Source organism: Mesorhizobium sp. WSM4846 (assembly GCF_055811415.1).
Map to the genome: position 1 here is coordinate 49270 of NZ_JBVVPZ010000016.1, position 55155 is coordinate 104424.

The window sequence follows — 55155 nt, forward strand, 5'->3', positions numbered from 1 at the left end:
GTGGGTTAGGTCCCGGCGCGGGTCGGCGGGGGGGGGGGGTCGCGGCGCGGCCCCCGGGCCGGCGGGGGGCCGGCGCCCCCCCCCTCGACGCCAAATCTTGCAACGCCAGGCCCGACACTTGAGCCGCGGCGGCGCGGCCTCGGTTTCCTCGGCCTGTCGCAGAACTGGCCGGGCCTGCTGATGATGGCGGTCGGGTTCATCCTGCTGTTGTCGGTGGTGGTCCTCTAATGCATGTCGCCCAAAAGCATGCCCTCGGGCCTGACCCGAAGGTGCGCAGCGGTTTTGGGACAACGAGATGCATTCAAGCAAGAACTTAAAGCGCGTCGCATAAATCCCTCCAGACGCGACGCGCTTTAGGCGCTAGGCCGCCGCGCTGAGCCCCAGTCGGTCAATCGCCAGTTTGCGGGTCGAGACGTAGTCGGTCTTGCCAGAGCCCAGCACCGGGATTTCCTCGACCTTGACGATGTCGTTCGGCACCATCAGATCGGCGGCGCCGGCTTGTCTGCCGAATTTGCGCAATTCATCGGGGTCGGCGTCATCGGCGGTGGTGACCAGCACGATACGCTCGCCGCGGCGCTTGTCCGGCACCGCCACCACAGCGTGGCGCTCTTCCAGCCACAGCGACTGCACCAGCATCTCGACCGCGCCCAGCGACACCATCTCGCCGGCGATCTTGGCGAAGCGCTTGGCCCGGCCGCGAATGGTAATGAAGCCCTCGCGGTCAACAGAAACGATGTCGCCGGTATCGTGCCAGCCGTCGAGCGGCTGCAATTCCCCGGGCCGACCTGAGGTCATGTAGCCCATCATCAAATTCGGCCCCTTGAGCAATAACCGTCCGGCGCCGCTGATGCCCTCGACCGGCTCGAGCTTCATGCTCATGCCCGGCAACAGTCGCCCGACCGTGCCGTCGCGGCCGTGGATGGCGGTGTTGACGGCAACGACGGGCGCTGCCTCGGTCAGCCCGAAACCTTCGATGATCTCGGCCTGGAAGCGCTCCCGGTAGACGCGGCGCGTCTCCGGTTTCACCGCTTCGGCGCCGGCGACGATGAAGCGCAGGCTGGAGAAATCGCCGTCCTTGGCGGTGCGCGCATAGTTGGCGAGGAACGTGTCGGTGCCGAACATGACCGTCGGCCTTGCCTTGCGTGCGACCTCGGGGATCAGCTTGTAGTGCAGCGGCGAGGGGTAGAGGAACAGTTTCACGCCGGTGACCAGCGGCAGGATAGTGCCGCCGGTGAGCCCGAACGAGTGGAACACCGGCAGCACGTTGAGCAGGATGTCGGCCGGCGAGATGGTGATGCGGGCCTCAGCCTGCATGGCGTTGGCGAGAAGATTTCTGTGCGACAGGACCACCGCCTTCGGCGTGCCTTCCGAGCCTGAGGTGAACAGGATCACCGCTGGTTTGGCCGCATTCTGCGGCTGCAGCGGCCAGCGCCACAGCAAGGCGGCGGCGAGCTTGTCCAATACGGTTACGCTGGCCCGCACATCCTCCAGCCACAACAGCCTGGCGCCGCCTTCTTCTACCGCCGCGACGATGTCAGCGAGGCTGGCCTTGTCGACAAAGGCGCGCGACGAGACCACGGTGCGGATCTCCGCCGTGCGCACGGCGGCGGTGACGCTGGCCGGGCCTGCGGTGTAGTTGATCATCGCCGCCACCCGGCTCGCTGACAACAGGCCAACGAGCGACTGCACGACACCGTTGGCGTTGGGCAGCAGCACTCCAACCGCTTCATTCGGCGCTGTCACCGCCTCGAAGCGGCGGCCCAGCACCCGCGCGCCGATGAACAGCTTTCTGTAATTCAGCGTGCCGCTGACCACGTCTTCGACGATAGGATGCGAGGCGCCGACTCGGTCGGCGGCGTCGCGTATGGCGAGGAACAGGCCGCGGTCAAGATCGCTGCCGAAAAGCCGGGCTTCGGCGAAACGGTCGAACAGCGTATTGGTGTTCGAGGACTGATCAGGGTTTCGCGCCACCAGCTCGGCGATGGTCATCGGCTCCAGCAAGCTGATCGACAGGAGCGGAAACCAGCGCCGGGGCGCCTTGTCCGCCGCAGTCAGCGATACCGGCAGAGTGCGCGCGCCGGCGACGAAGATCGGCACGATGCGGGCATCGGCCTGCATGGCGATGCGGGTGACGGCGCGAAACAGGCGAAATGTCTTGATATCAGGCTCGACCGCATCCGGCAGATAGACGGCAAGGCGGCCCTTGCCCTTCAGCACCCGCACCAGCCGGCGGCTGACGAAGACATGCTCAGCGTTGAAAGCGATGGTGCGGCCAAGCTCGCGCCATGGTTCGAGCCAGGGCGATCGCGCCGAGACCTCGTCGAGGATGTGCAGCGTGTCTTCCGGCAGCAGTGACAGCATCAGCGCCGGTTCGAGGCGCGACTGGTGCGAAATGACGTAAATGACCGGGGCGGCTGTTCTGCGGGCGATCTTGATACGATCGTCGGCAATCCGGTAGGCGAGCTTGAACGGCACATAGAGCAGCGCCTGCGTGAAGCGCAGGCCGAGGCGGAATTTTTCCACCACGCCGATCAGCAGCCAGGCCGCGACGAGACCCGCAAGCAGCGCCAGTGTCAGGATCATGCCGCGTCTCTCCCAACAGATTTTAACCTCGCGGCTCTTCCTGACCGCTTCGATGAGAACCTAGACGAAGTGGGCTCAACGTCAATGCGGAGGTGCGGTACCTTCGCATTACTGGCCTGGCCGGCCATGAAAAGTGCGGTGTCTATGTTTCCTTGCGGCAGAGAAAGCGCCTGCGGCATGAGCCTGGATTGATGGGGGCGGCTCACGCCGCCTTCAATCTCCCGCTGATGAAGCGGAATTCCTGTGTCTTGCCACCATAGCCATAGGCGGCGGCCGGGACTTCATGCACGAAGGCATAGCTCTCCTCATGCACCTTGCCCAGCAGGCTGCCAAAGCCAAGGAAGAGCGCCTTGAGATAGGCCTCCAGCTCAAGCTTGGTGTTGGTGCCGTCGACCACCTTGATGTCGAGCCAGAAACTGTTGGCGTCATGCTCCGCCAACGACTTGCCGCCGGCGAACCAGTGCTCGGGGTCATGGTAGGAAATGGCCACCGCTGTGATCGTCGCATCCTTGCGCAAATGCGTGGCGGTCAGTTCGGTCACCTGCCTGGCGATGGCGGCGGACAAAGCGGCATCGGGCTTGCCCGTGACGCTGACATTGATGATCGGCATAATTTCTCTCCTCGGGTTACGCGGCGTCTCTTCGCCGTCGGAGATCTTTGCCATCGCCTTGCGTTATGAAAATCGAATTGTTTTTAGGGAAAACTTTGATACTGTCGAATTATCACAATGCTCGACCCCGACCTCCTCAAAACCTTTCTCGCCTTCGTCGACAGCGGCTCGCTGGCGCAGGCGGCGTCATTTGTCGGGCGCTCGGCGTCGGCGGTGACCACGCAGATGCAGCGGCTTGAGGATATTGTCGGCGAACCACTTCTGGTGCCGCAGGGAAGAGGGCGCGTCCTGACGCCGGCGGGCGAGGATCTGGTCGGTCATGCGCGGCGCATCCTTGCTGTGCATCGCGAAGCGTGGCTGGCCCTCAAGGGCGTGCGAGCGGATGGGCGCGTGGCCATCGGCACGACACAAGATTTCGCCGACAGCGGCCTCCCGGAGCTGCTCAGGGCCTTTGCCGCGAGCTATCCGCGCGTCAGGATCGAACTGCGCGTCGGCCGCTCCGCCGAATTGGCCGAGGCACTGCAAACCGGCATCCTCGATCTGATGGTCGCCATGCGACAGGCTCCGGCGCCGGACGAGATCGGCGTGCTCTGCGAACCGATGATGTGGCTCTGTTCGCAAAGAGGCTTGGCCACACACCAGGACGAACTGCCGCTGGCGCTGCTCGATCCGCATTGCGGCTTTCGCGAAGCGGCGATCGCTGCACTCGACAGGGCAGGTCGCCGCTACCGCATCGCCGCCGGCAGTGCCAGCCTGGCCGGGCTGCGCACGGCGGTGAATGCCGGTATCGCTCTGACGCTGCGGACGGCGCGGTTTGCCCATTCCGGCATCGTCGAGGCACCGCGCGACCTTGGCCTGCCGCCGGTTCCCACCGCCGAGTTCGCCATCCGGCTGCGCCAGGATGCCGAGCCCCCGGCTCAGGATCTGGCTGCGCTGTTCAGCGGCAACCTTGCCTTGGCAGGCGCACCAAGCTGATTTCGCAAAAGAAAAAGCCGACCTTGCGATCGGCTATAGGTTAGACGGGCCGAGGGGTTTGGGGGGACTTGGATGACCCGTCAAAGCCAACAATGCCTGAACCTGTTGATGGTTCCATGACCTTGCTAATTTATTTGCACCCCGCAAATTTATTCGGCGGCAGATTTTTCTCAGGCAGAGCGCTGCCTGGCCGCTTGCCAGTCGCGCCCGGCATGGGCGAACACCGCGCAGAGCACGATGGCGCCGCCGATCATGCTGGCGGCTGGCGGGACCTCGGCCAGGAACAGGAAGGCGAACAGGATCGCGAACGGTACTTCAGCCGAGCCCAGCAGGCCGGATTCGGCAGCCGGAATGAGCCGCGCGCCCTCCGTCCACAGAATAGAGGCCAGCGCGAACGACGTGCCGAAGGCGACGAGCAACACTGCGTCCCTGGCCGAGACGGCCAATGGATCGGTGACGAACCAACCGAGCACGAACAAAAGGAATGCCGACACCGCCCCGGCCCACACCACCGGCGTGTCGCGGAAAGCCCGCACCATGATCATGTAGAGCGCGCTGCCGATTGTCATCAGCAGCGCCAGCCCGTCGCCGAACAGATGGCCGGTGCCGAAGCCGGACCAGACCATGATCGCCACGCCGCTGAGCGACACGGCGGCGGCGGCAAGCGTCTGCAGCCGGAAGCGCTCACGAACGAGAATGAAGGCAAGCAGCGCGGTGACGAAGGGCGCAGTGGCGTAGATGATCGCAACATTGGCGACGAAGGTGAATTTGAACGCCGAGATGAAGGCGATGCTGGCTAGCGCGCCCTCGATCGCCAACAGCCAGCCGCGCCAGCCGAGGCGCAGGCTTTCACGCCCACCGGATTGGCGGCGCCGCCAAAGCACGTAGAGGCTGATCAGGATCGAGCCGACGAAGCCGCGCCAGCAGGTGATGGTCAGCGGATCGCCATGGATCGACTTGGTCAATACGCCGGTCAGGCCGAACACCGCCGCCGACGCCGAAACCAGGATGATGCCAAGGGTGCGCTCGGCAGCGGTGTCAGGCATGGTTAGGAATCCGGTCATGTCACCACACTATGCTGCTTTGTCCTGACACCGTACTGTCAGCAGGGGTTGCCGTATCCTGCAGCCGCTGCGGAAATGCCCTTTTGCAAGTCGATTCATCTCATCAAAGCCGATGTGTCAGTTCGACACGAAGTGATCTTGCCTCTCCACGGCTCCTGCGGACCGCGAACATCCCTGTTGACTCGGCCCCGGGGTCAGCCCCGATAGAAAGGCGGTCAACAGCAACAAGGTGATTCATGAACTCTTCCGCCCAGTTCCTGAACGCTTCCGAAGCCGCCGGCCGGCTCGGGGTGTCGGCCAAGGCCCTGCGGCTTTATGAGCAGCGCGGCCTGATCGCTCCGATCCGCACTGCGGCCGGATGGCGCGCCTACGGTCCTGTCGAAATGAGCCGCGCCGCCGAGATCGCGGCCCTGCGCGCGCTTGGCTTCAGCCTGGCCCAAGTGGCGCGGGTGTTGGAGGGTGACTCCCGGGGCATGGAGCCGGCCTTGGCCGCACACCAGGCGGTACTCGAGAGCCGGCTGCGCCAGCTTGTCGGCGTAATAGAGAAGATCGGTAGCCTGCGGGACGACCTCGCTCGAGGCGAAGCGCCAAGCGCCGGGGAACTGGCGCGCCTGCTGGCGCCAGAGGCTACGCTCAGCGTCGCTTTCGACCTTCCCTGGCCTTGGGGAGGCGAGCGGTTCGAACTGGGACAGATCCGACCGCTGAACTACATCATCGGCCCGTTGGGCAGTGGCAAGACCCGGCTGGCGCAGCGTCTGGCCGAGACATTGCCTGACGCCGCCTTCCTTGGCCTGGACCGACTGGCGAATGGCTGTACGGCGGCTCTGGCTCGCGTGGACGCCGACCCAGCTCTCAGGTCGCGAGTTGATCAGACGCTGGCCTGGCTGGTCGAGGACGGCGCCGTGGTGTCCGACGCAATGATCGCTCTACTCGCCGGATTGGAAGCCGAAGGTCGGCCATCCTGGTCGTCGACATGATCGAACAGGGGCTGGATCACGCCTCGCAAGAAGCCCTGATTGCCCATTTGCGTCGCCGCGGCCCCGGCGGTCGACCGCTTTTTCTGCTCACGCGCTCCTGCGCGATACTCGACCTGGCGGCTGTCGGCACCGACGAAGCGATCATCCTCTGCCCCGCCAATCACAGCCCGCCAACATACGTCGCCCGGTACCCCGGCACTCACGGCTACGAGGCCGTCGCCACCTGCCTGGCCTCACCCGAGGTGCGGGCGCGGACGGATGGCGTCATCGCGTGGCGGCCCCGGGTCGCATGAAAGGGGACCAAGTCTAACGACACGGCAAATGTCTGGACAGCTTGGCAGTCCAAGCCAAATGTCGTGAAATCGAGACCGGTTCTATTCGAGTATCCTGACGAGCGATAAAGCTGACTGCCGAAAAGGGTTGGACATGGACACCACCGGACTGAAGGCCATGCAGGCGCCGCTCAAGGAGGCATATCGCGAGGACGCATCGCGCGCGCTGATCACGCTTCGGGCCAAGGGCTCGGTCGACGACCAGTCGATCGCCTGCAAGGTCGAGACCGGCAGGGCGCTCGCCGTTGCCGGTCTGCATCCGGCTACCGGCGGTTCCGGGCTCGAACTGTGCTCGGGCGACATGCTGCTGGAGGCGCTGGTCGCTTGCGCTGGCGTAACGCTGAAGGCGGTGGCGACGGCACTGGAGTTCAAGCTCGGCGCCGCCACCGTGGAGGCCGAAGGCGATCTCGATTTTCGCGGCACTTTAGGCGTGGCAAAAGATGCGCCGGTCGGCTTCCGCGCCATCCGGCTGATTTTCGGCCTCGACACCGACGAGCCACAAGAGCGCGTCGACACGCTGCTCAAGCTGACCGAACGCTATTGCGTGGTGTTTCAGACCATCAATACGAGGCCGGAACTGACGGTCAGCGCTCAGCGCTGAACGCGCGCCGCCGGCTACTCGCTTTCGCCCTCGTCGGCGAACGGCGAGGCGCTCGGCACGCACTGCACCGACCAGCCGGCCGGCGTTGGCTGCTTCTGATATTCGGTGACGGCGAAGGCGCACTGTTCGCGAGTGTCGAACGTGCTGGGCAGCACCACCATGCCGCCTTGCGGGCCGGCAATCACCAGATACCAGACCAGCGCTACGCTCGAAGCCATAGAATTTCCTCGCTTGTTGTGGGAGTCGGGGGATCCTATCAACTCCGGGCGATCAGCGAAAGCGCGGCCTGGCGCGGTGGGTCGCCACGCCAGCGTGATGTTCTGCGTTTGTTGGGCCGGCTCAGTTCACGGCGAAGCAATAGAACAGGCCGTCGCCGCCGGTGCTCCTCAGTGCCTCCTGACTGCAGCCGCCGCGCGAAGCGTGCGAGGAATTCCACGATTTGGCGGCGGCCGAATCGTCGAGACCGGTGCGGTCGTGATGGCCCGTCATTGCCGCGCCTTCCGCTCCGCTGAGCGTCCAGCCGCCGCAGGTCTGGTCGGCAATTTTCGTGCCGTCGGGCTTGGAACCGGTCAGCACGTCGTGCCGGTTGGGCTTGTCTCCGCGGCCGTTGACCTCTTCGCCCTTTTCGTCGAGCGCTGTTTGCTTGGTGATGGCGTTGGCATCGCTATGCAGCGAAGCGACATCGTCGGCGATCTTGACGCCCTTGGCGTTGAACCACGGTCCCTTGCCAATGCGATCGCGCGCGTCGGTGTCGCTGGTCGAGAGATAGGCGCGCCATGTCTTGCCCGCAACGTCCGCGGCTTCAGCCAGCGAGGCGCAATGCGCATCGGCGCCCGCGAGGCCGCCGAGATCGGCGCCATTGCCCGAGCCGACGCTGGTGACGAAGAAGCTCATCGTCGCATCCTGCGAGGATGCGACGCCGATGGCTGCCAGCGATGCAGCGGCGGTGACGAGAAGCAGTCTGCGCATGGTGGTCCTCCGTTTCGGAAAATCTGGCATTCCAATAACGTCGGCGGCGGCGCAATTCTTCCGTCGAAATGCGCGAGGCGTCTACTCCGGCTGCCGGTAGGCAACAAAGCGGTTGTGCTTGGCCTGGAAGATCAGCCCGGTTTCCTTAAGCGCAGGGCTGGCCAGCGGCACGATGCGTTTGGCGATCTCCTGGGGATGCGGCAGCGTCTCCGGATCCTCACCGGGCACCGCCTGCGCACGCATGGCGGTGCGGGTGGCGCCGGGATCGGCGGCATTGACCCTGAGTGCCAGGTTTTCCGTCTCATGCGCCCAGGAACGCATCATCGTCTCGACTGCCGCCTTCGACGCCGCGTAGGGCGCCCAGAAGGCCCGCGCCGAATGGGCGGCATTGGAGGAAAGCACGATGGCACGGCCTGCGTCGGAGAGCCTGAGCAACGGGTCGACCGAGCGGATCAGCCGCCATGTCGAGGTAACGTTGATGGTCATAACTTTCTCGAAAGTCTTGGCCTCGACATGGCCGATCGGGGAGATGACGCCGAGCACCGCCGCATTGGCGACCAGGATGTCGAGCTTGCCCCATCGCTCATGGATGGCGCCGCCCAGCCGGTCGATGCCGGCCATGTCGGCGAGGTCGAGCGGCACCAGCGTCGCCTGTCCGCCCGTTGCCTTGATCTGGTCGTCGACTTCCTCCAGTCCGCCGACGGTGCGGGCAACCGCGATGACGTGCGCTCCAGCGGCGGCAAGTTCCAGGGCGATGAAGTAGCCGATGCCGCGCGAGGCGCCGGTGACGACCGCGACGCGGCCGGACAGGTCGAGACTAGTGGCAGGGATCATGCGAGGCCTCCGTGAGCAGGCGTGAAAACACCCCCTCTATCCTGCCGGACATGTGCGGCAGGACAGAGGGGGGTAAACTCGGGAAGGCAACTGGTGTTCCGGCAATCCTACGCCCCGCCCGCCGCCAGCAGCGACAGCGTGCGCACATTGTCCGAACCTTCGAAATCGGCAAGCCGGGTCGGATATTGCCCGGTGAAGCAGGCGTCGCAGAATTGCGGCTGCTCATTGTCGCGGCCGGCCTCGCCGACGGCGCGGTAGAGCCCGTCGATAGACAGGAAACCGAGCGAATCGACGCGGATGAACTCGGCCATCTCTTCCACCGACATGCGCGACGCCAGCAGCTTCGATTTCTCCGGCGTGTCGACGCCGTAGAAACAGGAAGCGCGCGTCGGCGGCGAGGCGATGCGCATGTGCACTTCCTTGGCGCCGGCATCGCGCACCATCTGCACGATTTTTTGGCTGGTGGTGCCGCGCACGATCGAATCGTCGACCAGCACCACGCGCTTGCCTTCGATCATGCGGCGGTTGGCGTTATGCTTGAGCTTGACGCCCATGTGGCGGATCGAATCGCCGGGCTGGATGAAGGTGCGGCCGACATAGTGATTGCGGATAATGCCGAGCTCGAACGGGATGCCCGCGGCTTGCGAAAAGCCGATCGCCGCCGGAGTGCCGCTGTCCGGCACCGGCACGACGATGTCGGCCTCGACCGGGCTTTCGAGCGCCAGCTCGGCGCCGATGCGCTTGCGCACCTCGTAGACGTTGCGGCCCTCGACCGACGAATCCGGACGCGCGAAATAAACATATTCGAAGATGCAGAAGCGGGTCTTCTGCGGCTCGAACGGAAACAGGCTCTCGATGCCCTTGGCGGTGACGACGACCATCTCGCCGGGCTTCAGGTCGCGCACGAAACGCGCGCCGATGATGTCGAGCGCGCAGGTTTCGGAAGCCAGGATCCAGGCGCCGTCGAGATCGCCGAGCACCAGCGGCCGGATGCCGAGCGGATCGCGGCAGCCGATCATCTTCTTTGAAGTCATCGCCACCAGCGAGAAGGCACCTTCGACCTGGCGCACCGCATCGATGAAGCGCGAGTTGAGATCGCGTTCCCTGCTGGTGGCGACCAGATGCAGCAGCGTCTCGGTGTCGGAGGTCGACGAGAAGATCGCGCCCTGTTTCTGAAGCGCGCGCTGCACCGTCATGGCGTTGGTGAGGTTGCCGTTGTGGGCGACGGCGAAGCCGCCATCGGCGAGCTCGGCGAAAAACGGCTGGATGTTGCGCTGGCCGGCGCCGCCGGTGGTGGCGTAGCGCGTGTGGCCGATGGCGCGGTTGCCTTGCAGGCTGTCGATGACGCGCTGTTTGGTGAACGTATCGCCGATCAGGCCGACATGATGTTCGACATGGAACTGGGTGCCGTCATAGGAAACGATACCAGCCGCTTCCTGGCCGCGATGCTGCAACGCATGCAAGCCGAGCGTGACGATAGCGGCAGCGTCCTGCCGGCCAAAAATACCGAACACACCGCATTCGTCATGGAAATGATCGTCAGCTTCGGCGGAAAGCACGTCGTCTGCGTCTGCCATCTTCAGCTCCGCTAAAGTCGCTATATAGTGTGATGACGGCTCAAGAGCAACGTAGAGTTTGCGGCCTTCACATAATCGTCAGTTTGCCGGCGCCGGATTGGCCGGTGCATTGTCGGCCGGTGGCGCGTCGGTCTCGCTGCCGTCGGGCGCCGGAGCATCGTCGCCGGTTGCCGGCGCGTCCGCCGCGGGTGCGTCCGCTGCCGGAGGTGTCTCGGCGCCGGTCTCGGGTGCCGGCTGATTCGGATTGAGCCTGTTGAGGATCGCGTTTTCCGGATCCTCGGGCAGCAGGCTTTCGAGCTTGGCGCCGATCGATTCGAGCAGCGGCCGCGACTTGGCATCGGCGACCCAGCCCGGAGCCTTGGGGCCGGCCAGCCAGTTGAAGAACAGCAGGGCCACCGCGACGACCAGGATGCCGCGCGCTGCGCCATAGAGGAAACCAAGCGTGCGGTCGAGCGCGCCGACCCTGGAATCGATGATCCAGTCGGCGAGCTTCATGGTGATGATCGAGACGACGATCAGCGCGACGATGAAGACGATGCCGGCGGCCACCACCATGGCAACCTTCTCATTGTCGACATAGGGCTGAACGTAAGGCAGGACCGGTTGATAGAAAAAGAACGCTGCCGCGGCCGCCGCTATCCAGGAGATGACAGATAGGACCTCGCGCGAAAAGCCGCGAACCATGGCGAGCATCGCCGAGACCAAGGTGAAGCCGACGAGAATTCCGTCAAGCAGCGTAATCGGCATGTCTTTTGCCCCACTTCATGAGCCGCGTCATTCTTGCTCGTCGGCGCGGCTGCGCCGTGAGCCGGCTATGCGCGCCACGAGATCGGCAAGCTCGGTGGGCTGGAAAGCGCCGGCCCCTATCCCCCCGGCAAGTTCCTCGCTGCCCAAGGGCAGAACCGCGCTTCCAAAACCCAGCTTTTCGGCTTCCTTCAGGCGCTGCTGCGCATGCGCAACCGGCCTTACGGCGCCCGAAAGGCTGATTTCGCCGAAATAGACGCAATCGGCGGGAAGGGCAAGACCGGTGAGTGAGGAAACCAGTGCGGCCGCCACCGCCAGATCGGCAGCCGGCTCCGAGATACGGTAGCCGCCGGCGACGTTGAGATAGACGTCATGCGTGCCAAAGCGGACCCCGCAATGGGCTTCGAGAACGGCGAGGATCATCGACAGCCGGGCACCGTCCCAGCCGACGACGGCGCGACGCGGCGTGCCCAGCGACGACGGCGCCACCAGCGCCTGGATCTCGACCAGCACCGGCCGGGTACCTTCCATGCCGGCGAAAACCGCGGCGCCCGGCGCTTTCGCATGGCGTTCGCCGAGAAAAAGCTCGGATGGATTGGCGACCTCGCGCAGACCCATATCAGACATTTCGAACACGCCGATCTCGTCGGTCGGTCCGAAGCGGTTCTTCACCGTGCGCAGGATGCGGTAGTGGTGGCCGCCTTCGCCCTCGAAATAAAGCACCGCATCGACCATATGCTCGACGACGCGCGGCCCGGCGATCTGGCCTTCCTTGGTGACGTGGCCGACGAGCACAATCGCCGCCCCTGTGGATTTGGCATAGCGGATCATCGCCTGGGCGGCGGCACGCACCTGGGTGACGGTGCCGGGTGCCGAATCGGCCATGTCGGTCCACAAGGTCTGGATCGAATCGAGGATCACCAGGTCCGGCCGCCTGCCGTCGGCGATGGTGGCGAGGATGTCCTCGACATTGGTTTCGGCGGCAAGCTCCACCGGAGTATCGGCGACGCCAAGCCGCTGAGCACGCAGCCGGATCTGGGCAACCGCCTCTTCGCCCGAGACGTAGACGATGCGGTGGCCCTTGGACGCCAGTGCTGCGGCAGCCTGGGTCAACAGCGTCGACTTGCCGATGCCGGGGTCGCCGCCGACCAGAAGGGCCGAGCCGCGCACGAAACCGCCGCCGGTGGCGCGGTCGAGCTCGCCGATGCCGGAGACGATGCGCGGCGCGTCCTCGATGTCGCCGGACAAAGTCGTGAGCACCACGGCGCGGCCCTTGCGCGCATTGCGGGTATTGGCCGGCCCCGAACCGATGCCGCCGGACGTGCCTTCCTCGACCAGCGTGTTCCACTCGCCGCAGGCATCGCATTTGCCGGCCCAGCGCTGATGCACCGATCCGCAATTCTGGCAGATGAACTGGATGCGGGATTTAGCCATGAAATCTCGCATACCTTAGAAGGGAGGCGGATCGCGAACGTCCGCATTTTCGGCCGGGATTTGGCGAGCGCGGATACAATTCAGTGTTTCTTGGCGAGAGCGCGTACTTCGGCAAGCGACTCATCGAGCAACTGCGGATTGGGCGATAGCATCTGGCTGTCGTAAATGGAGATCATGCCTTGTGTTTGGCCTGCAAACTCAGGCTGCGTTTTTCGCGTCTCCTCATCAATCGCGTCGACGTAAAACAAGAAATTTTGCCCAGCCAGAACAGGTACGCCGCATCCGCCCATGATCAAAGTGGTCGTGGAGATCACACCATTCGGTTCCGGGTTGCCCTTGAACACCTCCATTGTCTCGTAGCGAACGTTAACCAGTATCCGACCATCACCCTCATCGGCTGCGACAATTCCAAGCTTTGTCGGACTAAGCTCTGTGGCTGTCACCAAGCCTCGGAACACCAGGGCCGCCTCAGCAAATGCTCGTTGTGGCGTCCAGTTTGCAGGCATTGAACAAGCTGAAGCGACGTCAGGCAGGACAGCCGCGCTGACGAGCACGAGAGTCAGGCGGACAGAAAACCTGAAACGCTTACCCATGCCTACTCAAACCTCTCCGCAATATGATGCTCCTCGGCGAGGTCGGAGAAGCGGGTGAACTCGCCCTGGAAGGCGAGGCTGACCGAGCCGGTTGGTCCATGGCGCTGCTTGGCGACGATGACCTCGGCCTTGCCGCGCATCTCGTTCATCTCGTGTTCCCATTTGATGTATTCGTCGGTGCCCGGCTTCGGCTCGCGGTTCTTCAGATAGTATTCCTCGCGGTAGACGAACATCACCACGTCGGCATCCTGCTCGATCGAACCCGATTCGCGCAGATCCGAAAGTTGCGGGCGCTTGTCGTCGCGGCTTTCGACCTGGCGCGACAGCTGCGACAGCGCAATGATCGGCACGGCAAGCTCCTTGGCCAGCGCCTTCAGGCCGGTGGTGATCTCGGTGATCTCCTGCACGCGGTTCTGCGAGGATTTGGCGCTCGACCCTTGCATCAGCTGGATATAGTCGATGACGATGACGTCGAGGCCGCGCTGGCGCTTCAGCCGCCGCGCCCGCGCCGAGAGCTGGGCGATCGAGATGCCGCCAGTCTGGTCGATGAACAGCGGGATCTTCTGCATCGTCTGCGAGCAGGCGACCAGCTTTTCGAAATCCATTTCGCTGATCTCGCCGCGGCGGATTTTCGACGACGGGATTTCGGTCTGTTCGGAAATGATGCGGGTGGCGAGCTGTTCCGACGACATTTCGAGCGAGAAGAAGCCGACGACGCCGCCATTTGCCGCCTTGAACGAACCGTCGGCCTGTTGCGCCGGCACATAGGCTTCGGCGATGTTGAAGGCCATGTTGGTGGCAAGCGAGGTCTTGCCCATGCCGGGGCGGCCGGCGATGATGATCAGATCGGACGGCTGCAGGCCGCCCATGCGGCGGTCAAGATCGCGCAGGCCCGTGGCGACGCCCGACAGGTGCCCGTCGCGCATGTAGGCGGCGTTGGCCATGTCGACGGCGGTCTTGACCGCGTCGGTGAAGCTCTCGAAACCGCCATCGTAGCGGCCGGTCTCGGCCAGTTCGAACAGGCGCCGCTCGGCATCCTCGATCTGCTCGGACGGCGACATGTCGACCGGCGCGTCGTAGGCGATGTTGACCATGTCTTCGCCGACGGTGATCAGGGCGCGTCGCGTGGCGAGATCATAGATGGCGCGGCCGTAGTCGGCGGCATTGACGACGGTGACCGCCTCGACAGCCAGCCGTACCACATATTGCGCAACCGTCATGTCGCCGACCCTCTCGTCGGCCGGCAGAAAGGTTTTCAGTGTGATCGGCGTTGCTATCTTGCCCATACGAATGAGCTCGGCGGCGACCTCAAAGATCTTTCTGTGCAGCGGCTCGTAAAAATGGCCGGATTTCAGGAAATCCGAAACGCGGTAGAAGGCGTCATTGTTGACGAGGATGGCGCCGAGCAGCGCCTGCTCGGCCTCGATGTTGTTCGGTGCCTCGCGATAGAGCGGTGTTTCCGCCACGCCGAATTTTCGTGCTGCCTCTGCCATAACGTCCCCGATTTCGATGCCGGTCTCTCGATATCAGAACGGGATAGGTCGGTGATGACTTATCTGCATCAGTCTTCATTCAATCAGCTTCGGTGCCCGCGATTCACAGCCAAGATTTTTCGGTGGAAAGAATCTTGATTGACTCGAATCAAGACGGCGAGCCTAGCCGTTCTCGGGCGAGAACAAAACAGGAAAATAGCTGCCAATCACTCAGGCAGCGCGTCGCCCCAGTCGAGCCGCCGAGCGGCCTTGAACATCTCGCCGTCGCGCTTGGTGAACAGTTTCTCGTCGGCACCGCCGTCCCTTTCGCAAAGTTTCAGCAGGACCTTGCCCGAGCCTGATTTCGACGGTGCGATCACACGCGCCAGCGGTGGGGCGACGGCGTGGCGGGAGGCGGCGACATAGATGAATTTCTCGTCCTCCCATGGCACGTCGGCGTCCTTAGCCAGCCGGTGCAGACGCGAACGCGCGACGCGGCGCGAAAAATGGCACCAGTCGGGCGGCGCAAGCGGGCAGGGTGACTTATGCGGGCAAGGCGCAAGCACGTGCGCGCCCGCCTCGATCAGCTGCCGGCGCACGGCAAGGATGCGCTGCCATCCGGCCGGCGTGCCCGGCTCGACGACCAGCAGCGTGTCGTAGGTCAGGTGCCAGAGCCGGTCGATGAGTTTTGGCAGCGACGCCGGTCCGATCTCGTCCAGCACATAGGCGCAGGTGACCAGTTCGGCCGGCCCCAGATCGGCAAGGTCGATGGTGACATCGCCGGCCAGCCAGGCGATCCTGGCCGTCATCGCCTCAGTGGCAAGCGCCGCGCCGACCCGGCGCACCGCGGCGCTCGCCTCGATCAGCACCGCCTGCTCGAGGTCGGGCCAGAGATCGAGCGCAGCCCAAAGCACGGTGCCCGGGCCGGCGCCGACGTCGAGCAGGGTTTTGGGTGCATAATCGGGCCTTGCCTCGCTGAGTGCATCGAGACTGGCACGGACGGCGGCATAGGTCGCCGGCAGCCGCGTCGCCAGATAGGCCTTGACCGCGATCTCCTCGGCCATATGCAGGCGGCCGTCGCGCAGTTCGGCGCGATAGCGGTCCGACAGCGTTTTTGCCGCTTGCTTCAGCGTCGGCAGCGGCACTTTTTCGAGGAGGCGCTCGACGCCCTGTCGAAGCGGGATAGGCAGTTCCATAGCTCAGCCACCCCGAGGTGCGAGCAGGATCACCGAGGCGCCAACGATGCAGAGCGCGGAACCGGCAAGGTCCCAGCGGTCGGGGCGCACGCCTTCCACCAGCCACAGCCATCCGAGCGAGGCGGCGATGTAGATGCCGCCATAGGCGGCATAGGCGCGGCCCGCAGCACTGATGGCTACCAGCGCCAGCAGGAAGCCGAACAAAGCGAGCGAGACCAGCCCTGGCGCCAGCCACAGCGGCGACTTTTCCAGCCGCCACCACGCCCAGATCGAAAAGCAGCCGGCGATCTCGGCAAGGGCAGCAACGATGTAGATGAGATAGGTCATGAAAAAAGTCTCGCGGCGACGGCGAGACCTTTTTCAGCGTGTGGGCCGGCAATGGCAAGCGGCAATGGCGTGATCGCCGGCGGTCTATTCCATATCCGCCACCTTGCGGCGCCGGGCGGGCTTGGCGGCAGGGGCTTTTGGACGATGCCCCATGTCGCGCAGCTGCAACGCCTTCTCGCATTTGGCCATATAGTCACGAGACATTGGCAGCGTGTCGTTCTTCTTGGCGATCTGCATTTGGAAGACCACCAGATCCTGCCAGCGGAAAGCGGCTTCGGAGGCTGCCAGATAGAACTCCCACATGCGGCAAAACCGTTCGTCATAGATCGCCTTGGCCTTGTCGCGGTTGGCGGCAAAGCGCTGGCTCCAATGTCTCAGCGTCTCGGCATAATGTAGCCGCAGGACTTCGATGTCGGTGACGATGAGGCCCGACTTTTCGATCGCCGGCATCACTTCCGAGAGCGAGGGGACATAGCCGCCCGGGAAAATGTATTTGCGGATGAAGGCGCTGGTTGCCCACGGCGCGCCGGAGCGGCCGATCGTGTGCAGCAGCATGACGCCGTCCGGCTTCAAGAGCGTCGCCGATTTGTCGAAGAAGGTGCGGTAGTGGTTGACGCCGACATGCTCGAACATGCCGACCGAGACGACGCGGTCGAAGCGCTCGTTGAGCTCGCGGTAATCCCTCACTTCGAAATGCACGCGGTTCTCCAGGCCTTGCGCATGGGCGCGGTCGGTGGCGACGCCATGCTGCTCTGTCGACAACGTCACACCTTGCACGTCGACGTCGAAGGACTTGGCGAGATAGAGACCGAGCCCACCCCAGCCGGAGCCGATGTCGAGCACCGTCTGGCCGGCCTTCAGCCTGAGCTTGGCGGCAACATGGCGCTTCTTGGCTGCCTGCGCCTCGTCGAGCGTCATGTCAGGCTGCTCGAAATAGGCGCAGGAATACTGCATGTCGTCGTCGAGGAAGAGTCTGTAGAGGTCGCCTGACAGATCATAGTGGCGCTGCACGTTGCGGCGCGCGCGCGCCGCCGTGTTGATCTGCTGCAGGCGGCGGAAAGCGTGACGCAGGCCTTCTATCGCCTTCGACCAGGTGGCATCGATGCCGCCGCTATCCATGTTCTGGAAGGCGATGCGCATCACCCCCAGCACGCCGCCCTCGAGTATGTCGAGCTCACCGTCCATATAGGCTTCCGGCACCGCCAGCATCGGATCGAAGCTGATGGCGCGCTCGGCATGCGTGGTCTTGATGTGCATGTGCACCAGATCGCCGCTGCCGTCACCGAAAGTCACGGAGAGGCCTTTCGGTCCGGTGACCTTGAGATTGCCGGTGCGCACCAGGCGGTCGAGAATGCGTTTCAGCAGAATATTCATGAACAAATGTCCCCTCTCGGTCAGACACGCTGTCTCGGCGCATGACCCGACAATCGAAATCGATTTCGGAAAGGATCATGCGCCGAACCAAAGCGTCCTTTGCGCGTCCAAACGACGCGCGGCGCTATAGTCTGCATCAAGATATAGGGGGTCGAAAAGTTCCGTTTGGCACAAAAAAGCCCGGGCGAGGCGCCCGGGCGTTGGTCCAGAAATGACTGGAAGCCGACGAAACGTTTTAAAGCGCCGCTCTGACGCCTTGTGACGTGCAATCAGCCGTTGTCTTCGCCGCCTTCGAACTCGGCATTGGGATCGAAGAAGTTGTCCGGGCGCGCATTGTCGTTGATGTCGTCGCCATAGATGGCTTCGGCTGTGGTCAGCGTCTCGCCCTTGGCCTGGCGCTCGGCTTCGTCGGCCGTGCGGGCGATGTTGAGCGTGATGGTGACCTCGACTTCCGGATGCAGCGCGATCGCCACATTGGTCAGGCCGATGGTCTTGATCGGCTGGTTGAGCAGGATCTGGTTGCGGTTGACCGAGAAACCTTCCGCCGTCAGCAACTCGGCAATGTCGCGGGTCGACACCGAGCCGTAGAGCTGGCCGGTTTCGCCGGCCGAACGCACGGCGATGAAGCTCTTGCCGTCCAGCTTCTCCGAAATCTGCATGGCCTCGGACTTGCGCTCGAGGTTGCGGGCTTCGAGCTGGGCGCGCTGGCCTTCGAATTTCTTCTTGTTGGCTTCGTTGGCGCGCAGCGCCTTGCCCTGCGGCAGCAGGAAGTTGCGGGCGAATCCATCCTTGACCTTGACGGTATCGCCCATCTGGCCGAGGCGGGAAACGCGTTCGAGAAGAATGACTTCCATGGTTTTGTTCCTTCGTTTGGGCGCCAAATCACTGGCATCGACGCCGAATTGACTGGAACAGGTCAGGAAGCTGAGGGCGTCGCCGCCGATGTCGCTGTCCTGCCTGTCGCGGCAGTTAGAGGTCTTCACCCCAACCCGGGATTTGATGGCAACCCCGCGGCGCCCGTCGCCGTGGGAAAAGCGGGCGGCGAACCGCCCGCTGGCTAGACCATGATCCCGAAAAGTGGAAACCGGTTTTCGGATAAGATCATGGTCAACTGATCAGTGTTAGCGAACCACGTATGGCAGCAGGCCGAGGAAGCGCGCGCGCTTGATCGCCTTGGCGAGTTCGCGCTGCTTCTTCTGGCTGACGGCGGTGATGCGCGACGGCACGATCTTGCCGCGCTCGGAAATATAGCGCTGCAGAAGTCGCACGTCCTTGTAGTCGATCTTGGGCGCGTTGGCGCCGGAGAACGGACAGGTCTTGCGGCGGCGATGAAACGGGCGCCGGGTCGGGATCTGGTTGATGTCGACCATTATTCTGCACCCCCTTCAACAGCTTCGCGCGGACGGCGCGGGCCACGGTCTGCACCATCGCCACCGAAGCTGCGCGGCGGGCGATCGCCACGGTCGCCGCGATCGCGGTCGCCGAACGAGCGCGGGCCACGGTCACGGTCGCCGAAGCCGCCGCGTTCCGAGCGCTCTTCGCGCTTCTGCATCATTGCCGACGGGCCTTCCTCATGCGCATCGACCTTGATGGTGAGGAAACGCAGCACATCCTCGGACAGGCCCATCTGGCGCTCCATCTCGTTGAGCGCGGCCGGCGGGCAGGTGATGTCCATCAGCGTATAGTATGCCTTCCGGTTCTTGTTGACCCGGTAGGTGAGGGACTTCAGTCCCCAGTTCTCGACCCGGCCGACGGACCCGCCATTCGCGGAGATGACGCTCTTGTACTGTTCGACAAGCGCATCGACCTGCTGCTGCGAGAGGTCCTGCCGGGCAAGAAACACATGTTCGTAAAGAGCCATATTGTTCTTTGCCTTTCTTCGTTTCTCTCCCGGTCCCGGCGGCAAAAGCCTCTGCAACTTCTCTGACCCGGCGATCCCTGGCGGGGCGGGGAAGAAAGGAGCATGACGAGACGGTCGAGAGCGGAGACACGGGAGGCGGAAGCGCTTCTGGCTCCACACGAAGGTTTTGAAAAACCTCCGGCCCTCCGTTCAGCCCCCAGCAAGGACCGGCAGATTGCGGGCGTCTATACAGGAATTTGGCCGCAAGACAAGGGCGAGCCAAAAACCGCCGCGCTCAGGACGACATGTCGCGCATCTTCAGCTTGTATGCGGGACCCGCTTGTTCACCGTCTCCGGGAAGAAATCGGGCGCTGCACGGCGCTTGCCGAACATCATGTCGTATTGCAGCAGACGGAAATCGCGAATCGCCGGGTCGATTTGCTTCTTGCGCGCCCAGTCGGGCGTGTCCTCGCCCGTCGGCGTCAATAACAAATTGCGGTCGACGACGCTGTAGCGCTCGCGCATCTGGCCGAGGAAGCCGGTGTAATAGGGGTGGCTGATCCCGGCCGTGGTCAGGACATGGTAAGGCAGAAAGGCTGGACTGACAGTACCCATGTCCGCGACCGGACCGGTGCGGTTGGACCATACGATCAGCGGTGTTCGGTGATGCAGCAGCATCTGGTCAGGCGGCTCCTTGCGTGGCGCGACGTTATCTTTGAGGAAGCCGGTCTCGACATAGACCGGACCGAGCGGCGGCAGATGGTCGCCGAAGAAGGCGATGACCGTCGATCGCCGCCGGTTCTTCGCCCATTCGATGAGGCGCTCGAGGCTCTTGTCGGCGTCGGATGCGCCTTCCGTGAAGCTCAGCAGCGAATCCTTTGCCCACTGGCTGGTCGGAGCCTGCACCTTGTGGGTCGGATTGTAATAGCGATTCGGTTCATAGGGTCCGTGGTTTTGCAGGCTGACGGCGAAGTAGAAGAACGGATCGTCCGTGGCGTCGGCTTCGCGGATGATCTCGTCGGTCATCGCCGCGTCCGACGTCAGCGGCCCGCGCTTTTCGAGATATGGCATGTTTTCTTCGGACTTGAAGTCATCGAAGCCGAAATCGGCATAGACCGGCGTTCTGTTCCAGAACCAGCTTGTGCCCGGATGGATGGCGCGCGTCTCATAGCCCTGGCTCTTCAGGAACGTCGCCATCGACGGCACCGGCGCGCGGACATATTGCTGGTAGGGGATGCTGCCGGCCGGCAGGAAGGCGTTGGAAAAGCCGGTCAGCGCCTCGAACTCGACATTGGCGGTCATGCCGCCGAATTCGGGCGAGAACACGTGGCCGGAGCGAAGCGCCCGCACATTGGGAATCGGATCGGGCGTGATGGTGACGCCGGGCAGTTCGGTCGGATCCCAGAAGGATTCGCTCATGACGATGATGATGTCTGGCTTCCCGGCCGGCACCGATGCCTTCACGCCAGATCTTTCGATCGCCGCGATCGCCTTGTCGGAGTAGCCGGCAGGCGCGGGGACATGGGCCATTGGCACGTTGAGGGCGAAGGCCAGTGCGAAGCCGTTGGAGGCGTAATTTTCCTTCTGGTCCCACATGATCGGGATGATTTGCAGCCGGTCGCGGGTCCACGAGAACGTCGCGTAATCCATGATCGACACGAAGAAGGCGAGCAGCGGCACGGTCAGCGTCAGCCGGGCCAGGCGCCCCTTGCGACCGAGCGCCGGTACCCGGCGGCGCCACAGCCGCCAGCCATAAACGAGCAGCGAGAGGCTGCCGACGATGCCGACCGCCAGAGCGATGGCGGTTCCCGGACGTTCGCGCACCAGCAGCGGCATCAGCGCCACGATCTGACGTGAATAGAGGAAATCGGTCGGATAGAGCGGATCGCCGAGATAGAGCGATTTCTGGTGGCCGACAAAGGCTAGCGCCAGCGTCAGCGGCGCGACGATCATCAGGCTCTGGTGGCTGCGGCCGAGCACGGCATCGAGGCCGATCAGGATCAGCGCGAAGATGATGATGGTGGTCCAGCCGGGCTTGAAGGGCTGCAGGAAGAAGCCGACGGTGCCGGCAAAGTCGCCGCGCACGATCAGTTCGATGGCAAAAACCAGGATGGTGGCGGCGAGAAGGCTGACGAGGCCATAGCGGATAACAGGCCATTTCCGGCCCGGCAGATAGCCGGTGGCCGGATCGCCTTCCAGAAACTGTGGCGCGGATTTGCCAACGCCTTTCTTGATCCTTGCCACCTTACAATTCCCCCGACCATACACAAAAGTGTCATTGAGCTGTCATCGATATGTCACGAAAAGCTAGCGTCTGTGGCTGAAATAAGAAGAGCCAGCAAACGAATCGTGAGCGATTTTCATCATGAGTGATCGTAAAAAAACCTTTTGGAACAGGTACTCGGCCAGCGATACCGAGCCGGAGCGGCCGGGTCGGGCTGCTAGCGGACTTGACTTGTCCGCCCGCCTTGCGTCACAGGCAGGAAAAATCAGCCGCTTGGGAGGCACGCATGGCAGTCGCATTCACCTTTCCGGGACAGGGCAGCCAGGCTGTCGGCATGGGCAAGGACCTCGCCGACGCCTTTCCGGAATCGCGGAAGATCTTCGAAGAGGTTGACGACGCGCTCGGCGAAAACCTGTCGAAGCTGATCTGGGAAGGGCCGGAAGAGAGGCTGACGCTGACCACCAATGCCCAGCCGGCGCTGATGGCTGTGTCGCTCGCCGCCATCCGGGCGCTGGAATCGCGCGGCCTCTCGCTGAAGCACAAGGTCGCCTATGTCGCCGGCCACTCGCTCGGCGAATATTCGGCACTTGCCGCCGCCGGTTTCGTTTCGGTCGCCGATGCCGCCCGGCTCTTGCGTATCCGCGGCAATGCCATGCAGGCGGCTGTGCCGGCCGGCGAGGGCGCCATGGCGGCCATCATCGGGCTGGAACAGGCCGATGTCGAAGCCGCCTGCGCTGAAGCGGCCAAAGATTCGATTTGCCAGATCGCCAACGACAATGGCGGTGGCCAACTGGTGATCTCCGGCGCCAGGGCGGCCGTCGAGCAGGCGGCGAAGCTGTGCACGGAAAAGGGCGCCAAGCGGGTGCTGATGCTGCAGGTCTCGGCGCCCTTCCATTCGGCGCTGATGGCACCGGCGGCCGAGGCCATGCGCGAGGCGCTGGCCGGCGTGACGAAGAACACGCCGTTCGTACCCGTGGTCTCCAACGTGTCGGTCACGCCGTCCAGCGATCCGGATGCAATCGCCCACCGCCTGGTCGAACAGGTGACGGCGCGCGTGCGCTGGCGCGAAACGGTGGAATGGTTTGGCGCCAACGGCATTGCGACGCTGTACGAGGTGGGCGCCGGCAAGGTGCTGTCGGGACTGGCGCGGCGCATCAACCGCGACATCGCCACCGGCGCCGTCGGCACGCCAGCCGATGTCGAGGCGGCGTTGGTGGCGCTCGATTGAACCATGCGCGTCCGGCTGATGCGGGCGCTTGAATTCTTGGCCTCGTCGGGATATGTGAATACATGTATTCACAGGAGATCGGAATGCCGACATCAATCCGACTTGCCCCCGAAATCGAAGAGCGTCTGGATTTTCTCGCGGCCAGGACTGGCCGCAGTAAAGCTTATTATCTGCGCGAACTCATCGAGCGCGGTCTTGAGGACGTGGAAGACTATTACCTCGCGGCCGAAGTGCTGGAGCGGATCAGAAGCGGCGACGAGGACGTCATGACAGCCGAGGACTTCTGGCGTGGCCTGGACGCTTGAATATGCCCGCTCGGCGCGCAAATTTATTGAAAAACTGGATCCGCAGACACGTCACCGGCTCCGCGACTTCATTGAGAACCGTATTGCCGCCCTCGACAATCCGCGTGAAGCCGGCAAGCCGCTGAAGGGACCGTTAGCGACTTTTTGGAGGTACCGGGTTGGGGATTATCGAATTATCTGCGATGTGCAGGACAAGCGGCTCGTCATTCTGGTGGTTACAATAGGCCACCGCAGTGATGTCTACAGGTAGCCACATTCGCCGGCCTGTCCGATTTGGAAGAGGATCAAAGACATGTTCGAATTGACCGGCCGCAAGGCGCTCGTCACAGGCGCATCGGGAGGCATCGGCGAGGCTATCGCCAGGGTGCTGCATGCGCAGGGCGCTGTCGTCGGCCTGCACGGCACGCGCGTCGAGAAGCTGGAAACGCTGGCGGCCGAGCTCGGCGACCGGGTCAAGCTGTTCCCGGCGAACCTTTCCAATCGCGACGAGGTTAAGGCGCTCGGCCAAAAGGTCGAGGCCGATCTCGAAGGCGTCGACATTCTCGTCAACAATGCCGGCATCACCAAGGACGGGCTTTTCGTGCGCATGGCGGACGCCGACTGGGATTCGGTGCTTGAGGTCAATCTGACCGCCGTGTTCCGGCTGACCCGCGAACTCACCCATCCGATGATGCGGCGCCGGCATGGCCGCATCATCAACATCACCTCTGTGGTTGGCGTCACCGGCAATCCCGGCCAAACCAACTACTGCGCCTCCAAGGCCGGCATGATCGGCTTTTCCAAGTCGCTGGCGCAGGAGATCGCTACGCGCAACATCACCGTCAACTGCGTCGCCCCGGGCTTCATCGAATCGGCGATGACCGACAAGCTCAACGACAAGCAGAAAGAGGCGATCATGGCGGCGATTCCGACACGGCGCATGGGCACCAGCGCCGAAGTCGCCTCCGCCGTCGCTTACCTCGCTTCCAACGAAGCCGCCTATGTCACCGGCCAGACCATTCACGTCAATGGCGGCATGGCGATGATTTGACAGTTGCGGGAAACACCCCTTTTCGCCTTGGAGCCCGGCCGATTTTCGTGTAATGCGGCCCGCAACCCGGCGGTTCGGGCAAACCGGTCCGGTGCCGTTGCGTTTCCGACAGGACCATCTTTCAGCTTGATTAGCGGCATTCTGCCCGCTAACGAAGACAGACAAACAAAAGACGAGGATGCCCAAATGAGTGACACCGCAGAGCGCGTCAAGAAGATCGTTATCGAGCACCTTGGCGTCGATGCCGACAAGGTGACGGAGCAGGCGAGCTTCATCGATGATCTGGGCGCGGACAGTCTCGACACGGTCGAACTCGTCATGGCGTTCGAAGAAGAATTCGGCGTCGAGATCCCGGACGATGCGGCCGAAACCATCCTGACTGTCGGCGATGCGGTGAAGTACATCGACAAGGCTTCGGCCTGACGCTATTTGCAGTCATCACCGAGGAGGACCTGCGATGAGGCGTGTCGTCGTCACGGGCCTTGGGCTGCTTTCGCCGTTCGGCGCAGGCTTTGAGCACGGCTGGAAGGAACTTCTGACCGGCCGCAGCGCAGCCAAGCGGATCACCGAGTTCGAGGTGGAGGATCTTGCCTGCAAGGTCGCCCACGTCATCCCGCGCGGCAATGGTGAGAATGCCACCTTCAATCCCGAGACCCTTCTCGAGCCGAAGGAACTGCGCAAGATCGGCGACTTCATCCTCTACGGGATCGCGGCCGCCGACGAGGCGCTGAAGGATTCGGGGTGGGCGCCGAAGACGCATCAGGAGCAATGCGCCACCGGCGTGCTGATCGGCTCCGGCATCGGCGGCATCGAAGGCATCGCCGAGAACGCGATGATCCTGAAGGAGCGCGGTCCGCGCCGCATCAGCCCGTTCTTCATCCCCGGCCAGATCATCAATCTTGTATCCGGCCAGGTTTCGATCCGGCATGGGCTGAAAGGCCCCAACCACGCCGTCGTCACGGCTTGCTCCACTGGTGCGCATGCCATCGGCGATGCCGCCCGGCTGATCATGTGGGGCGATGCCGACGTGATGGTCGCAGGCGGCACGGAAGCGCCGGTGACGCGGCTGTCGATCGCCGGCTTCGCCGCTTGCCGGGCGCTGTCGACCGACCGCAACGACGCTCCGGAAACGGCCTCGCGTCCCTATGACCGCGACCGCGACGGCTTCGTCATGGGCGAGGGCGCCGGCGTCGTCATTTTGGAGGAACTGGAACACGCCAAGGCGCGCGGCGCCAAGATCTATGCCGAGGTCACCGGTTACGGCTTGACCGGCGATGCCTATCACATCACCGCGCCGGCCGAAGATGGTGACGGCGCCTTCCGTTGCATGGTTGCGGCGCTGAACCGGGCCAAGCTGACGCCCGCAGACGTCGACTACATCAATGCGCACGGCACCTCGACCATGGCTGACACGATCGAACTGGGCGCCGTCGAGCGGCTGGTCGGCAACGCCGCTTCGAAAATATCGATGTCGTCGACCAAGTCGTCGATAGGCCACCTTCTGGGTGCGGCGGGCGCCGCCGAGGCGATTTTTTCGATCCTCGCCATTCGCGACAACATCGCGCCGGCCACCATCAATCTCGACAACCCGGAGCGCGAATCGGCGATCGACCTGGTGCCGCACAAGCCGCGCGCCCGCCAAATCGACGTGGCGCTGTCCAATTCTTTCGGCTTCGGCGGCACCAACGCCTCGCTGGTCTTCCAGCGCTACAATGGCTGACCGGTCCGCCGACCGGCACGGTCTATGCGTGTCGTCAATTTTGCCATATTCGCCCCTACTGTGCCCAAGGGGATTCGTTGCAAGACCAAACGGTAGGGCGCCATGAGCACAAATTCGGCGGACAACGGGCAATTCGGGCAACGGTCCGCACCGTCGGGTCCGATCGTGCCGAAAACGGCCAGCGAGGCACTGCGGCCTGAAGCCGGCACGCCGCCGCCCAAGCGCTCGCGCGCCTCGCGCAGCCAGTTCGTCGTGTTCATGAACTTCGTCATCTCCCTGGTGATGCTGTTGGTTCTGGCGGCTGGCTTTGCATTGTATTTCGGCAAGCAGGAATTCAACGAGCCCGGCCCTTCGGCCAATGCCGACACCTTCCTGGTCAAGCCGAATACCGGCGTCCAGGAGATTGCAGAGCAGCTCGAGCGGCGCGGACTGATCAGCGATGCGCGCATCTTCCGCCTTGGCGTGCGCGCTTTTGGCAATGATTCCGCCCTGAAGGCCGGCGAATACGAGATCAAGCCGCAGGCCTCGATGCGCGACATCATGGAGTTGCTGAAGAGCGGCAAGTCGGTGATGTATTCGCTGACCGTCCCCGAGGGGCTGACGGTCGAGCAGGCGCTGCAGCGCATCGCCGACCAGGCGGCGCTCGACGGCGATATGCCGGGGACCATTCCACCCGAGGGCAGCCTTGCTACCGACACGCTGCGTTTCACCCGCGGCGCGACACGCCAGCAGATGGTCGAAAAGCTTTTGGCGGACCAGAAGAACCTTGTCGAGGAAGTCTGGCAGCGGCGCGCCCCCGATCTGCCTCTGGCCAGTGTCGAAGACTTCGTCACCCTGGCTTCGATCGTCGAGAAAGAGACGGGCAAGGGCGACGAACGCTCGCGGGTCGCGGCGGTCTTCCTCAACCGGTTGGCCAAGGGCATGCGGCTGCAGTCCGATCCGACCATTATCTACGGCCTGTTCGGCGGCAAGGGCAAACCCGCCGACCGCCCAATCTATCAGTCTGACATCAAGAAGCCGACGCCCTACAACACTTATCTGATCAACGGCTTGCCGCCGACGCCGATCGCCAATCCTGGCCGTGCGGCACTGGAAGCCGTCGCCAATCCGTCGAAGACCGACGACCTGTATTTCGTTGCCGACGGCACCGGCGGTCACGTCTTTGCCGCGACGCTGGCCGAGCACAACGAGAATGTCGCCCGCTACCGGGCGCTGCAGAAGGAACTGGCCGATGAAGCCGCCAAGGCCGGTGCTGCCAAGGCCGACGCCGCCAAGGTGGAAGGTCAGACCGACGCGCCGGTTGACGACGGCGATGGCGACGCCGGAGCGGCGGCGCAGTAGCGCCCGGACGGTTGTGAAGTCGTCCCTCCGATTCGTCTGACGGCCGGGACGTGCTGATTTTGTCATCAGGAGCGCCCTGCGTCCGATTCGACGCGAACAGGCGCTCCGGATTTTGAAGCCGCGCACGATCTGGCCCGGAACCGCTTCCGGGATCATGCGCCAGGGGGAAGCAAGGGCATCATGAATTTGCAGAGCATGACCGGTTTTGCACGGGCCGTCGCCGAGCATGACGGCACGTCGATCGCCTGGGAGGTGAAGTCGGTCAACGGCAAAATCGTCGAGGTCAGGCTGCGGCTGCCGCAAGGCCTCGAGCGGCTTGAGCCGGCCGTCAGGCAGACGGTGCAGAAGCGCTTTGCGCGCGGCAATTTCCAGGCAACGCTGACCGTCGGCCGCGCAGCCGGCCAGCAGGCGCAGCCCGTGGTCAACGAGGCCTTCCTGAGAGATCTGGCGGGGCTGGCCAAGCGGCTGCAGGAGATGTTCGGCGCAGCGCCTGCGACAGCCGACGGGCTGCTTTCGCTGCGCGGCGTGCTCGACATCCCCGAAACCGTCGAAACCGAAGAGGCGCGGGCGGCGCTCGACAGCGCGATACTCTCGGCGCTCGAAGTGGCGCTGGGCGGGCTGGAGCAGGCACGCCAGAGCGAGGGCGCCGCCCTGCGCTCGCTGCTGTCCGGTCATATCGACGCTATCGAGGCGCTGACGCTGCGCGCCGAGGCCGATCCGTCGCGCGAGCCGGCGGTGATCCGCGAACGGATTACCGAGCAGGTGCGGCTGCTGATGGATGCCTCCGCCAATCTCGATGCCAGCCGGTTGCATATGGAAGCGGCGTTCCTGGCCACCAAGGCCGACATCCGCGAGGAGATCGACCGGCTGAAGACACATGTGGCATCCGGCCGGGTGCTGCTGGCAGGCGGCGGCGCCATCGGCCGCAAGCTCGATTTTCTGGCGCAGGAATTCAACCGCGAATCGAATACGCTGTGTTCGAAGTCGAACGCCGCTGCGATCACCGCCATAGGGCTGGAGCTGAAGGCGGTCGTCGACCAGTTTCGCGAACAGGTCCAGAATCTGGAGTAACCCTGATGGTCGCCAAGGAGCCTATGGTTGCCAGGGATTTGGGTTCCCGCATTCGCCGCCGGGGTTTGATGCTCGTGCTGTCGTCGCCGTCCGGCGCCGGCAAGTCGACGATCGCGCGCAATCTTCTGGAGAGCGATTCCAGTCTCGAACTGTCGGTCTCCGTCACCACGCGGCCGCGCCGCGGCAGCGAGATCGAAGGCGTCCACTATCATTTCCGCACCATGCGTGAGTTCGAGCGGCTGCGCGATTCGGACGAACTGCTTGAATGGGCCGAAGTGCATGGCAATTGCTATGCCACGCCGCGTGAGCCGGCCGAGCTGGCGCTGGCACAGGGCCGCGACATGTTGTTCGACATCGACTGGCAGGGCGCCCAGCAGCTCAAGGAGAAGATGCGCGCCGACATCGTCTCGATCTTCATCCTGCCGCCCTCGATGAAAGAGTTGAAGGCGCGGCTGAAGCGCCGCGCCGAGGACCAGGAATCGGTGATCGAGACGCGTCTGAAGAACGCTCGCAACGAGATCGAGCACTGGAAGGAATATGATTTCGTCATCATCAACGACGATCTCGACCGTGCCTTCGCCGAGGTACGCGGCATAGTCATAGCCGAGCGGCTCAGACGCGACCGCCGGCCCGGCCTGTTCGATTTCGTCTCGGGGCTGCTCGACGAGAAGACGGACTAGGGGCCGGCGCAATCACACCGCGTTGGTCAGTCGCACGAATTCCTCGACGCTCAAGGTTTCCGCCCGCCGCGTCGGATCGATGCCGGCGCGGGTGAGCAGGGCTTCGCCGCCGAGGCTCTTGACGCTCTGCCGCAGCATTTTGCGGCGCTGGCCGAAGGCCGCTTCGGTAACGCGGCCGAGCTTCTTGACTTCGGCGGGCAGCGGATTTGCCCGCGGCACCAGATGCACCACCGACGACACCACCTTGGGCGGCGGCGTGAAGGCTTGCGGCGGCACGTCGAAAGCGATTTTTGCCTCCGTCCGCCAGCCTGCCAGCACGCCCAGCCGGCCATAGGCATCGCTGCCGGGGCGGGCGACGATGCGCTCGGCCACCTCGCGCTGGAACATAAGCGTCATCGATGCGTAAAAGGGCGGCCACTCGGCGACGGTCAGCCAGCGTATCAAAAGTTCGGTGCCGATATTGTAGGGCAGGTTGGCGACGATCCTCACAGATCCATTGCCTCCATGTGCGCCTTCGGCAAGCGCTGCAAAATCCGTCTTCAACGCGTCGCCGGCAATGATTTCCAAACGGCCCGGATAGTGATCTGACACCTCCGCGAGCGCTGCCAGGCAGCGCTCGTCGCGCTCGATGGCGACGACCCGAGCCGCGCCGTGGGACAGCAGCGCCCGAGTCAGGCCACCTGGACCCGGGCCGACTTCGATTACCGTGGCGTCCGTCAGGTCGCCGGCGGCACGCGCGATCTTGCCGGTCAGGTTGAGGTCGAGCAGGAAATTCTGGCCGAGCGCCTTTTTCGCCTGCAACCCATGGCGTTCGATCACCGCGCGTAACGGCGGCAGCCCCTCGGTGCTCATGCGACCGCTCTCATGCAAAGCCTCATGCGGCGGCAGCCTTCGCCCCGTTGTCGGCAAGCCTGCGGGCGAGCCTGAGCGCCGCGATCAGGCTGTCGGTCAGGGCTATGCCCTTGCCGGCGATATCGAAAGCGGTGCCGTGATCCGGTGAAGTGCGGATGAAGGGTAGGCCGAGCGTAACGTTGACCGCCTCGTCGAACGCCAGCGCCTTAGCCGGGATCAGCGCCTGATCGTGATACATGCACAGCGCCACATCGTAGCCGGCTCGGGCGCGGGCGTGGAACAGCGTGTCGGCCGGCAGCGGCCCGAAAGCGTCGATGCCCTCCGCCCTCAGCCGTTCGATCGCCGGGCGGATGATGCGCTCGTCCTCGGCGCCCATCGCGCCGCCTTCACCGGCATGCGGATTGAGGCCGGCAACGGCAAGCCGCGGCTTGGCAATCCCGAAGCGATATTCGAGGTCGGCGGCGGTGATGCGGGCGGTCGCGGCGATCAAATCCGTCGTCAGCGCTTCCGGCACCTCGCGCAGCGCAATGTGGATGGTGACCGGAACCGTGCGCAACTCGGGACCGGCAAGCATCATCACCGGCATTGCTTGTGCGCCGGTGTGGAGCGTCGCCAGATGCGCCAGATACTCGGTGTGACCGGGAAAACGGAAGCCGGCATCGTAGAGCGGCTTCTTGGCGATCGGGCACGTAACGACCGCCGCCGCGCGACCGCCAAGGCAATCGTCAACAGCGCGGTCGATGGCCTCGATGATGCCGGCGGCGTTGGCCGGGTCCGGCCGACCGGGGTCGTCGACGAAGCGGGCGGCAAGCGGCATGACGGGCAGGGCGCGCCCAAAGACGCGCTCCGCTTCGGCTGGCACTGTCTCCGTGATTGGCACATCGGCGCCGAGCAGGCGCGCCCGTGCGGCAATCAGCGCCGGATCGGCTATAAGGTAGAAGGGCGGCACACCGGCGCTGTCGCGCGCCTGCCAGGCGGCAATGGCGATTTCCGGCCCGACGCCGGATGGATCGCCGGCGCTCAGCGCCAGCGCTGCCTCTGGCGACTTCAGCGCTCGACGATGCGGGCTTTCTTCCGCAACTCCTCGACATATTTCGTGGAGAGCTCATCGGCGTCCTTGCCACTCGAGCCTTCGCTCTGGAACACCATCTGGGCGGCCTTGTCGTCGGACACTTCGCGCGACGAGCAGATGCCGATGAACTCGACGCCGCGGTCTGTTTCGCGCGTGGGGGTGGCGCCGCCGACCTTGGTGGCCTTGATCTGGTCGGCCCAGTCCGGCGGCAATTGCGGCGCCAGTATCCGGCCGAGATCGCGAACAGTGACGTCGATCAGGCCCTTGGCGAATTCGCGCGAGGTGTTGCAGCCGTTGAAGCGGGCGCGCATAGCGTCGGCCTCGCGCTTGCGCTTGGACAGCGTCGCGCTACGCTCGGCCGCCGGCACGACGAAAATGACCTGCTGCAGCATGTACTCCATGGCGGTCGGCTTGTTGCCGCCCTTGTCGAGCATGCGCCTTACTGCGTCCTGCTCACTCACGGAGCCGCCGCTCTCTGAGCGATGGCGCGCGGTCAGCGCCTGGTTCCAGGCCATCTGCGAGCGGATGAACTCCTTGAAATGCTCCTTGCCGACGCCGGACTGCGCCATGACGCCATCGAGTTGCTTGAGCTGCATCTTGTTGGTCGTGGCAAAGCGCTGATAGGCGGCCTCGACCTGGGCGTCGCTGATGCGGATGCCGAGACGCTTGGCTTCGGCGACGCGCAGCGTCTGCTCGATCATTTCCTCGGCGGCATTGCCCTTCTTGCGCTGCAGGCGCAGGAAGGCAGCCCGATGCTGGATGTCGCCGGTGGTGATCGGTACGTTGTTGACGACGTATTTGATCTGGCTGGCGAAAGCCGGCGGCGTCATCATGGTGATCGAGGCTGAGGTCGCCGCCACCAGCAGCGCGAACCCTGCCGAAAAGAGGTATTTCCTCATCGAAAGCATCCCAATCCTATCTCGGTTGCGGCCCAATTTTATCGCATTTTGAGGGAACTGGAACCCGTGCCTGCCCTATGCGGCGAAACGATGTCGTTAGCTGCGATGTGCGTCCACTTTGACGCACGAAGTACGCTCAAACACTTTGGATTTTTCGGCCTATGCGTTGGCCGGCCGCCAGTTCCGCCCGTCCGTTATTGGCCAGTGGTCTGCTACTGGACAGTGTTGAGGGGGCTTTGCGTCGAGCCGAAATCGCCGAGCGTGCGAAACGACAGGTTGAAACCGATATTCTGCGACACTTCCTTGGTGCTCAGGTCGCGGGATTCCGAGAACGTCATCAAGTAGGTGAAGCAATCATCACTATAGGCAAAGCCGACCCCGTCCTTGACCAGGACGCTTTGCTCGAGATCGTAGGTGCCGGTACCGAAGACACGCCAGTTCTCGGCAAGTTGCGCCGAGGCGCCGAGCGTGACCTCGTGACGGTCGGTCGTAAAACCATAGAGCGGCTGAGCCTGGATGAAGGCGTATTTGGCGCTGAACGAAATCGGCAGGCCGGAATAGGCTGCCTTCACCTCGGTGCGGCGAATCTCGAAGCTCTGCTCGTCGAAGCGGCCGCTGACCGAGCCGGAAAGCCCGCCCGGGCTGTTGAAGCCGACAAGACCGACATAATCGGAACTCGCGGTCTCCAGGCCCGAATCTTCGCCGACGTTGACCATGTCCGGCGCGGCGAAGGAGTTCTGCCCGTCAAGCTGGTAGGATTGGCCGAACAGCGCGTTGGTGCTCCAGCCATTGTCATAGGCGCCGGAATAGCGCAGCCCGACATTGGCGCGCGTGCCGCCTTCCAAGCGGTCGTAACCGGAGAACTTGTCGCGCTCGAACAATGTCGTGGCATCAAAGACGAAGCTCTGCGCGTCCTCGTTGGGAACGGCGAGGCCGCCGACATATTGCTCGTTCGGACGCACGAACACCTGCGCCATCGGCTCGAAGATGTGACTGGAACTGGTCGACGAGAACAGCACCGGCCAGCGCATTTCCAGCCCGGCGGTTGCCATGAAGCGGGCGAGCGACGATCGCGTATCGTCGTCGACGCCGAGGTTGGACGCCATCTGATTGATGGCATTGAGCGATCCCGAAGAGGCGTTGACATAGCCGGCATCGCCGCGCAGCGCCAGCAGCGGCGTCAGCAGCAGCCCGCCATCGGTGGTGAAGGTGCGCTTCCATTCCGCTTCGGCAGTGAGACGGCCCGATTGGCCCTCGATGCCGCGTACACTGGTGACGGACGCAGCGTTGTTCGGATCGGCAAGGGCCCTATCCAGCCTGTCGCGGCTGATGGCCTGCGCGTTGACATTGAGCGACAGCTGCCCGCCGCCCACCGCCACGTCGGGGATGTAGGCGTAGTCGAGCGAGGGCAGCACCCAGGGCTGTTTGCCGGCGCGCGCGGTCGGATCGTCAGGGAGTGCCTCTTCCTGGACCACAAAGCGCATGGCGCGCACGTCGAAATAGTTGCGGCCGTTGAGGCCGGTCAGGTAGATCGAGGAGCGATGCACGCTGTCGCCGAAGTCTTCGATGGCGTAGGTGCGCGAGAAATTCTTGTCGGTCTGCAGCAGGACATCCCAGCCGAAGTCCCAGCGCGGATTGATAGCGAACTGGCCCTTGGTGCCCATCATGCCGCGGAACTCGTTCGGGTCGCCGGCCGCACCCGAATCGACATTGCGCCCGTCGTCGTCGATGAACTCGTCGGGATCCTCTTGCCGGATGCCGGCGATCTTCAGACTGTACTGGCCGTTGTTGAAGCGCTGGCGCCACTCGGCTTCGCCGAGAAAGCCCTGCTTGGTATAGCCGCTGCCGGTGACGGTGAGGTCGTAGGTTGGTGAGAGCGCGAAATAATAGGGGACTTTGACGCCGAGGCCGAGGTCGCTCTTGTAAGCGATGCCGGGGATCAGGAAGCCGCTCTTGCGCTTGACGGTCGGGTCGGCAATTTCGAAGGCCGGCAGATAGGCGAGCGGAAAGCCGAGAAACTCGAAATTCGAATTCTCGAAGCGAACCGTCTTTTTTTCGCCGTTCCAGATGATCTTTCTGGCCTTGATGCGCCAGGTCGGCGCTTTGTCCGGCTGGTCCTCGCACGGCTCGCAGGCCGTGTAGACGCCGTTGTGGAACGTCGTCAGCACGCCGCCCATGCGTTCCGCGCTTTCGGCGGCGAAATAGGCCTTGTCGACGGTTTCGACACGCAGCGCGTTGACGAAGCCGTCGGCGAAATCGTCGGTGATGTCGACATGCTGCGAATAGATCTTGGTGCCGTCGCTGTTGATGACCTCGACATTGCCGCTGGCGACGAGCCGCTTGGTGTTGCGATTGTATTCCACCCGCTGGGCGACGAGGCGGTTGCCGCCATAATCGATCTGCACGCCGCCGACGGCCGTTACGGTCTGGTTGTCATTGTCATAGACCAGCGTATCTGCCGCCAGCAGCATTTGCGAACCGGTGGGAACGTCGGCTGCCATGCCGCTGATATCCTGGGCAAAAGCCTGGATACTCGGAACGACGCAAGCGAGCAGGCACGCCAAGGCGCTCGCCCCATAGAGGCGCGCCGAATCGGCCTGCCTATGGATGCGCAAAACCGCCCCCCTCACTAGCCGTCTTCCTTGTACAGCAAGAAAGTCACCCCGAAGAACATAGCCACGACAACCGGAACCCATGCAGCGACGACTGTGGGTACGAATCCCGCCACGCCGAATGCCTTGACCAGCACTGTCACGACATAAAGCAGAAACCCGGCCAGGATGCCACCCAGAATCATCGTCGCGGATTGTCCCATCCTCGCAAATCGCATCGACACCGTTGCGGCGATCAAAGTCATGGCGACGAGAAGGAACGGCAACGCTACCAATGAATCAAACTGCATGGCAAAGGCATTTGCCTTGAGGCCGAAGGAGCGGGCAACCTCGATCTTGCCGGGCAGATCGTAGAAAGGGATGGTTTCCGGGCGCGCCAGCCGCTCTTGCACGAACTCGGGCTTGAGATCGGTCGGTATGCGGTCGGTTGCCACCGATTGGATGTTGCCGTCCCGGAACACCTTGACGTCCTGCAGTTCCCAGTAGCCATCTCGCAAATAGGCGTGCGCTGCGTCCTTGCGTTCGACGATGTCGCCTTGCGGGTTGAGGACGAAGAAGGCGGCGTCGGCCATCTCCAGGCCCTGATTGAGGATGGCGCGCGCGCCGATGATGGTATCGCCGGAACTGGTTTTCTGCCGGATCCAGGGCTCGGCGTCAGCTGACACGGTGTTCGACTTGCCGGAGCGGAGCTGGGTTTCCATTTTCTCGGACCAGGAAAACGCATGCGCGGCGATCGGATTGATGACGCCGACCGACAACACCCCGAACAGCAGCGCCCCGATGCAGCACGGCAGCAGGAATTGCCATGCGGATACGCCGGCGGAACGCGCGACGACCAGTTCATACCTGCGATTGAGCGAGACCAGCGTCGCCATCGCCGAGAACAGGCCGACGAACGGCACCGTCTGCAGCATGATCATCGGCATTCGCAACCCTGAAATGGCAAACGCCGTGCCGTAGGTAAAACCCGGCAACCCGGTCGTGCGGCCGGAAAGCTCGGTGAAGTCGATCAGGAAGACAAGCGCCAGGAGGCCGATGAAGAACCAGATGGTGATCGTCACGTAGCGGAAGAAGAAGTATCTGCCCAGAGTCCAGCCCATTAGCGTGTCCAGCCCATCAGCCGGCCTCTTGGCCAGAAGCGCCGCGCCTGGCGAAGCGGAGCTTCAGGGCGCTCCAGCCGTCACCGAAGCGGCCAGCGAAATTCGTCATCCAGTCGGCCCAGGCGACCGGCAACTCCATGGTCCGGTTGGAGACGATGAACCATGTCGCGACTGCGGACGCCACAATAGGAACGCCGTAGACCATATAGGCGTATTGCGGAATGTTGTCGGCCTTCCCAGCGGCAAAGAAACCGAGCCAGCGCACGAAAAGAGCAATCGCGATAGACGTGATCAGCGGATGAATGCGCGCCTCACGATGGGAGCGCGCGTCTCCCGCGACCGCAAGCGCGATCAGCGCGAAAACGAGTGAATAGGACCATTCGGAGAAACGCTGGTGGACCTCGGCCAGGTACTTGTTCGGCCTTTTCTGGAACATCTTGTCGTTCGGACTGGGATTGAGCAGGTACTGTGTCGTCCGGTCCTTCGGCAAGAGCAATACCTCCGATGAGGCCGACATGAAGGCCGACAGGTCGAAGGCATAGGAGGTGAACCGGATGACCGAAAGATCGCCGGCCAGCGTTTTGCGATGGATGACGCCGTCGTTCATCATCAGCACCCGCTCGTCGCCGCTTTCGATGATGGCGCCGCTCTTGGCGTAGTAGATGAGGTTGACGCCTTCTTCGCGTGAATCGGCGACAAAAATGCCGCCAAGGCGGTTGTCCGGAAGCCGCTCGCCGATCTGCAGGAACAGGCCGTCGTCGATCTTGCGGAAGGTGCCTTCCTGGATGATGAGCGACAGAAGATCGGCGCGCGACGACGCCACCAGCTCGCGGTTTTTCTGTCGTGCATAGGGGTCGACGCCGTTGTCGACGGCGAATGAAAAAACACTGGCCGCCAGCGCCAGGAGCATGATCGGCCTGACGATGGTCCAGCGCGAAGCGCCTGCGGCGTTCAAGACGGCAAGCTCAGAATCGGAATTCATCGCGCTCAGTGTCTGCGCGACCGCGACCACCAGGGCGAAGGGCACGACGATCGGGACGATCGACGGAATGATCAGCGCAGCGACCTCGAAGAAGGTCAGCGCCGACTGCCCGCTGTCGGTCACGAGATCGATGCGGGCGAGCACCTGCGTCGTCCACACGATCGCCAGCGTCCAGATGAGCGCTGCGAGAAAGACCGCCAACGCACGACGCATGATGTAGCGTTCAACGACCTTCATGAAGGCTTTTCTCGATTTTGCCGAACGGCATCATGCCTCCAGACAAGGTAGTCGCCCGGCGACGCCTGCACAACCGGTCCGTTGGCGGTTCGATCTGGTTCCCGTCCCACATCGTTGTTTCCGGTGGCCGGAGTGTCGGCGGCATTGGATAAGAAAGGGCGAACATCAATGGTTAACAACAGGTTCCGGCAGTAAAGCGGGGCCGTGCCGCGACGAATCGCCATCGATTCCATCTGCCATATGGGATCGGATTCCGGCAAAGTCTTGCCAAATGCCGGAAAACGACCAAATGTCGCGCCGGTCACCGACATGGTCGCCGTGGCTGCGACAGGTACAGGCGTGAAAGCAGAAGTGACAGAATTGTGGAGTCAAACCGGCGAGGAATCGATTTTTAACGGTGCGGTCGTGATCGGCGCCAACACAATCACGCAGCAGATCGCCAGGCAGGGGCGATGATTGAAAATGGGGGTGGTGCTTCCGGTCGGAAACAGCCAAATATCTGGTTCGTCAAGGCACTCCCCCGAAAACCCAACGCCCTTCCCGAAAGCAGGACATGATGACTTCGAGACCTTCGATCGCCTTTGCCAGGTTCGCAGTGCCCAAAAAAGGCAGCGTTTTCATGCTGGCGGCCAACGATGGCGGTCTCGGCGACGCGGCAAAGGCTTGCGATCCGGCAAAGACCCTGGAGCGGGCGTTTCCGGTGGCCGACTTTTCCGGCAAGTTCGCCGGCCTGGTCGAAGTGCTGGCGCCGGAGGGCACATCGCTCGACCGGCTGGTGGCGGTCGGCGCCGGCAAGGTCTCGGCGCTCGACGACTATGCCTGGCTCAAGCTTGGCGGCACCATCGCTGCATCCTTGCGCAAGGCGACGGAGGTGGCGGTCATGCTCGATCTGCCGGGTGCTGACGTCGGCGGCAGGCGAGCGGCACAGCTTGCCGCGGGCATTCTCCTGCGCAGCTATGCTTTCGACAAGTACAAGACGAAAAAGGACAATGGCGACGGCCAGCGCGATGGCAACAAGGCCGAGCCCAAAAAGCCGGTTAAGGTGACCATCCATACCGCCGATCCGGCGGCGGCGAAAAAGGCCTTCGCCGACGAGGTGGCGGTGATCGACGGGGTGCTCCTGGCGCGCGATCTGGTCAACGAACCGGCCAATATACTGGGGCCGGTGGAATTCGCCGCCCGCGTCAACGAACTGGAGGCGCTCGGCGTCGCGGTCGAGATCCTGGTCGAGAAGGAGATGAAGAAGCTCGGCATGGGCGCGCTGCTCGGCGTCGCACAAGGCTCGCCGCGTGGCGCGCGCCTGGCCGTCATGCGATGGAACGGCGGCAAGGCCAAGGACAGCCCGATTGCTTTCGTCGGCAAAGGCGTCACTTTCGACACCGGCGGCAATTCGATAAAGACGGCCTCCGGCATGGAGGACATGAAGGGCGACATGGGTGGCGCGGCCGCGGTGACCGGGCTGATGCACGCGCTGGCCGCGCGCAAGGCCAAGGCCAATGTCGTCGGCATCATCGGGCTGGTGGAAAATGCCGTCGACGGCCATGCGCAGCGCCCCGGCGACATCGTCACTTCGATGTCGGGCCAGACCATTGAGGTGCTCAACACCGACGCCGAAGGCCGCCTCGTCCTGGCCGATGCGCTGTGGTACTGCAGCGATCGCTTCCAGCCGAAATTCATGGTCAATCTGGCGACACTGACCGGCGCCACCATGGTCGCGCTCGGCCAGCACTATGCCGGGCTGTTCTCCAACAATGACGAATTGGCGAACAGGCTGACGAGCGCCGGGCAGGCGACGCAGGAACGCGTGTGGCGGATGCCGCTCGGCACCGAATACGACAAGCTGATCGATTCGAAAAATGCCGACATGAAGAACATCGGCGGCCGCTATGGCGGCGCCATCATCGCGGCGCAGTTCCTGCAGCGCTTCGTCAGGGATACACCCTGGGCGCATCTCGACATCGCCGGCACCGCGATGGGCGCGCCGTCCAGCGAGATCAACCAGTCATGGGCCTCCGGCTTCGGCGTCAGGCTGCTCGACCGGCTGGTTCGCGACAACTACGAGGAGTGAGCCTTTCAAGGCGCGATCATGGCCGACGTCCTGTTCTACCACCTGACCGAATCGACTCTGGAGGATGCGTTGCCCGGCCTGCTCGAGCGCAGTGTCGATCGCGGTTGGCGCGCCGTGGTACAGACCGGCTCCGAAGAACGGCGCGACGCGCTGGACCAGCATCTTTGGACCTTCAGGGACGATTCCTTCCTGGCGCATGCGACGGACCGCGAATCCTATCTGGCCGAGCAGCCGATCCTTTTGACAACCAGCCATGACAATCCGAATGAGGCGCAGATACGCTTCCTGGTTGACGGCGCGGTGCCGCCAAAGCTTGCCGGTTATGAGCGCGCCGTGTTCCTGTTCGACGGCCACGATGCGGCCCAGGTCGAGGCGGCGCGCACGCACTGGAAGACGATGAAGGAAGCCGGCCACGCAGTCACCTACTGGCAGCAGACCTCAGACCGGCGCTGGGAACGCAAGGCGTAGTAAAGCCTGCCGCCTGGGCGATCAGCAACCTGGGGTTGCTAAAACTGAAGTCGTTCAGCCAAGTCAATGAAGTCGCTGGCCACCAAGTCCCAGGTTTGATCAGGGTGCAGATCCGTGGCCTGAGCTACCCCGTGCTCGGTCGGACGCGGGACAAAGGCTGTTCGCAATCCGCATGCCCGAGCCGCTGCAAGGTCGCCATTGTGGGCGGCCACAAGACAGATCTCATCCGGCTTCATTGCCAGCACGTCAGCGGTGCGAAGATAGGCTTCCGGCGCAGGCTTGTAGGCTTGCACGACTTCGGCACCGAGGATCGCATCCCAGGGGATGCGACTGCGCTTCGCCATGTTGAGCATGAGGGCGATGTTGCCGTTCGAGAGCGGCGCGATGATATAGTGGGCCCTGAGCCGTGCAAGGCCGGCCACCACGTCCGGCCATGGCTCCAATCGGTGCCATGCCAGGTTCAGTTCGTCCAGCTCGGACGCCGGCACCAAGGCCGGGTCGATCCCGAATTCTGGCAAAACGGCTTCCAGATTCTCCCGATGCAGCACGTCGAGCCGTGTAAAGGGCCGCCGGCCGCTGCGCACCTCCTCCATTGCTGGGGAGTAACGGCGGCGCCACGCATCCGTGAAAGCGGCAGGAATAGCGGATCCTGCTCCATGCCGCTTCAGGAACGGCTCAACTTCGCGCGCCACGCCGCTGCGCCAATCGACGACAGTGCCGAACACGTCGAATACCAACGCACGTACGCCATCCAAAGCCATCAACATTCGGCTCCTCGATCCGCACACTATTTTTTCTTTGTCGCCTGCCTCGTTTTCCCCTTTTCACGGCCTTGCCAATTTGCTCGGCGATGCGGTCGGGCTTACGCGCGATGACGGCTGTGCAAATTAGATTGCAAAATGGACAAAGGGCACTGTCACCGATATTCCAGTGGCCTGGGCGCCGGCAACAACCCGGTACCGGCATGAGCGGAAGGGTGGCGGGCGCCACCATCGCGCCCATCCGCTTTCATTCGTTTGCCTTGAGCCAGATCTTTTGCGGACCGTGACCCTTGAAGGGGTATTGTGGATCACTTGGATCGTAAACGAGTGATGGCCCGCTGGCGTCGAGGGGCGGGCACCAACGAAAACTGAACCCGTCGCTTCGCAACGAGAGTTCAAGATCGCAGCCTCCAAATGCGAGGCCGACCCGGCGTCCCATTACCTTTTGATCACGCTGAAAGTACTCCCAGGTCATCTTCTGGACTCGGTCGCTGGGCATCGCCGCGTCCGTGAACTCCAAGTACATCGTCCAGGTCTTCGGTTTGACAAGGAGGCTCCTAATCGCATCCTCTCCAGGAGAATTATCGGCTCCGAAAGCGGAAACGGAGAGTAGGACGATTGCCAAGGCGGATCGGATTGCCCGCATCATGCAGACCCCGTTAAGCACCATCTGTGCCTTGTTGTAGCGCAGTCAGGGAGGCAAATCAGCAAAATGTCCGATTATGGCATGATCTCGGAAATGCCGGTTGTCCGGTTTTGCTGTTGATGGCGTCTAATTACTGATCGCCGTAGGAACGCCCATTGCTGAGCGTCCCTACCGCGATCCTTAATACGTAATTCCGCGAAGCTCATGACAATTGCGAAAGGCGAGCGGCACCACTGTTCCAGAATGACGACGGCCTCCACCTCGAAGAGCATGGGGTCAATTGCAAGCTTGGGAACGGGAATCAGGGTCTGCGCCGGCAGCGCTTCACCGAACATTTTTTTGACGTTCTTGGTCAACACCTCGAGCTTGGACATATCGTGATCGACCACGAAGACCGTTAGCTTGGCGACCTGATCCGGCTTCGCACCGAGCGCATCGAGGGCGGTGCGCAAATTTGTGTAGGCCTGCTCAACCTGGACAGCGAAGTCGGGCGACAAGGCTCCCGTGCCGTCTTGCCCGCCCTGTCCGGAGATGTAGGCCACCCGGGCTCCGCGCGGCGTGATCACCGCCGTGCTGTAGCCATTTGGCGACGGGTCGTAGAGGTTTTGTGGATTGACGATGGTCAGCTTGAGATCCTTCTCATTGGCTGTCGTGGCAGTGGGAACTCCCATGGTCATGATGATTAGCCCTTCGATAAGCAGATGCTTGATTGCGCGTGACATGATTTTCTCTTGGCTATGCGAGCAACGTACCCTCCCGGCCGGCATTATTGAACTTTAACCGTATCGCCCATACGATGACTCGTGCGACGTACGAGTCATCTTATGGTACGTCGTACGAGTCAATCGTTCAGATCGACATTCGTTCGCGTTGCCGGTCAAAATCGACGTTCTGAACAGCGAGGAAGACGGATGGCTGCCAAACGCAGCGGCCGGAGCAAACGAGGGACAAATGAGCGGCTCCAGCCCCTGCAGGAGCCGCGCAGTGAACCGCCGCTCTCTCGGGAACGTATCGTGGCGACCGCGGTGGAACTGCTTGACGCTCAAGGAGTCGACGGATTGACGATGCGTCGGCTGGCCGATCGCCTCGGCTCGGGCGTGATGAGCCTATATTGGCACGTCGACAACAAAGAGGATGTCTTTGATCTGGCGCTCGACTCGGTGCTTGAATATCGCGGACCGCCGCAAACAGCTCAAGACTGGCGCGGAGAAGTCGTTCATGTGCTCGAAGACTGGCGCGCCAGCATGCTGCGCCACCCTTGGTCGGCATCGCTGTTGCCGCGCCGAGCGCTCGGCCCGAACATCCTCGGTCGCTTGGAACTGCTGAGCAAGACCTTGTCCAGGGCCGGCGTTGCGGACTCAGATGTGAACGTTGCGATATGGTCGCTCTGGAACTATGTGATGGGCGCCACCATCACCCGGGCGAGCTTCGACCTCTCGGACGACGACAGGGCCGCTGCGCAGCAGCGCCTTACGCGTCTCAGCGAACGTTATCCGACAATCGAACGCTCTCGTCTGCTGTTGGACAATGATTGGGACGGCGCTTTCAAGAATGGCCTCGGCTTCCTGCTCGATGGCCTCTCTCCAAAATGAGGCTGAACGGTAACCTTGGCTGAAACCGACTGTCGCAAAATCGCTGATTAAAATCACAGTTTTGCAGCTGATTTTTGCAAGGTCGCAGAAGACGCGGCAACGTCCAGGGTTCCGCAATGAGTGTGAGCCGAAATGCAACCTCTGCACTGCCGAGGCCACTTGACGAAAGCCTGGTGGCGCGCAAAACTGCTAAGATGTCAGACCAATTTTGGGCGTAGATACCCCATGCGAATGCGCGGCGAACTGCCCGGGGCACCTGCCACGCGTGTGGCAATCGCCACGCTCCCGCCGTTGGACCGCGGCAAACAAGTCATGGAAGCGCTGGCAGACTATGTCGAGCGCGCTGCGCTGAAGAGCGGTGACCGGCTTCCGACCGAACGCGAATTGATGGCCGCGCTTTCCGTGGGGCGTTCGACAATTCGCGAGGCGATGGGGCGTTTCGAAGCACTCGGCGTCACCGAGACCCGCAAAGGCAGCGGCACCTATCTGCTCAAGCCGATATCCGCCGGCACGATCCATTTGCCGCTGTCGCTCAATACGGCTGAGCTGCGCGATGGTCTCTTGCATACCCTCGAGGTGCGCCGCGGCATCGAGGCCGAGGCAAGCATGGTTGCGGCGCGGCGGCGGACAGTCGACGATCTGCGGACGATCGAGGAAAAACTCATCGAGATGGAGCGCGTCCATCTCGCCACCGGCACGTCGGGGCCGGAAGACCTGGCCTTTCACCTGGCGGTCTATGATGCCACGCACAACCCGCTTTTCCGGCAGCTCCTGGGGCAGATGCGCGAAGCGTTCGAGCGCTTCTGGGACCATCCTTTCGACCGGCAGGATTTCGCGCGGCGATCGTTCCCGTATCACCGTGAGCTGTTCGATGCCATCGTCGCCGGGGACGCGGAGCTGGCGCGCGGAAAAACGCTGAAGATCCTGGAGATCGTGGAAGAGGATATCGAGGAAATGTCGAAATGAATGGCCCAGATTTTTTCGACCAGGCCTCGCTGATCGCCGCCCATGACGAGGGCAACGCCTTCGATGCCGTCGTCCCGCCGATCGTGCAGACCTCGCTCTTCACCTTCTCGAATTATGACGAGATGCTCGAAACATACCGCGGCGAAAAAGTGCGGCCGACCTACACGCGCGGGCTGAACCCGACAGTGCGCATGTTCGAGGAAATGCTGGCAAAGCTGGAGGGCGCCGAGGACGCGATCGGCTTTGCAAGCGGCATGTCCGCCATCTCATCGGCCGTGCTGAGTTTCGTCGAACCGGGCGACCGCATTGTCGCGGTCAGGCATATCTACCCGGACGCGTTCCGGCTGTTCGGGACGTTGCTCGCGCGCATGCGCATCGAGGTGACCTATGTCGACGGGCGCGACGAGGCGGCTGTCGCGAGCGCGCTGCCTGGCGCCAAGCTGTTCTATATGGAAAGCCCCACCAGCTGGGTCATGGAAACGCATGACATCGGCGCGCTCGCTGCGCGGGCAAAGTCCCGCGGCATCCCGACCATCATCGATAACAGCTGGGCCAGCCCGGTCTTTCAGCGGCCGCTGTCGCTCGGCGTCGACGTTGTGGTCCACTCCGCATCCAAGTACCTGGGCGGCCACAGCGACGTGGTGGCCGGCGTGGTCGCGGGCTCGAAGGAATTGATCGGCCGCATCCGCGGCGAAGCCTATCCATATCTCGGCGGCAAGCTGTCGCCATTCGATGCCTGGCTCTTGATTCGCGGCTTGCGCACACTGCCGATCCGGATGCGCGCGCATCAGGCCTCCGGCCTCGAAATCGCACGGCGCCTGCGGGATCATCCAATCGTTGAGAGGGTCTGCCATCCAGGGTTGGCCAACCTGCTTCCCGCGGGGCTCACCGGCACGTCGGGCCTGTTCTCATTTGTCTTCCGCGACGGCATCGACATCCGCACCTTTGCCGACCGCCTCAAACTGTTCAAGCTGGGCGTGTCGTGGGGCGGCCACGAAAGCCTCATCGTGCCCGGCGAGGTCGTGCTGCAGCAGAAGGCCCAACCCAATTCCGCGATGGCGTTCGGCGTCCATCCGCGGTCCGTGCGTCTCCATGTCGGCCTCGAGGGAACCGAGGCGCTGTGGAGTGACCTGGAAACGGCGATCGACGCCGCTTCCGAAGAAAAGACCTGAAGCAACCAGACAAGAAGGGAACGGAAAATGAAGAAGCTTCTTATCGCCGCATTCGCCACCGTACTGATGTCGGGTGCTGCACTCGCCGACACGACGCTGAAGCTCGTGGAGGTGATCACCAGCCCCGAGCGTACCGAAACCCTTAAGTCGATCGTCGCCAAGTTCGAGGCGGCCAACCCGGGCACCAAGGTCGAGGTGATCTCGCTGCCTTGGGGCGAGGCGTTCCAGAAATTCGCGACCATGGTGTCTGCCGGCGAAATCCCCGACGTCATGGAGATGCCGGACACCTGGCTGTCGCTCTATGCCAACAACGGCCTTCTCGAAAGCCTCGAACCCTATCTTGCCAAATGGGAGCACACCTCGGGCCTCACCGATCGCGCGCTCGAACTCGGCCGCGACGTGAACAACACCGCCTACATGCTGCCCTACGGCTTCTATCTGCGGGCGATGTTCTACAACAAGAAGCTGTTCAAGGAGGCTGGTGTCACCGAGCCGCCCAAGACAATGGACGAGTTCGTGGCGGCATCGGAGAAAGTATCCAAGCTTCCAGGCAAATATGGCTACTGCCTGCGCGGCGGGCCGGGTGGCCTCAACGGCTGGATCATGTTCGGCGCAACCATGGCCGGCTCCAACGAGTTCTTCAATGAGGACGGCACCTCGACCATGAACAGCGAGGGCTGGGTCAAGGGACTGACCTGGGTCGTCGATCTGTACAAGAAGGGATTGGCGCCGAAGGACAGCGTCAACTGGGGTTTTAACGAAATCGTCGCGGGATTCTACACCGGCACCTGCGCAATGCTTGATCAGGATCCAGACGCGCTGATCGCGATAGCCGAGCGGATGAAGCCGGAAGACTACGGCGTCACGACCATGCCGAAGGGGCCGAGCGGCAAGACGTTCCCGACCATCGGCTATGCCGGTTGGTCGATGATGGCGGCCAGCCAGAACAAGGACCTCTCCTGGAAGCTGATCGAAACGCTCGAAGGGCCCGAGGGCAATGTCGAATGGAACAAACGCACCGGAGCGCTGCCGGTCCACAAGTCGGCCGAAAAGGACCCCTTCTACGCAAGCGAGCAGTTCAAGGGCTGGTTCGCTGAACTCGAGGACAAGGATGCGGTGCCAACGGTTATGCCGACCTATCTCGAGGAGTTCGCCTTCTTCAAGGACTCGATGGTCATCAAGACCAGTCAACAGGCACTGCTTGGCGATATCACGCCAGAGGAAATGGCCAACCAGTGGGCCGACTATCTGACCAAGGCGCAGCAGAAATACCTGGCCAAGAAATAAACGGCGGACGCCAGGCATCGGAGCCGCCCATCGCGGGTGGCTCCGATGGCTCTCGTCCAAGGTCGGTTGGAAGGATGGTCGATTGGGCGGATGGCCAATTGGAGCGAAAGCGTTAGCTGATGGTTTTTGACGCCACCGCCGGGTTCCCGGAATCGCGCCACCGGTCGCTGGTCGACCGGATCACGCGCCACGCCGAGCCATATCTTTACACCGCCCCGGCGTTGATTCTGATCGTCACCATCATGCTGGCGCCGCTGGTGTTAGGCCTATCCTACGCCTTCCGCGACGTGCACTTGCTCAATCCCTTCTCTGGCGGCTATGTCGGGCTCGATCATTTTCGCACCCTTTATGACGACGACAATTTCTATCGGGCGCTGCGCAACACGCTGTGGTGGACCGGCGCGTCCGTCTTGCTGCAATTCGTGTTCGGCCTGATCCTGGCGCTGTTGCTCGACCGGCCGTTCGCCGGCCGCGCCATAGCGCAGGCGCTGGTGTTCCTGCCCTGGGCGGTGCCGACTTTCCTCACCGGTCTCAACTGGGCGTGGCTGTTCAACCCCGTCATCGGACCGCTGCCGCATTGGCTTTATGCGCTCGGCCTCATGAATGAGCCAGCCAACATCCTTTCCAATCCGCAGCTTGCCATGTGGGGACCGATCATCGCCAACGTCTGGTGGGGCATTCCCTTCTTCGCCATCACGCTGCTGGCCGCGCTCCAGGCCATTCCGCGCGACCTCTACGAGGCGGCGGCGATCGACGGCGCCGGGGCATTCAGGCGGTTCACGTCGATCACCTTGCCGTTCCTTGCGCCGACCATTGCGATCACCGTGCTGTTGCGCACCGTTTGGATCTCGAACTTCGCCGACCTGATCATCGTCATGACCAGCGGCGGGCCAGCCGACCGCACGCAGATCGTCGCGAGCTACATCTTCACGCAAGCCTTCAGGGCCCTGGATTTTGGCTATGCCTCGGCCATTGCGCTGGTTCTGCTCGTCCTGTTGCTCGCCTATTCGATGCTAATCGTCATGCTGCGGCAAGTCCTGATGGATCGGGCCTGATCGGGATGACCAGATGAACAGCTATTCGACCTTCGGCACCGCGCTGCACCGCCTGGCGATCCTTTGCTACGTCCTCTTTGCACTGTTCCCGCTGTTCTGGCTGTTGAAAGTATCGGTCACGCCGAACGACTTGCTCTATTCCGAGGGCGTCCGGATGTGGCCGTCGCGGATGAGCTTTGAACATTTCCGCTTCGTGCTGGCCCACAGCGCGTTCCCGGTCTTCTTCAGGAACAGCATGATCGTTGCCGGCGCGACGGCCGTGATCGTGACGCTGCTTGCGTCTCTCTCCGGCTATGCGCTGTCGCGCTTCACCTTCCGCGGCAAATACTGGCTGGTCGCGCTGATGCTGCTCACCCAGATGTTTCCGTTGGTGATGCTGGTCGCGCCGATCTTCAAGATGCTCTCGCCGCTCGGGCTGACCAACAGCCTGACCGGGCTGGTGGTCGTCTACGCCGCCTTCAACATCCCCTTCGCGACGTTCCTGATGCAGTCGTTTTTCGACGGCATTCCCAAGGAGTTGGAGGAGGCGGCCAAGATCGATGGCGCCACGCAGTTCATGGCGTTTCGCCAGATCGTCCTGCCGCTGACGCTGCCCGGCATTGCGGCGACGCTGGGTTTTGTATTCACCGCCGCATGGAGCGAACTGCTGTTCGCGCTGATGCTGATTTCGGGCAACAGCGCCGCCACGTTTCCGGTCGGTCTGCTCACCTTCGTGTCGAAGTTTTCGGTCGATTTCGGGCAGATGATGGCGGCCGGCGTGCTGGCGCTGATCCCGGCCTGCCTCTTCTTCCTGTTCATCCAGCGCTATCTGGTCCAGGGCCTGACGGCCGGCGCGGTCAAGGGCTGAGTGAGGTTCCATGGCATCGATCGACATCCGCAACGTCCGCAAGAATTTCGGCGTCGTCTCCGTGCTGCATGGCGTCGACCTGTCGATAGAGAACGGCGAGTTCGTGGTGCTGGTGGGGCCGTCGGGCTGCGGCAAGAGCACGCTGCTCCGCATGATCGCCGGGCTCGAGGAGGTGACCGAAGGTGAGATCCGGATCGACGGCATGCGCGTCAATGAGCGGGCGCCCAAGGACCGCGACATCGCCATGGTGTTCCAGTCCTACGCGCTCTATCCGCACATGAATGTCGCCGAGAACATGAGCTACGGCCTGCGCATCCGGAAGGCTGCCCGCGAGAAGATCACGGCCGCCGTCAGCAATGCAGCAAGGAAGCTTGAGTTGCAGCCGCTGCTTGCGCGGCGGCCGAAGGCACTGTCGGGCGGTCAGCGTCAGCGCGTGGCGATGGGCCGCGCGATCGTGCGACAGCCCAAGGCATTCCTGTTCGACGAGCCGCTGTCCAATCTCGATGCGCGCTTGCGTGAGCAGATGCGGGCAGAGATCAAGAAGCTGCACCGCGATCTCGGCGCGACCTCGATTTATGTCACCCACGACCAGATCGAGGCGATGACACTGGCCGACCGGATCGTCGCCATGCATGAGGGCGTGGTGCAGCAGGTCGGTAGTCCGCTGGAGCTTTACGACCGCCCTGCCAACCTGTTCGTCGCCGGCTTCATCGGATCGCCGGCGATGAATTTTCTGTCGGCGCGCTATGAGATCGGCGTAGGCACGGCCGGCGCGCGATTGCCTGACGGAACGCTGATTGGGCTTTCGTCAGCCTATCAACTCGAGGAGGGCGCGGCGGTGACGCTCGGCATCCGGCCGGAGCATGTCGAGATGTCGCCGGCATCGGAGAGTAGCCTGAGGGCGACGGTCGACTTGATCGAGCCGACCGGCTTCGGCATCATCCTGCATCTCGGCCTGCATGGCCTGCCATTCAACGTCTTCACGCTGGACAGGGCGGCGCTGACGGCTGGCCCGACGGTGACGGTGGCTTTCCCGCCGCAACATCTGCATTTGTTCGACGAGACTGGAATGCGCGCATTGGAAACGAGCCTCCAGCAGGGGAAAGGCTGATCGTCCTTATCGGGCGCTCAGATCATTCGGATTCTCCCACAACCGGTTCCCACCTTTGGGTCCGATGCTATTGTCTATCTTGGGACCGCCGAATTCGATACGACATTTGACCTCTGCCTCGACATGGCTTTGGGACGGGATGGAACGCGCCAGGCGGTGCTAGACCATGATTCCGAACCGAATGTCGGCGAAGCAAAAGTGGGAACCGATTTTCGGACGAGATCATGGTCAAACAAAAGCAGGCAAGGTAGTCGAGCGCATGCGCTTTCTGTTTCTTCTGATCCTGCTCGCCGGCATCGGCATCGGCGTCGTCTATCCCTGGGCGATGACCAATTTCTCCGGCCATGAGATCGGCACATGGCGGGTCTACGAGCAGGGTCGGTTCATGCCGGCGACGGTGCCGCTGGCCGCTCGCGACGCGGCGGTGCGGGTGCTGGTCGACCTCACCGCGAGAACCGAACGCATCGTCGTCTCGCAACAACGCACGGTGCTGACGCTGACCGCCGCCACCGGCGGCAGGACGGTGCTCGCCTCGACGCTGCAATTCAATCATTCGGAAAATCCGCGCCAGGTCAGCCCGCAACTGCCGGACAAGATCTTTCGCGACGAAGCCGGCCTGATCGCGAAGGTCAGCCCCGGCCCGTACCTCTTCACCATCGGCCCGGGCGACGCCGAAGGCATCGAGATGCGGGCGGTGGACCTCGTGCTGCGTTCCGGCGTCGGCGAGATCGATCGCCGGGCGCGGCCGGTTGGCTTCTCGCTGATAGCGGCCGGCCTGATCGGGCTGCTGTTGGCGTTCCGTTTCGGCGGCCGCCGGCCGCAAAATCCGAACTCGCAGCCGCCACCGCCACGCTGGGGCAGGGGCTCGAACTAGATCGTGAATTACCGCCACGCCTATCACGCCGGAAACTTCGCCGATGTCGTCAAGCATGTCGTGCTGAGCCGGCTCGTCGAATATCTGAAGCAAAAGGACAAGGCCTTTCGCGTCATCGACACCCATGCCGGCATCGGCCGCTACGACCTGTCGTCGACTGAAGCGCAAAAGACCGGTGAATGGCAAGGCGGTATCGGCCGACTGGTCGATGCCGCGCTTGACGCACCGGCGGCAGCACTACTGGCGCCTTATCTGGAAGCTGTCCGTTCGCTCAATCCTGAAGGTGGCGTGAAAAAATATCCGGGCTCACCGCTGATCGCGCGTCATCTCATGCGCAAGCAGGACCGGCTGTCGGCGATCGAGTTGCAATTCCAGGACGCCGCGAAGCTGAGGGCGCTGTTCCAAGGCGATTTCCAGACCCGGGTGATCGAGCTCGACGGCTGGCTGGCACTCGGCGCGCATCTGCCGCCGAAGGAAAAGCGCGGCCTCGTGCTGGTCGATCCGCCCTTCGAGGAGGAGGGCGAATTCGACCGCCTCGTCGACGGGCTGCGGAAAGCCCACAAGCGCTGGCCCGGCGGCGTCTATGCGTTGTGGTACCCGGTCAAGGATCGCAAGGCGGTCGCCGCCTTCCGCAAGGCGCTGGCGCAGTCAGGTGTCCCTAAGCTGCTCGACATCGGCTTCGAGATCAGGCCGCCGTCGGCCGAGCCCAGCCTCGACGGCAGCGGCATGGTGGTGGTCAACCCGCCGTTCACGCTGGAAGGCGAATTGCGCACGCTGCTGCCGGCTTTGCACAAATTGCTTGTCATTGAAAAACCGGCGCATTGGACGCTGGAATGGCTGGCGGCGTAGGGCGGCAGAGCTATCCGCGCGCCTGTCCTGGTTGAAGGCGATTTCGAACTAGGAAACCATTGTCGCTACAGCCGCTTGACCGCGCGCAAGCGAATCCGCACAGTGCGCGCAGTCGACCATAAAGAGGCTGCCATGACTCGCTTCGCCCAATCCGCCCTTGCCGCACTGATCGCGCTTTGCACGCCACTCGGCACGTCTCTCGCTGTCACCCAGCCAGCAAAGGCAGCCGACCTTGCCGTCTATACCGAAGAAGACAGCGGCGTTTGCGGTGAGGCCTGGGTCCTGAACAAGATCACCAGCCGCTTCTCCTACCAGGTGCACCACGTGCCGAATCTGCCCGACGTCGAGATTGTCGATTTCCAGGGCATCCACCAGCATCGCTATCTGCCAGCCAACGAAACCTGGCCGATCGGCCGCCGCTATTGCGGCGCCACAGTCAGCCTGTCCGACGGCCACGCCCGCAACATCTGGTATCTGATCGAGGAAGGGCAGGGCTTTGCCTCGATCGGCGATAATGTCGAATTCTGCGTCGCGGGCTTCGACCGCTGGATGGTCTACAACGGCCGCTGCCGCGTCCTGCGCTGAACGCGTTTGCCGGGCTGCTCCGCCTCATCGAGGATGGCGCGAAGGAAAGCGGCGTGACCGCGAAAGGCGCGCCGTCCGATTGACGTCGCCCTGACCCGCGTCTGCGGTCGACGTCCGACAAACAGCTTTTCGACATCGACATAGCCCGCCGTGGCAAGCGTATCGATATGCGAGCCGAGATTGCCGTCGGTCGCATTGACGATGAGCTTCAATCGGGTGAATTCCAGCGCTTCGCGCCGTTCCAGAGAATTCAGCGCCGCCATGATCCTGAGCCGCACGCTCTGGTGGATGATTTCGTCGGCAGCCATTATCGGGCCTGCTGTGGTGTCCGGCGTTCAGTCTCACTGATCTGGGACAGCGCCGCCCGATATTGCGCGAATGACATGCGCTCTTCCAGATGATTCAGAATACTCTGCCAAATAGAGTAATCTGTCAACCGTGGACAAATCATGGCAAGCGGAATTGCCGCGCTTTGCTTTTGCAGCTTGTGTAGATCGCCTGCTAGAACAAGAAGATGAGATCGATGAACCAGCCGTCATGGTGGTGTCGGTCGACGATCAATGAACAAAAAAGGCTTGCTAAGCTTCAGCGCCTTGAGGTGGGATTGGTTCCGGCCATGCGCGCAGAATGTCTGTCGCAAACGGTCGGCAAAGCTCGAAGAGCAGCGCCGGCATTTTGCGAAATCAGCACGAGCGTAGTGTCGCGTGTAACCGAAACTTAAACTTCGAAAATCATCCTGATGCTTCGCTGGCTAGACAAGCGCGAGTCAGATATGCATTACGCGCCGGGTCATTAACGGCCGTCGGCACAACTAAGGGGCATGATATGGCTAAACAGTCATCCAAAGCGCCGGCATCCAAGTCACCGGCAAAGCAGGCACCGGCAAAGAAAGCACCAGTAAAGGCAGTGGCGGCAAAGGCCGCAGCCGCTGTGAAGAAAGCAGCACCTGCTGCCAAGCCGAAGGCCGCCGCGGCCAAGGCAAAAGCAGCGCCCGCCAAGAAGCCGGCTGCGAAGGCTTCGGCAAAACCGGCAGTGAAGAAGGCAGCACCGGCCAAGGCTGCGCCCGCCAAGGCAAAAGCAGCGCCGGCCAAGAAGCCGGCTGCAAAGGCCGCGGCCAAGCCCGCAGCGAAGAAAGCTGCGCCTGCCAAGACTGCACCCGCAAAGAAGGCTGCGCCGGCAAAGAAAGCGGCGGCAGCGAAGTCTTCGGTAGCGGTGAAGAAAGCAGCGCCTGCGGCCAAGCCAAAGGCGAAGGCCGCGACCGCGAAGGCCAAGAAGTAATCGCGTTTCTTCGCTCGCGGAGGACAGTGCTGAAGACGGTTGAGGGCGGGTGCCGGATAGGCGCCTCGCTCGCAGGGTCAGTGCTCGGGCGGCAACAGAGGCGGAGGGAAGACAGCTTTTCGCAGCTCCCAGGACTTCGCCTTACGGCGAAGTCCGGTGGGGCATTTCTCTGTGCCCGGAGAGAAATTCTTGGTGCAAGACCGAGTTGGCTCGGTGTCGAACCCGTCTGACCTGCTCAGATGCTCTCAGGCTGGAACTTGTACCGCTCATCTGCCTGCGGATCGTGGAAGAGGACGGTCGTTCGCCGTGGCGCCCGGTTTTTCCGCCTGTGGGCTGTTGATCATGTCGGGATGTCCGGCCAACAGTGTCGCGGAAATGGATCACACGCAAATTCAAAGTGCTACAGCGTCATTTGCGCGTCCATGCTCTGTACTCACTCGGCAAACAGGAACCCGATCATGCCCAGACTGCTCTACGCGTCCACGTCGCCCTATAGTTCCAAAGTGCGCATGGCCGCGCTTTATGCCGGCATCGCCGTCGAGCTCGTGCCGATAAAAACCGAAGACAAACCGGCTGATCTGATCGACGCCAATCCACTCGGCAAGATCCCGGTGCTGGTGCTCGACGACGGCCGCTCGATCCACGATAGCCGCGCCATTACCCAGCATCTCAACCGCATGTCGAAGAACGCGCTGTTTCCACGCAATCCCGACAAGCGCCTCGAGGCGGAAGTGCTTGAGGCACTGGCCGACGGCATCTGCGACTGCGCGCTGTCGATGGTCTATGAGCGGCGCACGCGCCCCGAGGATATGGTCTATCAGCCGTGGCTTGACCGCCAGTGGGCGAAGATCACCAGCGCGCTCGATCTGCTCAACGCCAATCCGCCAAAACTGCCAAAGAAGATCACCGCCGGCCAGCTGGCGCTGCGCGCCTGCCTTGGCTATCTCTCACTGCGCTTTCCCGGAAAATGGGAAAAGGGCCGCAATCGGCTGATCCGCTGGGCGGCGCGATTTGACGAGAAGTTTCCCGATCTGAAACCCTGCGTCCCGGCGTGAGCGGCTGCCAGAGAAGGGGGCATAAAAAAGCCGGGCACGAGGCCCGGCTTTTTCGTGTCGTGGCTTGGACGATTTTAGAACTTCATACCGACGCCGAAGGTGACGCGGTTGTCGGTCGACTTGACCTTGCCGATACCGTCAAAGTCCTTGTCGCCGAAGTCGGTGTAGCGATACTCGACACGGCCGAACACATTGTCGGTGATCTTGATGTCGGTACCGACGCCGGCCGTCCAGCCGAGCATGGTGTTTTCGTCGCTGGCGCCGGCCGCTTCGATCTCCTGGTTCTTGAGCGCGCCACCGGCGGTGCCGTAGAGCAGGATTTCCGGGGTGACGGCGTAGCCGAGGCGGGCGCGCAGCGAGCCTTCGAAGCCGCCCTTGGCCTCGACGCCGCCATCGTCGCCCTCGATGCCGCTATAGCCGATATCGGCTTCAGCACCGTAGACGAAGTTCTCTTGCTGCCACTGATAGCCGCCGAAGACGCCGCCGACAAAACCATCGGTGTCGACGTCAGTGCCGATATCCTCGGCATCGGCGTGACCGCTGAAGCCGTAGCCGACGCTCACACCGGCATAGGGACCGGCCCAGGAAGCGACCGGAAGTTCGGCGATCGGGGCGGGGGCCGGCGGCTCTTCCGCGATGACGTCAGCAGCATAGGCGGTTCCGCCGAGGGCGAAGAGCCCGAACGCCACCGCCAGCGGTCGCGCAAATTTAAGATTGGCTTGCATTGTTCTTTACTCCTTAAGCCACAGGCACAGGCTTGCTTTTCACAAGCGCCCTCAACCCGCCGGGGGGAAAAACGGGTCTGGCGCTCAACGGTTCCGAATGTCGTGTCAAAATACGGCTGAAGCGAACCTGAACTTGGGTCATTACCTGGCACGAATAAGGCTGAACTTTGACGTTGCATCTGCGCAACAGATGGTGTCAGGAGGCTTAGCCGTGCCGCGCTGAACGACGCTTGGAGCAAGGGGTCCGTAGTCCTATATTGCGGCTGGCAGGCCGAGTCCCGGCCACAGTCGAAAGACCGATCCGGCCGCTTTGCCACAATGCTGCCCAAGGTCCGAACGGCATTTAACGCTTCGCCGGCCATATTTTGCCGGCAGGCTCAAAATCGAGCCCCATTGAGGATTGACAGGATGAGCAAGGCCGCTGGAACGGCGCTGGTGACGGGCGGGGGCCAGCGGATCGGCAAGGCGATCGTCGAGGATTTCGCCGCGAACGGTTTTGCCGTCGCCATCCATTGCAACCGCTCACGGGCCGAGGCGGAAGCATTGGCCGCGCGGATCAACGGCGGTCATTTTGGCCAGGGTGGCCGCGCTGCTGTGGTCGCCGCCGACCTGACCGACATTGCCGCGGTCGAGGACCTCGTTGGCCGCGCCGAAGCCGCGCTCGGGCCTGTTACACTGCTGGTCAACAATGCGTCGCTGTTCGTGGACGATACGGTTCAGGACGTCGACTGGCGTGCCTGGGACCGTCACTTCGCCATCCACGTGAAGGCGCCGGCATTTTTGGCGCAACAATTCGCCCGCGCGCTGCCGGAAGGCGAGGAAGGGCTGATCGTCAATATGATCGACCAGCGCGTCTGGCGCCCGACGCCCCGCTATTTCTCCTATGCGCTGTCGAAATCGACATTGTGGACGCAGACGCAGATGATGGCGCAGGCGCTAGCACCCCGCATTCGCGTCAATG

The 55155-nt window shown here is 62.9% G+C and carries 57 protein-coding genes and 1 pseudogene (1 of these 58 only partly in view); 28 read left to right on the plus strand and 30 right to left on the minus strand.

What is annotated here, in order from left to right:
* Nucleotides 1-360: 360 nt before the first annotated feature.
* Both AC0L15_RS15630 and AC0L15_RS15635 read right to left on the minus strand, forming a co-directional pair.
* On the minus strand, nucleotides 361-2583 hold the full coding sequence (locus AC0L15_RS15630) for an AMP-binding protein (RefSeq protein ID WP_287244112.1): 2223 nt from the start codon (nucleotides 2581-2583) through the stop codon (nucleotides 361-363).
* 202 nt (nucleotides 2584-2785) lie between these two features.
* Nucleotides 2786-3193 carry a tautomerase family protein gene (locus AC0L15_RS15635; RefSeq protein ID WP_091590519.1) on the minus strand — a complete coding sequence of 136 codons (408 nt, stop codon included), beginning with the start codon at nucleotides 3191-3193 and terminating at the stop codon, nucleotides 2786-2788.
* Between the two features lie 117 nt (nucleotides 3194-3310).
* On the opposite strand from AC0L15_RS15635, the gene AC0L15_RS15640 reads away from it, so the two are divergent.
* Nucleotides 3311-4168: a LysR substrate-binding domain-containing protein gene (locus AC0L15_RS15640; protein WP_473496556.1), complete on the plus strand. Its 858-nt coding sequence runs from the start codon at nucleotides 3311-3313 to the stop codon at nucleotides 4166-4168.
* A gap of 170 nt (nucleotides 4169-4338) precedes the next feature.
* Here the strand turns inward: AC0L15_RS15640 and AC0L15_RS15645 are convergent, their stop codons facing one another.
* Entirely contained in the window at nucleotides 4339-5214 is an 876-nt protein-coding gene (locus AC0L15_RS15645; RefSeq protein ID WP_287244109.1) for a DMT family transporter, read from the minus strand.
* A gap of 254 nt (nucleotides 5215-5468) precedes the next feature.
* Between AC0L15_RS15645 and AC0L15_RS15650 the strand changes: the two genes are divergently transcribed.
* The 3 genes from AC0L15_RS15650 (at nucleotide 5469) to AC0L15_RS15660 (ending at nucleotide 7142) form a co-directional block, all read left to right on the plus strand.
* A complete protein-coding gene (locus AC0L15_RS15650; RefSeq protein ID WP_287244107.1) occupies nucleotides 5469-6209 on the plus strand; it encodes a MerR family transcriptional regulator in 741 nt (246 codons plus the stop codon).
* Nucleotides 6206-6502: a hypothetical protein gene (locus AC0L15_RS15655; protein WP_287244105.1), complete on the plus strand. Its 297-nt coding sequence runs from the start codon at nucleotides 6206-6208 to the stop codon at nucleotides 6500-6502. The genes AC0L15_RS15650 and AC0L15_RS15655 overlap by 4 nt, the downstream gene beginning before the upstream one ends.
* Before the next feature lie 133 nt (nucleotides 6503-6635).
* On the plus strand, nucleotides 6636-7142 hold the full coding sequence (locus AC0L15_RS15660) for an OsmC family protein (protein WP_287244104.1): 507 nt from the start codon (nucleotides 6636-6638) through the stop codon (nucleotides 7140-7142).
* 14 nt (nucleotides 7143-7156) lie between these two features.
* Here the strand turns inward: AC0L15_RS15660 and AC0L15_RS15665 are convergent, their stop codons facing one another.
* From AC0L15_RS15665 to AC0L15_RS15735, 15 genes are all read right to left on the minus strand, one after another.
* Nucleotides 7157-7360, minus strand: a complete 204-nt coding sequence (locus tag AC0L15_RS15665) for a hypothetical protein (protein ID WP_027152685.1) — start codon at nucleotides 7358-7360, stop codon at nucleotides 7157-7159.
* Between the two features lie 121 nt (nucleotides 7361-7481).
* Nucleotides 7482-8111: a hypothetical protein gene (locus AC0L15_RS15670; protein ID WP_287244102.1), complete on the minus strand. Its 630-nt coding sequence runs from the start codon at nucleotides 8109-8111 to the stop codon at nucleotides 7482-7484.
* An 81-nt stretch (nucleotides 8112-8192) separates the two neighbouring features.
* Nucleotides 8193-8945 carry an SDR family NAD(P)-dependent oxidoreductase gene (locus AC0L15_RS15675; protein WP_287244100.1) on the minus strand — a complete coding sequence of 251 codons (753 nt, stop codon included), beginning with the start codon at nucleotides 8943-8945 and terminating at the stop codon, nucleotides 8193-8195.
* A 107-nt stretch (nucleotides 8946-9052) separates the two neighbouring features.
* Complete coding sequence (gene purF / locus AC0L15_RS15680) at nucleotides 9053-10522, minus strand: amidophosphoribosyltransferase (RefSeq protein ID WP_023800717.1); 1470 nt, start codon at nucleotides 10520-10522, stop codon at nucleotides 9053-9055.
* A gap of 78 nt (nucleotides 10523-10600) precedes the next feature.
* On the minus strand, nucleotides 10601-11269 hold the full coding sequence (locus AC0L15_RS15685) for a CvpA family protein (protein ID WP_128169263.1): 669 nt from the start codon (nucleotides 11267-11269) through the stop codon (nucleotides 10601-10603).
* Between the two features lie 27 nt (nucleotides 11270-11296).
* On the minus strand, nucleotides 11297-12700 hold the full coding sequence (gene radA, locus AC0L15_RS15690) for a DNA repair protein RadA (RefSeq protein ID WP_287321382.1): 1404 nt from the start codon (nucleotides 12698-12700) through the stop codon (nucleotides 11297-11299).
* A gap of 80 nt (nucleotides 12701-12780) precedes the next feature.
* Nucleotides 12781-13293, minus strand: coding sequence for a hypothetical protein (locus tag AC0L15_RS15695; protein ID WP_023800714.1), 513 nt, complete (start codon nucleotides 13291-13293; stop codon nucleotides 12781-12783).
* 2 nt (nucleotides 13294-13295) lie between these two features.
* Nucleotides 13296-14786 carry a replicative DNA helicase gene (locus tag AC0L15_RS15700; RefSeq protein WP_023800713.1) on the minus strand — a complete coding sequence of 497 codons (1491 nt, stop codon included), beginning with the start codon at nucleotides 14784-14786 and terminating at the stop codon, nucleotides 13296-13298.
* Between the two features lie 206 nt (nucleotides 14787-14992).
* Complete coding sequence (locus AC0L15_RS15705) at nucleotides 14993-15961, minus strand: small ribosomal subunit Rsm22 family protein (protein WP_287244095.1); 969 nt, start codon at nucleotides 15959-15961, stop codon at nucleotides 14993-14995.
* 3 nt (nucleotides 15962-15964) lie between these two features.
* Nucleotides 15965-16288, minus strand: coding sequence for a YnfA family protein (locus tag AC0L15_RS15710; RefSeq protein ID WP_287138961.1), 324 nt, complete (start codon nucleotides 16286-16288; stop codon nucleotides 15965-15967).
* Between the two features lie 84 nt (nucleotides 16289-16372).
* Nucleotides 16373-17662: a class I SAM-dependent methyltransferase gene (locus AC0L15_RS15715; RefSeq protein WP_473496557.1), complete on the minus strand. Its 1290-nt coding sequence runs from the start codon at nucleotides 17660-17662 to the stop codon at nucleotides 16373-16375.
* A 269-nt stretch (nucleotides 17663-17931) separates the two neighbouring features.
* Complete coding sequence (gene rplI, locus AC0L15_RS15720) at nucleotides 17932-18516, minus strand: 50S ribosomal protein L9 (RefSeq protein ID WP_027152677.1); 585 nt, start codon at nucleotides 18514-18516, stop codon at nucleotides 17932-17934.
* A gap of 267 nt (nucleotides 18517-18783) precedes the next feature.
* Nucleotides 18784-19032 carry a 30S ribosomal protein S18 gene (rpsR, locus tag AC0L15_RS15725; protein ID WP_006203718.1) on the minus strand — a complete coding sequence of 83 codons (249 nt, stop codon included), beginning with the start codon at nucleotides 19030-19032 and terminating at the stop codon, nucleotides 18784-18786.
* Nucleotides 19032-19523 carry a 30S ribosomal protein S6 gene (gene rpsF, locus AC0L15_RS15730; RefSeq protein ID WP_023800709.1) on the minus strand — a complete coding sequence of 164 codons (492 nt, stop codon included), beginning with the start codon at nucleotides 19521-19523 and terminating at the stop codon, nucleotides 19032-19034. The genes rpsR and rpsF overlap by 1 nt, the downstream gene beginning before the upstream one ends.
* 297 nt (nucleotides 19524-19820) lie before the next feature.
* The gene (locus tag AC0L15_RS15735) at nucleotides 19821-21746 is read right to left on the minus strand and encodes an LTA synthase family protein (RefSeq protein ID WP_287244090.1); all 1926 of its coding nucleotides are present in this window, start codon (nucleotides 21744-21746) and stop codon (nucleotides 19821-19823) included.
* 266 nt (nucleotides 21747-22012) lie between these two features.
* Between AC0L15_RS15735 and fabD the strand changes: the two genes are divergently transcribed.
* The 9 genes from fabD (at nucleotide 22013) to gmk (ending at nucleotide 29101) form a co-directional block, all read left to right on the plus strand.
* Entirely contained in the window at nucleotides 22013-22954 is a 942-nt protein-coding gene (gene fabD / locus AC0L15_RS15740; RefSeq protein ID WP_287244088.1) for an ACP S-malonyltransferase, read from the plus strand.
* A gap of 83 nt (nucleotides 22955-23037) precedes the next feature.
* Nucleotides 23038-23259, plus strand: coding sequence for a type II toxin-antitoxin system RelB family antitoxin (relB, locus tag AC0L15_RS15745; RefSeq protein WP_128247645.1), 222 nt, complete (start codon nucleotides 23038-23040; stop codon nucleotides 23257-23259).
* Entirely contained in the window at nucleotides 23243-23509 is a 267-nt protein-coding gene (locus tag AC0L15_RS15750) for a type II toxin-antitoxin system RelE family toxin (RefSeq protein ID WP_128247644.1), read from the plus strand. Before relB ends, AC0L15_RS15750 begins: the two co-directional genes overlap by 17 nt.
* Nucleotides 23510-23551: 42 nt before the next feature.
* Nucleotides 23552-24289, plus strand: coding sequence for a 3-oxoacyl-[acyl-carrier-protein] reductase (gene fabG / locus AC0L15_RS15755; RefSeq protein ID WP_023800706.1), 738 nt, complete (start codon nucleotides 23552-23554; stop codon nucleotides 24287-24289).
* Between the two features lie 186 nt (nucleotides 24290-24475).
* Nucleotides 24476-24712, plus strand: coding sequence for an acyl carrier protein (locus AC0L15_RS15760; protein ID WP_006203723.1), 237 nt, complete (start codon nucleotides 24476-24478; stop codon nucleotides 24710-24712).
* Between the two features lie 34 nt (nucleotides 24713-24746).
* Complete coding sequence (fabF, locus tag AC0L15_RS15765) at nucleotides 24747-26009, plus strand: beta-ketoacyl-ACP synthase II (RefSeq protein ID WP_287244087.1); 1263 nt, start codon at nucleotides 24747-24749, stop codon at nucleotides 26007-26009.
* A gap of 102 nt (nucleotides 26010-26111) precedes the next feature.
* Nucleotides 26112-27350, plus strand: a complete 1239-nt coding sequence (gene mltG, locus AC0L15_RS15770) for an endolytic transglycosylase MltG (protein WP_128172740.1) — start codon at nucleotides 26112-26114, stop codon at nucleotides 27348-27350.
* 180 nt (nucleotides 27351-27530) lie between these two features.
* Nucleotides 27531-28421, plus strand: a complete 891-nt coding sequence (locus AC0L15_RS15775) for a YicC/YloC family endoribonuclease (protein WP_287244085.1) — start codon at nucleotides 27531-27533, stop codon at nucleotides 28419-28421.
* Nucleotides 28422-28426: 5 nt separating this feature from the next.
* Nucleotides 28427-29101 carry a guanylate kinase gene (gene gmk, locus AC0L15_RS15780; protein WP_027152668.1) on the plus strand — a complete coding sequence of 225 codons (675 nt, stop codon included), beginning with the start codon at nucleotides 28427-28429 and terminating at the stop codon, nucleotides 29099-29101.
* Nucleotides 29102-29113: 12 nt separating this feature from the next.
* On the opposite strand, the gene rsmA is transcribed toward gmk, so the two are convergent.
* From rsmA to AC0L15_RS15815, 7 genes are all read right to left on the minus strand, one after another.
* Nucleotides 29114-29953 (minus strand): 16S rRNA (adenine(1518)-N(6)/adenine(1519)-N(6))-dimethyltransferase RsmA, encoded by an 840-nt coding sequence (gene rsmA / locus AC0L15_RS15785; protein WP_287064406.1) that lies wholly within the window; start codon nucleotides 29951-29953, stop codon nucleotides 29114-29116.
* A gap of 22 nt (nucleotides 29954-29975) precedes the next feature.
* Nucleotides 29976-31004 (minus strand): 4-hydroxythreonine-4-phosphate dehydrogenase PdxA, encoded by a 1029-nt coding sequence (gene pdxA, locus AC0L15_RS15790; protein ID WP_287245587.1) that lies wholly within the window; start codon nucleotides 31002-31004, stop codon nucleotides 29976-29978.
* Nucleotides 31001-31933, minus strand: a complete 933-nt coding sequence (locus AC0L15_RS15795) for a peptidylprolyl isomerase (protein WP_023800699.1) — start codon at nucleotides 31931-31933, stop codon at nucleotides 31001-31003. The genes pdxA and AC0L15_RS15795 overlap by 4 nt, the downstream gene beginning before the upstream one ends.
* Nucleotides 31934-32136: 203 nt before the next feature.
* On the minus strand, nucleotides 32137-34425 hold the full coding sequence (locus AC0L15_RS15800; RefSeq protein ID WP_473496558.1) for an LPS-assembly protein LptD: 2289 nt from the start codon (nucleotides 34423-34425) through the stop codon (nucleotides 32137-32139).
* Between the two features lie 128 nt (nucleotides 34426-34553).
* Nucleotides 34554-35636, minus strand: coding sequence for an LPS export ABC transporter permease LptG (gene lptG / locus AC0L15_RS15805; protein ID WP_287244081.1), 1083 nt, complete (start codon nucleotides 35634-35636; stop codon nucleotides 34554-34556).
* Between the two features lie 16 nt (nucleotides 35637-35652).
* Complete coding sequence (lptF, locus tag AC0L15_RS15810; protein WP_027152662.1) at nucleotides 35653-36855, minus strand: LPS export ABC transporter permease LptF; 1203 nt, start codon at nucleotides 36853-36855, stop codon at nucleotides 35653-35655.
* On the minus strand, nucleotides 36852-37166 hold the full coding sequence (locus AC0L15_RS15815; RefSeq protein ID WP_287073990.1) for a hypothetical protein: 315 nt from the start codon (nucleotides 37164-37166) through the stop codon (nucleotides 36852-36854). Before AC0L15_RS15815 ends, lptF begins: the two co-directional genes overlap by 4 nt.
* On the opposite strand from AC0L15_RS15815, the gene AC0L15_RS15820 reads away from it, so the two are divergent.
* The 3 genes from AC0L15_RS15820 (at nucleotide 37165) to AC0L15_RS15830 (ending at nucleotide 39391) form a co-directional block, all read left to right on the plus strand.
* Nucleotides 37165-37311 carry a hypothetical protein gene (locus tag AC0L15_RS15820; protein ID WP_473496559.1) on the plus strand — a complete coding sequence of 49 codons (147 nt, stop codon included), beginning with the start codon at nucleotides 37165-37167 and terminating at the stop codon, nucleotides 37309-37311. The genes AC0L15_RS15815 and AC0L15_RS15820 overlap by 2 nt on opposite strands.
* Before the next feature lie 100 nt (nucleotides 37312-37411).
* Complete coding sequence (locus AC0L15_RS15825) at nucleotides 37412-38923, plus strand: leucyl aminopeptidase (protein WP_287282305.1); 1512 nt, start codon at nucleotides 37412-37414, stop codon at nucleotides 38921-38923.
* 18 nt (nucleotides 38924-38941) lie between these two features.
* On the plus strand, nucleotides 38942-39391 hold the full coding sequence (locus AC0L15_RS15830; RefSeq protein ID WP_287073988.1) for a DNA polymerase III subunit chi: 450 nt from the start codon (nucleotides 38942-38944) through the stop codon (nucleotides 39389-39391).
* Nucleotides 39392-39429: 38 nt separating this feature from the next.
* Here AC0L15_RS15830 and AC0L15_RS15835 read toward each other — a convergent pair whose 3' ends face one another.
* Together AC0L15_RS15835 and AC0L15_RS15840 are read right to left on the minus strand one after the other, a co-directional pair.
* The gene (locus tag AC0L15_RS15835; RefSeq protein WP_473496560.1) at nucleotides 39430-40158 is read right to left on the minus strand and encodes a haloacid dehalogenase type II; all 729 of its coding nucleotides are present in this window, start codon (nucleotides 40156-40158) and stop codon (nucleotides 39430-39432) included.
* A gap of 876 nt (nucleotides 40159-41034) precedes the next feature.
* Nucleotides 41035-41520: pseudogene (locus AC0L15_RS15840) on the minus strand (RidA family protein); the annotation flags it as partial.
* 189 nt (nucleotides 41521-41709) lie between these two features.
* On the opposite strand from AC0L15_RS15840, the gene AC0L15_RS15845 reads away from it, so the two are divergent.
* The 10 genes from AC0L15_RS15845 (at nucleotide 41710) to AC0L15_RS15890 (ending at nucleotide 51136) form a co-directional block, all read left to right on the plus strand.
* Nucleotides 41710-42390, plus strand: coding sequence for a TetR/AcrR family transcriptional regulator (locus AC0L15_RS15845; protein WP_473496561.1), 681 nt, complete (start codon nucleotides 41710-41712; stop codon nucleotides 42388-42390).
* A 231-nt stretch (nucleotides 42391-42621) separates the two neighbouring features.
* On the plus strand, nucleotides 42622-43356 hold the full coding sequence (locus AC0L15_RS15850; RefSeq protein ID WP_091590567.1) for a FadR/GntR family transcriptional regulator: 735 nt from the start codon (nucleotides 42622-42624) through the stop codon (nucleotides 43354-43356).
* Nucleotides 43353-44528: a PLP-dependent transferase gene (locus AC0L15_RS15855; protein WP_128247634.1), complete on the plus strand. Its 1176-nt coding sequence runs from the start codon at nucleotides 43353-43355 to the stop codon at nucleotides 44526-44528. Before AC0L15_RS15850 ends, AC0L15_RS15855 begins: the two co-directional genes overlap by 4 nt.
* A gap of 27 nt (nucleotides 44529-44555) precedes the next feature.
* On the plus strand, nucleotides 44556-45815 hold the full coding sequence (locus AC0L15_RS15860; RefSeq protein ID WP_023800684.1) for an ABC transporter substrate-binding protein: 1260 nt from the start codon (nucleotides 44556-44558) through the stop codon (nucleotides 45813-45815).
* 119 nt (nucleotides 45816-45934) lie between these two features.
* Nucleotides 45935-46870 (plus strand): carbohydrate ABC transporter permease, encoded by a 936-nt coding sequence (locus AC0L15_RS15865; protein ID WP_353682843.1) that lies wholly within the window; start codon nucleotides 45935-45937, stop codon nucleotides 46868-46870.
* 13 nt (nucleotides 46871-46883) lie between these two features.
* The gene (locus AC0L15_RS15870; protein WP_287244064.1) at nucleotides 46884-47717 is read left to right on the plus strand and encodes a carbohydrate ABC transporter permease; all 834 of its coding nucleotides are present in this window, start codon (nucleotides 46884-46886) and stop codon (nucleotides 47715-47717) included.
* 10 nt (nucleotides 47718-47727) lie between these two features.
* Complete coding sequence (locus tag AC0L15_RS15875; protein WP_287244062.1) at nucleotides 47728-48828, plus strand: ABC transporter ATP-binding protein; 1101 nt, start codon at nucleotides 47728-47730, stop codon at nucleotides 48826-48828.
* Nucleotides 48829-49087: 259 nt separating this feature from the next.
* Nucleotides 49088-49702: a hypothetical protein gene (locus AC0L15_RS15880; RefSeq protein WP_287244059.1), complete on the plus strand. Its 615-nt coding sequence runs from the start codon at nucleotides 49088-49090 to the stop codon at nucleotides 49700-49702.
* 3 nt (nucleotides 49703-49705) lie between these two features.
* Nucleotides 49706-50551, plus strand: coding sequence for a 23S rRNA (adenine(2030)-N(6))-methyltransferase RlmJ (locus tag AC0L15_RS15885; RefSeq protein WP_287244056.1), 846 nt, complete (start codon nucleotides 49706-49708; stop codon nucleotides 50549-50551).
* Between the two features lie 132 nt (nucleotides 50552-50683).
* Nucleotides 50684-51136, plus strand: coding sequence for a hypothetical protein (locus tag AC0L15_RS15890; protein WP_287053675.1), 453 nt, complete (start codon nucleotides 50684-50686; stop codon nucleotides 51134-51136).
* Here AC0L15_RS15890 and AC0L15_RS15895 read toward each other — a convergent pair.
* Nucleotides 51106-51444 (minus strand): transcriptional regulator, encoded by a 339-nt coding sequence (locus AC0L15_RS15895; protein WP_128247627.1) that lies wholly within the window; start codon nucleotides 51442-51444, stop codon nucleotides 51106-51108. The genes AC0L15_RS15890 and AC0L15_RS15895 overlap by 31 nt on opposite strands.
* Before the next feature lie 423 nt (nucleotides 51445-51867).
* Nucleotides 51868-52407 (minus strand): hypothetical protein, encoded by a 540-nt coding sequence (locus AC0L15_RS15900; RefSeq protein ID WP_473496562.1) that lies wholly within the window; start codon nucleotides 52405-52407, stop codon nucleotides 51868-51870.
* A gap of 465 nt (nucleotides 52408-52872) precedes the next feature.
* Here AC0L15_RS15900 and AC0L15_RS15905 point away from each other — a divergent pair, with 465 nt between their 5' ends.
* Complete coding sequence (locus AC0L15_RS15905) at nucleotides 52873-53469, plus strand: glutathione S-transferase family protein (RefSeq protein WP_287244053.1); 597 nt, start codon at nucleotides 52873-52875, stop codon at nucleotides 53467-53469.
* A 74-nt stretch (nucleotides 53470-53543) separates the two neighbouring features.
* On the opposite strand, the gene AC0L15_RS15910 is transcribed toward AC0L15_RS15905, so the two are convergent.
* A complete protein-coding gene (locus AC0L15_RS15910; RefSeq protein ID WP_027152642.1) occupies nucleotides 53544-54194 on the minus strand; it encodes an outer membrane protein in 651 nt (216 codons plus the stop codon).
* 408 nt (nucleotides 54195-54602) lie between these two features.
* Between AC0L15_RS15910 and AC0L15_RS15915 the strand changes: the two genes are divergently transcribed.
* A protein-coding gene (locus AC0L15_RS15915; RefSeq protein WP_287244051.1) for an SDR family oxidoreductase crosses the window boundary here: on the plus strand, nucleotides 54603-55155 show its 5' portion. 224 nt of this gene lie beyond the right edge of the window; only the first 553 of its 777 coding nucleotides appear in the window; the start codon lies at nucleotides 54603-54605; the stop codon falls past the right edge of the window.

Excerpts from the sequence above, each read along its gene's own strand:
- rpsR (WP_006203718.1), bottom strand. The coding sequence starts at position 19,032 with ATGGTCGACATCAACCAGATCCCGACCCGGCGCCCGTTTCATCGCCGC.
- AC0L15_RS15845 (WP_473496561.1), top strand. The coding sequence starts at position 41,710 with ATGGCTGCCAAACGCAGCGGCCGGAGCAAACGAGGGACAAATGAGCGG.
- AC0L15_RS15645 (WP_287244109.1), bottom strand. The coding sequence starts at position 5,214 with ATGCCTGACACCGCTGCCGAGCGCACCCTTGGCATCATCCTGGTTTCG.
- rplI (WP_027152677.1), bottom strand. The coding sequence starts at position 18,516 with ATGGAAGTCATTCTTCTCGAACGCGTTTCCCGCCTCGGCCAGATGGGC.
- AC0L15_RS15635 (WP_091590519.1), bottom strand. The coding sequence starts at position 3,193 with ATGCCGATCATCAATGTCAGCGTCACGGGCAAGCCCGATGCCGCTTTG.
- mltG (WP_128172740.1), top strand. The coding sequence starts at position 26,112 with ATGAGCACAAATTCGGCGGACAACGGGCAATTCGGGCAACGGTCCGCA.
- AC0L15_RS15630 (WP_287244112.1), bottom strand. The coding sequence starts at position 2,583 with ATGATCCTGACACTGGCGCTGCTTGCGGGTCTCGTCGCGGCCTGGCTG.
- AC0L15_RS15760 (WP_006203723.1), top strand. The coding sequence starts at position 24,476 with ATGAGTGACACCGCAGAGCGCGTCAAGAAGATCGTTATCGAGCACCTT.
- AC0L15_RS15905 (WP_287244053.1), top strand. The coding sequence starts at position 52,873 with ATGCCCAGACTGCTCTACGCGTCCACGTCGCCCTATAGTTCCAAAGTG.
- AC0L15_RS15710 (WP_287138961.1), bottom strand. The coding sequence starts at position 16,288 with ATGACCTATCTCATCTACATCGTTGCTGCCCTTGCCGAGATCGCCGGC.
- rpsF (WP_023800709.1), bottom strand. The coding sequence starts at position 19,523 with ATGGCTCTTTACGAACATGTGTTTCTTGCCCGGCAGGACCTCTCGCAG.
- fabD (WP_287244088.1), top strand. The coding sequence starts at position 22,013 with ATGGCAGTCGCATTCACCTTTCCGGGACAGGGCAGCCAGGCTGTCGGC.
- AC0L15_RS15650 (WP_287244107.1), top strand. The coding sequence starts at position 5,469 with ATGAACTCTTCCGCCCAGTTCCTGAACGCTTCCGAAGCCGCCGGCCGG.
- AC0L15_RS15890 (WP_287053675.1), top strand. The coding sequence starts at position 50,684 with ATGACTCGCTTCGCCCAATCCGCCCTTGCCGCACTGATCGCGCTTTGC.
- gmk (WP_027152668.1), top strand. The coding sequence starts at position 28,427 with ATGGTCGCCAAGGAGCCTATGGTTGCCAGGGATTTGGGTTCCCGCATT.
- AC0L15_RS15830 (WP_287073988.1), top strand. The coding sequence starts at position 38,942 with ATGGCCGACGTCCTGTTCTACCACCTGACCGAATCGACTCTGGAGGAT.
- purF (WP_023800717.1), bottom strand. The coding sequence starts at position 10,522 with ATGGCAGACGCAGACGACGTGCTTTCCGCCGAAGCTGACGATCATTTC.
- AC0L15_RS15675 (WP_287244100.1), bottom strand. The coding sequence starts at position 8,945 with ATGATCCCTGCCACTAGTCTCGACCTGTCCGGCCGCGTCGCGGTCGTC.
- AC0L15_RS15665 (WP_027152685.1), bottom strand. The coding sequence starts at position 7,360 with ATGGCTTCGAGCGTAGCGCTGGTCTGGTATCTGGTGATTGCCGGCCCG.
- AC0L15_RS15700 (WP_023800713.1), bottom strand. The coding sequence starts at position 14,786 with ATGGCAGAGGCAGCACGAAAATTCGGCGTGGCGGAAACACCGCTCTAT.
- AC0L15_RS15835 (WP_473496560.1), bottom strand. The coding sequence starts at position 40,158 with ATGTTGATGGCTTTGGATGGCGTACGTGCGTTGGTATTCGACGTGTTC.
- AC0L15_RS15640 (WP_473496556.1), top strand. The coding sequence starts at position 3,311 with ATGCTCGACCCCGACCTCCTCAAAACCTTTCTCGCCTTCGTCGACAGC.
- AC0L15_RS15670 (WP_287244102.1), bottom strand. The coding sequence starts at position 8,111 with ATGCGCAGACTGCTTCTCGTCACCGCCGCTGCATCGCTGGCAGCCATC.
- fabG (WP_023800706.1), top strand. The coding sequence starts at position 23,552 with ATGTTCGAATTGACCGGCCGCAAGGCGCTCGTCACAGGCGCATCGGGA.
- AC0L15_RS15875 (WP_287244062.1), top strand. The coding sequence starts at position 47,728 with ATGGCATCGATCGACATCCGCAACGTCCGCAAGAATTTCGGCGTCGTC.
- AC0L15_RS15895 (WP_128247627.1), bottom strand. The coding sequence starts at position 51,444 with ATGGCTGCCGACGAAATCATCCACCAGAGCGTGCGGCTCAGGATCATG.
- AC0L15_RS15860 (WP_023800684.1), top strand. The coding sequence starts at position 44,556 with ATGAAGAAGCTTCTTATCGCCGCATTCGCCACCGTACTGATGTCGGGT.
- AC0L15_RS15825 (WP_287282305.1), top strand. The coding sequence starts at position 37,412 with ATGACTTCGAGACCTTCGATCGCCTTTGCCAGGTTCGCAGTGCCCAAA.
- AC0L15_RS15880 (WP_287244059.1), top strand. The coding sequence starts at position 49,088 with ATGCGCTTTCTGTTTCTTCTGATCCTGCTCGCCGGCATCGGCATCGGC.
- lptF (WP_027152662.1), bottom strand. The coding sequence starts at position 36,855 with ATGAAGGTCGTTGAACGCTACATCATGCGTCGTGCGTTGGCGGTCTTT.
- AC0L15_RS15695 (WP_023800714.1), bottom strand. The coding sequence starts at position 13,293 with ATGGGTAAGCGTTTCAGGTTTTCTGTCCGCCTGACTCTCGTGCTCGTC.
- relB (WP_128247645.1), top strand. The coding sequence starts at position 23,038 with ATGCCGACATCAATCCGACTTGCCCCCGAAATCGAAGAGCGTCTGGAT.
- AC0L15_RS15815 (WP_287073990.1), bottom strand. The coding sequence starts at position 37,166 with ATGTCGGTGACCGGCGCGACATTTGGTCGTTTTCCGGCATTTGGCAAG.
- AC0L15_RS15775 (WP_287244085.1), top strand. The coding sequence starts at position 27,531 with ATGAATTTGCAGAGCATGACCGGTTTTGCACGGGCCGTCGCCGAGCAT.
- AC0L15_RS15820 (WP_473496559.1), top strand. The coding sequence starts at position 37,165 with ATGGTCGCCGTGGCTGCGACAGGTACAGGCGTGAAAGCAGAAGTGACA.
- AC0L15_RS15865 (WP_353682843.1), top strand. The coding sequence starts at position 45,935 with ATGGTTTTTGACGCCACCGCCGGGTTCCCGGAATCGCGCCACCGGTCG.
- AC0L15_RS15685 (WP_128169263.1), bottom strand. The coding sequence starts at position 11,269 with ATGCCGATTACGCTGCTTGACGGAATTCTCGTCGGCTTCACCTTGGTC.
- AC0L15_RS15655 (WP_287244105.1), top strand. The coding sequence starts at position 6,206 with ATGATCGAACAGGGGCTGGATCACGCCTCGCAAGAAGCCCTGATTGCC.
- AC0L15_RS15705 (WP_287244095.1), bottom strand. The coding sequence starts at position 15,961 with ATGGAACTGCCTATCCCGCTTCGACAGGGCGTCGAGCGCCTCCTCGAA.
- AC0L15_RS15800 (WP_473496558.1), bottom strand. The coding sequence starts at position 34,425 with ATGGCAGCCGACGTTCCCACCGGTTCGCAAATGCTGCTGGCGGCAGAT.
- fabF (WP_287244087.1), top strand. The coding sequence starts at position 24,747 with ATGAGGCGTGTCGTCGTCACGGGCCTTGGGCTGCTTTCGCCGTTCGGC.
- AC0L15_RS15660 (WP_287244104.1), top strand. The coding sequence starts at position 6,636 with ATGGACACCACCGGACTGAAGGCCATGCAGGCGCCGCTCAAGGAGGCA.
- AC0L15_RS15715 (WP_473496557.1), bottom strand. The coding sequence starts at position 17,662 with ATGAATATTCTGCTGAAACGCATTCTCGACCGCCTGGTGCGCACCGGC.
- AC0L15_RS15795 (WP_023800699.1), bottom strand. The coding sequence starts at position 31,933 with ATGCTTTCGATGAGGAAATACCTCTTTTCGGCAGGGTTCGCGCTGCTG.
- rsmA (WP_287064406.1), bottom strand. The coding sequence starts at position 29,953 with ATGAGCACCGAGGGGCTGCCGCCGTTACGCGCGGTGATCGAACGCCAT.
- AC0L15_RS15855 (WP_128247634.1), top strand. The coding sequence starts at position 43,353 with ATGAATGGCCCAGATTTTTTCGACCAGGCCTCGCTGATCGCCGCCCAT.
- AC0L15_RS15850 (WP_091590567.1), top strand. The coding sequence starts at position 42,622 with ATGCGCGGCGAACTGCCCGGGGCACCTGCCACGCGTGTGGCAATCGCC.
- lptG (WP_287244081.1), bottom strand. The coding sequence starts at position 35,636 with ATGGGCTGGACTCTGGGCAGATACTTCTTCTTCCGCTACGTGACGATC.
- radA (WP_287321382.1), bottom strand. The coding sequence starts at position 12,700 with ATGGCTAAATCCCGCATCCAGTTCATCTGCCAGAATTGCGGATCGGTG.
- AC0L15_RS15870 (WP_287244064.1), top strand. The coding sequence starts at position 46,884 with ATGAACAGCTATTCGACCTTCGGCACCGCGCTGCACCGCCTGGCGATC.
- AC0L15_RS15910 (WP_027152642.1), bottom strand. The coding sequence starts at position 54,194 with ATGCAAGCCAATCTTAAATTTGCGCGACCGCTGGCGGTGGCGTTCGGG.